Below are 55,622 nucleotides of genomic sequence, written 5' to 3' on the forward strand. Positions count from 1 at the left end.
GCAACAGGCCGATGATCGACAGGCTGGTGACGGACTTGCCGGATCCGGATTCGCCGACGAGCGCCACCGTCTCGCCGGAGCCGATCGTCAGGTCGACATCCGTTACCGCCGCGATGTCGCGCCCCGCGATGCGGAACACCGCGCGCAGGCCGGAAATCGAGAGGATCGGCGCGACACTCAGCGGAGCAGCCCCACGTCGCGAAGGATCATGTCGACCTTCGCGGTTTCCTCCTCGTTCAGGCTGCGTTGCGGCCGCGCCATGGTGTTGGAGGCAATGATGCCGAGGCTCTTCATCGCCGCCTTGAAGGCGCCGACGCCGGCCGAGCCGGCGCTTGTCCTGCCGAGCGAGATCCAGACGATCTCGAACAGCTTTAACAGCCGCTCCTGCTCCAGGCGGGCTTCGGCATGCTGGCCCGCCTGCGTCAGCTTCCACAGCCTGACATAACCATGCGGGTCGACATTGGCGAGCCCCGGCACGACGCCATGCGCACCCATCGCCAGCACGCTATCGACCAGTATCTCGGAGCCGGTCATGCCGAAGAAGCCGGGGTCGTCGGCCATGTCCTTGAGCACGTAACGCAGATTGCCGTCATCGCCGCTGGAATCCTTGATGCCCGCGATGGCGCCTTCCCTGGCGAGGCCGACCGTGGTCTTGCGCTCCAGCTTGACGTGGACGCAGACCGGGATGTCGTAGGCGATGACCGGAATGTCGATCGCATCCTTGATATAGCGGAAGTGGTCGCCGATCTCCGGCTGGCTGGTGCGGGTATAAAACGGCGCGGTGACGACGATGGCGTCGGCGCCGGCCGATCTGGCGATCCGGGCGTGGTTGATGACGCGGTCGGTCGTCGGGTCGATGACCCCGGCGAAGATCGGAACCCGGCCGTTATTGACCTTGACCGCGTGCTCGAGGACGGCCCTGCGGCCCGCCTCGTCGTGGAAGACCACCTCGCTGGTCGAGCCGAGCACGAACAGCCCGTGAACGCCGCCGTCGAGCAGGTTCTCGATGGTGCGGGTGAACGACGGAAAGTCGATGCTGAAATCGGCATTGAGCGGGGTGACGACAGGTGGCACGACGCCGGTAAACAGGGGCATTTTGATGAACCTTTGAGGTCAGTTGAGATCGGAGCGGGGGTCGAATGCGTCGCGCAAGCCGTCGCCGATGAAGTTGATGGCGAGCACGGTGAGCACCAGTGCGGCGCCCGGGAACATCCATTGCCAGGGGTAATTTTCAAGCACGACGGTGGAGCGGGCGAGATTGAGCATGTTGCCCCAGCTGGCTTCGGGCGGTGCGATGCCGAGGCCGAGGAAGGACAGGCCGGCCTCGAGCAGGATGGCGTTGGCGATCTGCAAGGTGGCGTAGACGACCAGGATATCGATGCAATTGGGCAGGCCGTGCCGGAACAAGAGATGCGGCAGCCCTGCCCCCATGCCGCGGGCGGCAACGACGAAATCGCGCTCGCGCAGTTCGAGCAGCCGGGCGCGCACCATGCGCGACAGCACCGGCCAGGAGAGCAGCGAGATCACCAGTATGGTCGGCGCGATGCCGGTGCCGGCGATCGAAGCCAGCACCAGCAGGAAGATCACCGGCGGCAGCGTCATCGCCAGATCGACCAGGCGCATCACCGTGCCGTCGACGAGGCGCCCGCCAAAGCTGGCGACGGCGCCGACCAGGAAGCCGATGACGGTGGAGATGGCGACCGAGCTGACGGCAACCAGCAATGAGATCCGCCCGCCTTGCAGCAACCGGGCCATGACGTCGCGCCCGACGCCGTCGCTGCCCAGCCAATGAATGGCCGACGGCGCCTTGTTCATTGCTCGGAGGTCGATGGTGTTAGGACCGAACGGCCACCACAAAGGATACGTCGAAACCGCCAGCAGGATCGGGATGACGATCAAAAGCCCGGCACGCGCCGCGCGGTTTTCAAAAAAGCGGTCGAGCGCGCGGCGAAGCGGGCCTTTGGTTTGCGGCACGGCTGTCGGGTCAACTGTAGGATCTGGCGCCGTGATTGCCATCATGCCACCTGAATGCGCGGGTCGACGACGGCATAGACGACGTCGGTCAAGAGGTTGACCAGGATGACGCAAACGCCGATCACCAGGGTAGCGCCCATGATCACCGGGTAATCGCGGGTGCCGACGGCGTTGACCAGAAGCAGTCCCATGCCCGGCCAGTTGAACACGCTTTCCAGGAAGATGGCGCCGCCGATGGCGATGCCGACAGTCGAGCCGATCAAGGTAATGACCGGCAAGAGCGCATTGCGGGTCGCGTGCTTGATGATAACCCAGAACTCGCGCACGCCCTTGGCACGCGCCGTCCGCACGTAATCCTGGTTGAGCACTTCCAGCAGCGAGGCGCGCATGTAACGCATGATCAGCGCGGCATGGCCGACGGACAGCAGGCAGGCGGGCAGGACGAGGTGCGCAAGCACATCCGTCGCCGAGAACGGCGCACCCGCGGTCTGCATGCCGCCGGACGGCGCCCAGCGCAGCAGCACCGAGAAGAAATAGAGACCGAGCAGCGCTGTCAGAAAAGCCGGGCTGGAGATACCGATAAACGACAGCACCGACAGCGCGATGTCGGATGGTTCGTTACGGCGCACCGCGCTGAAAATGCCGGCGGAAATGCCGAGCACGATGGCGATCGCCAGGCCCGTACCCATCAGCAGCGCCGTCGGGCCGATGCGTTCCATGACCAGTGGCAGCACGGCAACGCCGCTGCGCTGGATCGAATAGCCGAAGTCACCGCTCAGCGCCGCGCGCAGCCAGGCGAGATATTGCACGGGAAGCGGCCGATCGAGCCCGAGCCGTTCGCGCAGGCCCTCGAGGTCGGAAGCCGACATGGGGACCGATGGGTTGATATAGGCGTCGATCGGATCGCCCGGCGCCAGCCGCAACAGGATGAAGATGAGGACGCTGAGCGCGACCAGCATCAGCAATCCTGTGGCGCTGCGGCGGGCGATGAAGCTCAACATGGGCTTTCCGTGGCGGTGGCAGGCGGCGCCAAAGTGGTCCCGCCTGCTCGCTTGGTTGCGGGTTTCTTACTGGATGTCCCAGCGCTCGGGGTGAGCTGCGTAGGGGCCGCCGCCCGGCGCCGGCGTCCAGACGAAGTCATGCAGCTTGTTGGAGGCTACGCCATAGCGGTTGGCCACCCACAACGTCGCCCAGGGTAGCTCCTTGTTCATCACCTTGCAGACCCCCTGCCAGGATTGATCGAGCTTGGCCGGATCGGTTTGGCCTAGCGCGGCGTCCAATGCGGTGCTCAGATCGTCGAACTCGATGCGCATGGTGTTGAAGCCTGCCGGCGGGATCTGCGACTTGTTGAGGCCGGGATTGAGGCCGGCCGGGTTGGGGCCGTTCTGCAGGCCGGCATAGACCATCGGAAAGGCGTTCCAGTCCGGCGTGCCTTGCTTGTAGACGATGCCGTTGTAGGTCGGCGTATCGACGACCCGCGGCACCACATTGATGCCGACCTCGGCCAGCATCGACTGGACAGCGGCCATCACATTGGCCGCTTGCGGCGAGCCGTAATAGGTCAGCAAGGTGATCGGCTTGTCGCCGTTGATCTTGTCCCAGCCGGCCTCGCTCAGCAGCGCCTTGGCCTTTGCCGGATCGTAGGCATAGGGTTCGAGGCCTGCGGGAACGAGATGCGGCGCGACATAGCCGCAATTGGCTGGCTCGGCGGCACCGCCGTAGAGGCTGTCGATGATGGCGTTGCGATCGATCGCGTACATGATCGCCTGGCGGACACGGATATCCCTAAACAGGTCGACCTTCTGGTTCAGGCCGATATAGTTGACCACGTACGAGGCACCTTCGATCACCTTGAAATTGCTGTCGCTCTTGAACGATGCCGCATCGTCGGGCTCGACATAGGTGAACTGGATTTCGCCGGCACGGAGTGCGGCAACGGCCGCCGCCGGCGACTCGAAATAGCGGTTGATGAGCACGTCTACCTTCGGCTTGCCGCCGCGATAATCGTCATCGGCTGCCAGTTCGACATATTGGTCGGTCACGTAGCGCTTGAACTTGAACGGGCCGGTGCCGACCGGTGTGGTCGACCACCAGGTGCTTGTCGCCAGCGATTCCGGCGGCAGAGCGGCCAGGGCATGCTCCGGCAGGATCATCAGCTGCGAGAGGATGGATAGAAACGAGCCGTTCGGTTTCGATAGCTTCACCACTGCGGTGTGGTCATCCGGGGCATCGACCGAGGCGATGTTGGCGAGGCGGGCGGCAAACAGGCTGCCGGAGGCCTTGTTCTTGGCAAGCTCGAGGGTGAACTTGACGTCCTTCGAGGTGAACGGTTTGCCGTCATGCCAGGTCTCGTTGACCAGGTTGAACGTATAGCTCAGCTGGTCGTCGCTGATCTTGTAGTCCTTGGCGAGGTCGCCTTCGATATCGGCCAGCCCGGCATTGTAGATGACCAGCGGTTCAAAATAGGTGCTGAGCCAGGTGTAGCCGCCGGTCGCCACCAGCGGGTTGAAGTTCTTGGGAAAACCGCCGGGGCCGACGTCGAAGCCGCCCGCAATGGTCTTGGCGCTTTGTGCCTGGACACTGGTCAATGGGGCAATGCTGGCGAGCAGCAGCCCGGCGACTGAGAATGCGATGGTCCTGATACGCATGGTTTCCTCCCTTGGCATAGTCAGGTTGTTCTTCAGCTTGTTCGGTTTTTTGCGATAACCTGCTGGATCCCCCGGTAATGGTCGTCGAGTCGCCGACGCGCCTGGCCGACGTCCTTGGCGGCGACAGCCTCGACGATCTCGTGATGGTCGCGCCATGTCGCCAGCGGCGTCGGATTATCGAGATTGGTGAAATTCGAGGCCTTGTTGAACGCCGTCCAGAAGATGTCGATCAGCGCGCTCAGCATGTGATTGTTCTGGCAGCGGAACAGCAGCTGATGGAATTGCTGGTCCTCTTCGGCGAAGCTCTCATGGCGCTCGGCACGTTGCCGCATGCGCTCGGTCAACTGGCGCAGCGCCTCGATGTCCTCGGCACTGATCATCTCGATCGTCTTGGCGATGAGGCCGGTTTCCAGCACCCGACGGATTTCGCGCAGCTCTTCGACATCGCGCAGCGAATCCTGCAAACCGTAGGCCAGGTTATCCAGCAGCGGCTTGAACGAGAACTCCTTGACGAACACGCCGATGCCGCGTCGTGTCTCCAGGATGCCGATCGATTCCAGCGCCTTGATGGCTTCCCGCACGGAGTTGCGGCCGACGCCGAGCCGCTGCGCCAGGAACGTCTCCGGCGGCAGGGGATCGCCTGCCTTGAGCTGGTTGCTTTCGATATAGGCCCTGAGGCTTTCCTGCACGGTGACGTGAAGCAGCGGCGGTCTGCTCAACGGTTCGATCGACTTCAGTTCCGCCATCCCACTGCCTTCATCATCCGCTGAAGCTTGCCCGCTGCTTGTCGTATAGCCACTTGTAGGATATCCTGCAAGCCCATAACAAACCTGCTGCCTCCGAATGAAGATTACCCTCGCCGGCTCGAGCCACTGGCACGCCGAAATACACCTCGACGCCGCACGCTTTTACGGCACGGAGATCGCCGGTATCTGGGACGAGGATCCTGGCCAAGCGCAAGCGTTCGCCGCGCACCACGACCTGCCGTTTATCGAAGATTTCAAGGAGATACTCTCCAGCCCGCCGGATGTGATCCTGTTGATGGGGCACCCTTCGATGGTGCCGGCGCGGGCACGTGCGATCATCGCGGCAAGGATACCGCTGATCCTGGAGAAGCCGGCGGCCAGCCATACTAGGGAACTGATGGCGCTGCGCGACCTTGCCAGGCAGTACCAGACTTTTGTCGCTGTTCCCCTGCCCAACCGTTTCGGGCCGGCCGTTGCCGGCCTTGAACGGCTGCGCCGGCAAGGTCGCGCCGGCCCCGTGGCGCATTGCCAGTTCCGGCTGGTCAACGGCCCGCCGCAACGCTACATCGCCGACGGTGTCGCCTGGGTGCTCGACCCGGCGGTTGGTGGCGGGGGTGCATTGAGGAATCTCGGCATACACGGCGTCGACGCGGCACTCAGCCTCGCAACCGGCAAGCTCGGCCTGAAAAGCGTTTCGATCGCGAACCGCATCCATCCCGGCCCGGTCGAGGATCACGCACTTCTGGTGCTGGAAGACGAGGCCGGCGCGCTGTTCATCGTCGAGGCCGGTTACACCTTTGCTTCGATGCGCCCCGGCGGTGACTTCGAGTGGCGCATCGTCAGTGCCAATGCCACCCTCATCGATCATGGCGACCATGTTATCTGCGCAACGCTCGACGACGCGGCAATCGTCGACTTGCCGGTCGAACTGCCGGCAACGCGCTATCGTCTGTTCATGCGCGATACGCTTGACCGGCTGGCCAGAAAGGCGCCTCCGCCGGTGTCCATCGAAGATTATGTTGCGGCGATGTCGCTGATCGACGCCGCTTATCAAAAGGCAGGACCATGATTGGAATAGGAATTATCGGCGCCGGCGATTTCGGCGCAGCCCATGCGCGGGCAATCCGCGAGGTTGGAAATATTCGCCTCGTCGCGTCCTGCCGGGGAAATACCGATGCGTTGGAGCGATTCACCGCCGAATATGGCGGCCGCGGCTACACTGATTGGCGCAAGCTGCTGGACGACAAGGAGGTGGATGCGGTCCTCATTGCCAGCCCGCACCATCTCCATGCCGAAATGGCCATCGGCGCGGCAAAGGCCGGCAAGCATATCCTGCTCGAAAAACCGATGGCGCCGACGGTGGCTGCCTGCGATGCGATCAACGCCGCCGTGGCCAAGGGTGGCGTCAAGCTGATGGTCGCCCACCTCATGCATTTCGCCCTGCCCTGCATGGCGGCCAGGCAAATTCTGGAGGAAGGCGAGCTCGGCCGGCCGCTCGCCGGATCGAGCTGGATCATCAAGCTGTGGATGGAGCACAATCGCCGCGACTGGCATCTGCGTAAGGCGACCGGCGGCGGCATGCTGTTGACGGCCGGCATCCACGCGGTCGATCGTCTGGTCTGGCTGATGGATGACGATGTCGTGTCGGTGAGCGGCATGCTCGGCGCCAAGTTCCATGACCAGGAAGCAGACGACAGCGCTCTGCTCGGATTGCGCTTCGCCGGCGGCGGCATCGGCCAGGTGCAGAGCGTCGGCTATCGCACCGGCGCCACCACCTATGCCATGGACCTGGTCTGCGAGCGGGGAACGCTGCGCATCGACATGGACCGCGGCACCATGCTTGGCCGCGAGACGGTCTGGACCGAGCTGCCCGGTTCCTTTGAGCCGAACTGGATGCATAACGCGCTGGTGCGCGAATGGAGCGCAATGCGCGATGCCATTGCCGATGACACGCCGGTGCCGGTCGACGGCATCTATGCGCGCAAGATCATCGCCATTATCGAGGCTGCCTTCGCGTCGAACGAAACCCGCCGCGAACACGAGATCGCCGGTGGACGCTGACCTCGACGACCATCTGGCCCGCTTGCCCGCACACGCACCGCGCGGCATCTGGGGCGCGGTGATGCTGGCCATCGACGATCGCGGAGCGATCGACTGGCAGGCGACGGAAGAGACGATCGCCCGGCTCTACGCCTCAGGCGTCGACGGCATCTATTCCAATGGCACGGCCTGCGAATTCCATTGCCAGACCGAGCCCGAATTCGACCGGCTTTGTGAGTTGGTCGCAACCATAGCCGGCCGCGCGCGCCTTCCTTTCCAGATCGGCATCAGCCAGTCCAATCCGCGCGTCGCGCTGGAGCGACTGACGCGGGTCGCCGGACTTCGCCCGGCGGCGGTGCAGTTCACGCTGCCCGACTGGTGGCCGCCCAGCGACGACGAGGTCATGCGCTTTGCCGGCGGCCTGTGCGACGCCGCGCCTGAAACGCCGCTGGTGCTCTACAATCCGCCGCACGCCAAGCGCCACCTGACGCTCGACGGCATCGCCAGTCTGCGTGCGGCCGTGCCATCGCTGGTCGGCGCCAAGCTGCCGGGCGGCGACGCCGGCTGGTATGCCGACATGCGCCGCAAACTGGACGGATTTTCCGTCTTCGTCCCCGGCCACACGCTGGCAACAGGCTATGCTGGAGGGGCCCATGGCAGCTATTCCAACGTTGCCTGCCTCAACCCGAAGGGCGCGATGATGTGGTGGCAGATAATCCGCACCGACATGGCCGCCGCTGCCGAGGTCGAGGCCCGCATACAGGCCTTCCTCGCCGCACATGTCCTACCGTTTCGCACCCGTTACAATGTCGGTGATGCAGCACTCGATAAGGCGATGGCGGCGGCCGGCGGCTGGGCGCCGCTCGGCCCGCGACTGCTCTGGCCCTACAGCTCCGTTCCCGATCAGGAAATACCGACGCTGGCCAGGGCGGCTCACGCGGCTTTCCCGGAATGGTGGTAGACCCGTCACCAAGGCGCGGGACGACGGTGGCTCTTCAGCAGCCGGCGCGTGCTCCCTGTGTCGCGCGTGACGCAAACGCCCCCGGCTGAGGGACATCGGCCTCGCGCCGTGCCAGCGAATTGCGCAGCAGTGCGATCGCCTCGCGGCCGGCGGTCGCAATCTCGCGTGGCCTGTCGATGCCGACGATCATGAACTCCTTGATCCCCAAAGTGGCGTAGGAAAGCAGCGACAGCGCGACCTGCGCCGGCGGCCCGGCAAGTTCGAGCGCCTTCTGGCAGGAAGCGGCCGGTTTGTCTTCCGTACGGATTCGGACGGGAAGCGCGAAACGCAGCTTGCCGGCCCGGCCGTGTTCGGCGGCGGCGCCGCGTACGCGCTCCATTGACTGGCGGATTTCTGCAAGCGAGCCCGGCGCCAGCTCGAACACATCCGCATGCCTGCCCGCGACCCTGAGCGCCGTGCCCGACTGTCCGCCCATGCGGATGGTCACATCGGCACCATGCGGCCCCTTGCGCGGCACATAGCCGCCTTTGATGCTGTAAAAGGTGCCTTCATGGTCGAACGGCCTGTCGTTCGACCACAACCGCTTCAGCAGCACCAGATATTCGTCGATGCGTTGCCAGACCACCGTATGGCCGGCCGGACGTGCCTCGGCATCGTCGTCGCTCAGCGGCTCGCTGAGCATCCTGAGCGACAGCCGGCCACCGCTTCTCGCGTCGAGGGCAGCGAGCTGCCGCGCCGCCACGGTTGGTTCGATCACGCCTGCCCAATGCGTGAGCACGATCTCCAGGGACGAGGTCCGGTCCAGCGTCTGGGCGGCAAGGTCCATATTGGTCAGCAGCCCGGCCTGGTCGTCGATGACGATCTTCCGGAATCCGGCATCCTCGATCAGTGACAGCTTCGTCGCGGTCTCGACAAAGTCGTAGAAAAAGCTGGCGTTGGTGGCGTGGATCTTACCGGGAACATGCGTGAACTCGATTGGCATTGCCATCTCCTCCATCACGTTGGAATCAGGGCGCGCAAAAGCGCACCGACATTCGGTTCATCAACTCCGGAATTTCTGCAAACGGCAGGCCGCTATCCCGAGGAAGCCTCGATGATCAGAGCCTTGACAATCAGGGGATCAGCCCCAGTACCACTGCCCCGGTGAATACAAACGCAAGGGCAAAGACGAGATAGGCGAAAGCGCCGGCATAGGCCGGCCGCCACACCTGGTCGGAACCCAGCCTTTGGCCTTTGCGGGCAGTCTGAGCGTTCTGGCTATAGGACATATCGACCTCCGTCTCGGCGCTTAATCTATAAAATCAGTAGACTTTGTCGAGTGCTATTTTCGCGCGATCCTTAGAACAATTTTCTCCAAATGATAGACACATTAGTGCTTTTACTGCTTAGCGCTGCCTTTCGAGGCATGCCAGGGTGACGGCAGGAAACGTCAGGTCCATGTGTCTGTGGCTCCTTGGCCATCCAATGGATGAGGGATAGCATCGCTTCAGCGGAAAGCCGCGACGTCACGGCAAGGCAGCAGGGAGCAAACCATGGGCACAAGACTGGCCGGCAAGGTCGCCATCATTTCGGGCGGCCCGACGGGAATGGGCGGTGCGGCCTCGGAGCTTTTCGCGGCCGAGGGCGCCAAGGTGGCGATCGTCGACCGCAACGGCGAAGCAGCCGCCGCCACCGCAGCGGCGATCAGGCAACGCGGCCATGTCGCCGAGCACTGGGTCGCCGACGTATCGGATGAGGCGCAGGTCGAAGCGGCGGTGAAGGGCGCGACGGAAAAATTCGGCCCGGTCACGGTTCTGTTCAACCACGCCGGCACCCTCGTCATCAAACCCTTCCTGGAGACCACGCTGCAGGAATGGGACTGGCTGCATGCCGTCAATGTGCGTTCGATGTTCCTGATGACGCGTGCCGTGCTGCCCGGCATGATCGCCGCCGGCGGCGGTTCCATCGTCTGCACCTCGTCGATCTCGGCGGTGGCGGCGACGCCGATGGAGGTGCTTTACGACACCACCAAGGGCGCCTGCCATATGTTCGCGCGTGCCATCGCCGTCGAGTTCCGCGACCGCAACATCCGCTGCAATGCGGTCTGTCCAGGCTTCATCAGGACACCGCATGGCCTGCGCGAGGTCGCCGATCTCGACAAACTCGGCGTCGATGTCTCCGACGCGGCAATGGCGGCGCAACAAGGGCGGATCGGCGAGCCGGAAGAGGTCGCGAAGGCAGCCCTGTTCCTGGCCAGCGACGAGGCCAGCTTCGTCAACGGCGCCCATCTGTTCGTCGATAACGGCTTCACCGCGATGTGAAAGGCGAAGCGCCGCTACCGCTCTTCGCGCCGGAACGGCTTGAGCAGCGCCGACGGGGCCACCGCATTGCGCGACATCACCGCCATAGCGACGATGGTGAAGATGAACGGCAGCATCAGGAAGGCCTCGTAGGGGATATGGCCAAGCCCGCTCGCCTGCATGCGCAACTGCAGGGCATCGACGAAGGCAAACAGCAGTGCCGCGCCTGCCGATCGCCACGGATCCCAGCGGCCGAAAACGACGAGCGCGATTGCCACCCAGCCACGCCCCGAAACCACGCCGAAGGTGAAGGCGTTGAATTGCGCCATCGACAGGAAGGCACCGGCCAACCCCATCAAGGCACCGCCGAGGATCACCGCCTGGAAGCGTGTTGCAATGACGCTGACGCCGGCAGAATCGGCGGCACGCGGGTTTTCGCCGACCATGCGCACCGACAGGCCCCAAGGCGTGCGGTAGAGCACGAAGGCGGCCAGCGGTATGGCCAGCATCGCCATGTAGACCAGCGAGAACTGGTTGAACACCGCCGGCCCAAGCACCGGAATGCCGGACAGGATCGGGATCGGCAGCGTCTCGAATCCCTTGATGTTCGGCGGTACCGATTGCTGGCCGAAGATCAGCCGGTAGAGGAAATAGGCAAGGCCGGAGCTAAACAGCGTCACGCCGATGCCGCAGACATGCTGGCTGAGGCCGAGCGCTACAGTGAACAGCGCGTGCACGGCGCCCATCAGCGCCCCGGTCAGCACCGCCGCTAGCACGCCAAGCCAGAGGCTGCCGCTGAGGCTCGCCGCGGTGAAGCCGGTCATCGCCGACAAAAGCATGATGCCTTCGATGCCGAGATTGAGCACCCCGGCGCGCTCGGAGAACATTTCGCCCAGCGTCGCAAAGGCCAGGGGCGTGGCGATGCGGATGATGGCGGCCAGGAAGCCGACCTGGAAGATCTGCTCCAGCACCACGCTCATTTGGCTGTTCCCACGCGACGGAGGCGATAGGCGGTGAACAGCAACGCCACCAGCATGGCGAGCAGCGCAGTTCCCTGGATGACATCGCTGAGGAAGGCCGGAACGCCGGTCGCCCGCGACATCGCCTCGGCGCCGGTCATGACGGCGGCAAGGAAGATCGCCGCCGGCACCACGCCGAGCGGATTGAGCCTCGCCAGCATGGCGACGACGATGCCGGAATAGCCATAGCCCGGCGAGATGTCGCTCATCACCTGGAAATGCACGCCGCCGACCTCGCCGACGCCCGCAAGGCCGGCCAATGCGCCAGACAGCAGCGCCGTCGAAATCAGCACCCGCTCGACATTGATGCCGCCATAGCGCGCCGCCTCGGGGTTTTCGCCGGTGACCCTGATGCGGAAGCCGAGCGTGGTGCGCGCGACCACGAACCAGATGACCGGTGCGGCGACCAGCGCCGCGACGACCCCGAGATGCAGCCGCGTGCCTTCGAGCAGCACTGGAAAATTGGCCGTATCCTCGATCGGCGGCGAGATCGGGTAGCCGCTGAAACTGTCCTTCCATGGCCCTTCGATCAGCGCCATCAGTGCGTAGAAAATGACCGAGTTGAGCAGCAGCGAGCTGACCACGTCATCGACCCTGAATTTTACCCGCAGCGTGGCGGGGATCAGGGCGACGGCCGCGCCGGCGGCGGCACCCGCCAGCGCCATCAGCAGCATGGCGAGCGGCCCCGGCATCTGGATTGCACCGACGGCACAGCTCGCCACCGCACCAGCCAGCAATTGCCCTTCGGCGCCGATATTCCAGAATTTGGCGCGGAAGGCGACTGCCACGGCAAGTCCCGTGAAGATCATCGGGGTGGCACGCACCAGCGTTTCGGTGACGGCGTAGCTGTCGCCCAGCGACGCCGAAAACATAACGCCATAAGCCTCGACGACGCCGGCGCCAGCCAGTGCAATGAGGCCGCTGCACAGGATCAGCGTCGCGCCGATGGCGAGCAGCGGCAGCGCCAGATTGAACCAGGCGGGCGTTGAGGTGCGGGCCTCGAGACGGAACATCAGGCATGGCCCTCCGCTCCGGTCATCATCAACCCGAGTCTGGCGATGCTGGCGTCGGCGCTGTTCAGCGTGCCGACGATGCGGCCCTCATACATCACCGCGATACGATCCGAGAGCATCAGCAACTCTTCCAGATCCTCGCCGATGACGACGATGCCGCAGCCCTTGGCGCGCATGTCGAGAAATTTTTCGTGGATGAAACGCGCGGCGCCGATGTCGAGGCCGCGAGTCGGCTGCGAAACGATCACCACCTTCGGATCGAAGGCGAGTTCGCGCGCCAAAAGCGCCTTTTGCAGATTGCCGCCGGAAAGCGCCCCGGCGCGCGTCATCGGCCCGGGGCAACGTATATCGTAGGCTTTGATCTGTGCCTCGGCGAAGGCGCGGATCGCATCCGGCTTGAGCAGGCCGTTGCGGCTGAACGCCGCCGTGCCGATGCGCGGCAGCACCATCGAATCGGCGAGCGGCAGATTGGTGACCAGCCCTGTCGTCATACGGTCTTCCGGGATGCGGCCGAGGCCGAGCGCCTGCACTGTGCTCGGCGAGAACCGCGAAACCGTTTTGCCGGCTATGGTCATCTTCCCGGCATCGGGCGCACGCACGCCGGAGATGACCTCGGCAAGCGCGCGCTGGCCATTGCCGGAGACGCCGGCGATGCCAAGGATCTCGCCGCCACGAACCGACAGCGAAACATCGCGCAGCGCCATGCCGGAATGATGAGATGTCGAGATACCGTCGAGGGTCAGCACGGCCGCACCGGGCATCGACGGTCCTCTGGCCGGAGGCACGATCTCGTGGCCGCACATCAGCCGCGCCATCTCCGAGGACGTGGTGCTGGCCGGCGCATCGACGCGGCCGGCAACGCGCCCATGCCGGAGCACGACGCAGCGGTGCGTCAGCGCTCGCACCTCGTTGAGCTTATGCGAGATGAAGATGATGCCGAGCCCTTGTGCCGCCATCGAGCGCAGCGCCGAAAACAGCCCGTCGACCTCGGTTGGTGCCAACACCGCCGTCGGCTCGTCGAGGATCAGCAGCCTTGCGCCGCGAAACAGCGCCTTGACGATTTCGAGCCGCTGTTGCTCGCCGACCGACAGCGCCGAGACAGGGAGGTCCGGGTCGAGCGTCAGCCCGTGCTGGCGGCCGATCTCGGCGAGCCGCGCCAGCCCGCCGGCGCGGTCGATCCGGCCCGATCTGCCGGGAATGCCGATCAAGAGGTTCTCCAGCACCGAAAGCCGTGGTGCGAGATGAAAATGCTGGTGCACCATGCCGATGCCGGCGGCCAGCGCATCGGCCGAACTGTTGATCGCCACCAACCGGCCCTGCACCAGGATCTCGCCGGCATCGGGCGCATAGGCGCCGAACAGCACGTTCATCAGCGTCGTCTTGCCGGCGCCGTTTTCGCCGAGCAGCCCGAGGATTTCACCCGGCGCGACGCTGAGATCGACGGCCTCGTTCGCCTTGACGGCGCCAAAGCTCTTGGAGATGCCGCGCATTTCGATGAGAGGGGCAGGCGTTGACAAGGCGGGATCCTGGTGGCGTTGACGCCGATATCCCTCCCCCTTGGGGGGAGGGTGCCGAGCGAAGCGAGGCGGGAGGGGTCCCCTCAGCTGCCTCGACGTTTGACTTAAGATGGAGCGCGTCGCCGAGGACCCCACCCGGCCCTGCGGGCCACCCTCCCCTCAAGGGGGAGGGGAGGAACCTCAGTCCGAGACCGGCGTATTCTCATCGACGTCGACGCGGAAATTGCCGTCGAGGATCTCTGCCTTCTTCTTCTCGACCAGTTCCTTGACCTCGGCCGGCAGCGTCTTGTCGAACTTGTGGTAGGGCGCGAGGTAGGAGCCGCCCTTGGCCATGCGCGAGAAATCGCCGTAATCCTGCGCGGTGAAGACGCCGGCCTTGACCAGCTTGATCGCCTGCTCGACGGTCGGATACATGTCCCAGACCGGCCCGGTGATCACGGTGTCGGGGCCGAGGCTCGACTGGTCCGACATGTTGGAGATGGCGAGGATCTTCTTCTCCGCCGCCGCTTCGATGACGCCGAAGCGCTCGGCATAGATGACGTCGACGCCGGCATCGATCTGGGCGACGGCCGCTTCCTTTGCTTTTGGCGGATCGAAGAACGAGCCGATGAAGGCGACCTTCTTCTTGATGTCGGGATTGACCTCCCTGGCGCCGGCAAAGAAAGCGTTGACCAGCCGGTTCACTTCCGGAATGCCCATCGCCGCGACGGCGCCGATCGTGCCTGACTTCGACATTTTTCCGGCGATCATGCCGGACAGATAGGCCGGCTCGTGAATCCAGTTGTCGAAGACGCCGAAATTCGGCTCGGCCGGCCCGGCGCCGGAGCCGAACAGGAAGGCGGTCTTCGGGAACTGCTTGGCGGTCCTGCGCGATTCGCGCTCGGCGGCGAAGGCATCGCCCAGCACCAGCTCATAGCCGCCCTGCGCATATTCGCGCATGACACGACTGAAATCGGCCGTCTGCACCTTCTCCGACCATTTGTATTCGATGCCGAGTTCCTTCTCGGCCTTCTGCAGGGCAACGTGGATCTGGTTGTCCCACGGCTCCTCGATCGGCGTGGCGAAGATCGCCGCCACTTTCAGCTTCTTGGTCTTGGCAAAGGCGCTGCCCGGCAGCATCGCTGCCGCCAGGCCGAGCGCGCCCAGCTCCAGCACGTTGCGGCGCGAAAGCCCTTCGCGTTTCGATTGGATTCTGCTCTTTTTGTTGTCCATTGCATGCCCCTCTGTTCGACAGCCATGTCGAGCCGGCTGTTCGGAAAATATAAAGACAGGGAACTATGGAACGACGCCGGACCTTTGTCCACATGGTCAAATTTCGGGTAATGTCTCAGTTTGAAATTTGACGCGATTGAACGTGCCGCAATAGCCCAAGGACGTAAGGCTCCATTTCAAGCCTTCGCGCGGTTGAAAGAATGCTTTCCCACGTTTTTTGCGGTTCATGGCCATTTGCGATCAAGCTCGGCGCGTTGTGAAAGGCGTCCGCGAGCATCCGTGCCTTTTCCGGTTTGTCAGTCCCTCGAATTTCGACGAGAACATAATGCAGAATTATGAGGATTGTATCGTTGGTAATGGGTTGAGGATCGCTCAATTCAAACAGCTTTCTTGCAAGGGCCACACTTTCCCGGCCTAGGCGCAACGGTGTCCATCATTTCGCAAGGATCGCCCATTGACCAGAGCGTCTTTCGCATATCGGGCAAACGAGATAGGCGGCGCCAGGGCTCTGCCCCAGGGCGGCCAAAAGATCAAACGCGTTCGAGCGCCACGGCGATGCCCTGGCCGACACCGATGCACATGGTGGCGAGCGCGTATCTGGCGCCGCGTTCACGCAGCTCCAGCGCCGCCGTGCCTGATATGCGCGCGCCGGACATGCCGAGCGGATGGCCGAGCGCGATGGCGCCACCATTCGGGTTGACGTGCGCCGCATCCTCGGCAATGCCGAGCTGGCGCAGCACGGCGATGCCTTGCGAGGCGAAGGCCTCGTTGAGCTCGACGACATCGAACTGTTGCGGCTTCAGGCCGACCCGGGCACACAGCTTCTGCGTGGCCGGCACCGGGCCGATACCCATGATGCGCGGCGCCACGCCGGCGCTGGCACCGCCGAGAATACGGGCGATCGGCGTTAGCCCGTATTTTTTCACGGCTGCTTCCGAGGCGACGATCAGCGCCGCCGCGCCGTCATTGACGCCCGAGGCATTGCCGGCCGTAACCGTGCCGCCTTGTCGGAACGGCGTCGGCAACTTGGCCAACGCTTCGATCGACGTGCCCCCGCGGGGATGCTCATCTCTATCGACAACGACCGGATCGCCCTTGCGCTGCGCGATCGTCACCGGCGTGATTTCCTTTGCCAGCCGGCCATTGGCTTGTGCGGCTACAGCCTTGTCCTGGCTGCGCACGGCAAATGCGTCCTGGTCGGCGCGGGAGACAGCGAACACTTCCGCCACGTTCTCGCCGGTCTCCGGCATCGAATCGACGCCGTATAGCTTCTTCATCAGCGGATTGATGAAGCGCCAGCCGATCGTGGTGTCGTAAATCTCGGCATTGCGCGAAAAGGCGGTCTCTGCCTTCGGCAGCACGAACGGTGCGCGCGACATCGATTCGACGCCGCCGGGTATCATCAGCTCCGCCTCGCCGGCCTTGATGGCGCGGGCAGCAATCATCACCGCGTCCATGCCCGAACCGCAGAGGCGATTGACGGTCGAGCCGGGAACCTCCTTGGGCAGGCCGGCCAGCAGCAGCGCCATGCGCGCCACATTACGATTGTCCTCGCCGGCCTGGTTGGCGCAGCCATAGACGACATCGTCGATCGCGGCCCAGTCGATGCCCGAATTACGCTCGACCAGCGCCCTTAGAGGTATCGCGCCGAGATCGTCGGCACGGACCGCCGACAACGAACCGCCGAAGCGTCCGATCGGCGTGCGGATGTAGTCGCAGATATAGGCCTCGGCCATTATGCAGCCTTCCCGTTTGCGCTGATGATTTCTGCTCCCGACCCAGCCATGTTGGCCGCATTCTCCTTGAGACGAAAGCACATCTCGCCGCCGGCCGTTAGGCCAAAGAGAATTTCAGCTGCCGCCCGCCGGGAGCGGCGGATCAGCCGATGCTTTCTCCACCGTCGATCACCAGCGCCTGACCGGTCATGAAGGACGAGCGGTCGGAGACGAGGAACAGGATCGCTTCGGCGATTTCCTCCGCGCTGGCCCAGCGCTGCATGGGAATTTTGGTGCGGACATAGTTCTCGATCGCTGCCCGCCCGCCCATCTGCGCGATGAACGGCTCGTTGAAGGGCGTATCGATCCAGCCGGGGCACAGCGCGTTGATGCGGACATTGTGTTTGGCATAGTCGAGCGACATCTGCCGGGTCATCGCCACCACTGCATGTTTTGACGTTGCGTAGGCGATCATTTCGCGGTCGTAGAACACACCCGAATTCGAGGCGGTATTCAGGATCACCCCGCCGCCTTGCGCGATCATCGACGGCATGACCAGCCTGGCCGCGAGGAACTGCGCCCGCACATTGATCCGCCAGGAGGCATCCATGCCGTCGGCGCCGACTTCGGTCAGCGTGCCGCCGACCTGGATCCCGGCATGATTGTGCAGGATGTCGATCCGCCGATGCCGCCCCAGCGTTCCCGCAATGAGCTGCTCGACCGCCGCATCCTCGCCGACGTCGGTGGCGACGGCCTCGGCCCGACCGCCGGCCGCACGAACGTCGGAAGCGGTTGCTTCCCCCGCCGCCTGGTCCCTGTCGGCGATCACCACGAGCGCGCCTTCCCTGGCCATCATCATGGCGCCGGCACGCCCGATCCCCGACCCGGCACCCGTCACCACGGCGATGCGATCTCTCAGAATCATGTTTTTGTCTTTCAGTGTGATGGTTTTCGTTGCCGCAGTTGCCATTGGGCAAGCACAACGAGCAGAACGGAGGCGACGAGCACGATCGTCGCGATGGCATTGATCTCCGGCGTGACCCCGCGCCGGATCGAGGCGAAGACATAGATCGGCAATGTCGTCTGTGCGCCGGCGACGAAGAAAGCGACGATGAAATCGTCGAAGGAGAATGTGAAGGCGAGCAGGAATCCGGCGATCACCGCCGGCATGATCTGCGGCAACACGATGCTGCGGAACGTCGTCAGCGGGGTAGCGTAAAGATCGCTCGAGGCCTCGACCAGATTGCGGTCGAGGCTGCCGAGGCGCGTGCCGACAATCATCGCCACCAGCGCCATCGAAAACAGGCCGTGCGCGGCGATGATCGAGCCATAGCCGAGCGCCAGGCGCGGTGGCTGGTCGTTCGGCCACAGCGAAGCGACAAACGGGTTGACCACCCCGAATAGCTGGACCAGCGCGACCAGCGTCGAGATGCCGATGACGACGCCAGGAACGACGATCGCAGCACCCAAAAGCGCATCGAAGACGGCTCGCGTCTGCGCGCCGACACGCGCCAGGCCAAGCGCGGCCGCCGTGCCGCACAGCGCCGCCAGCAAGGCGCTGGTCGTGGCGATGAACAGGCTGTTCTTCAGCGCTTCGACCAGGAACGGGTTTGCCAGGGCCTTGCCGTACCATTGCACCGAGAAGCCAGTGAACTCGCTGGCGTGGTGGCCGGCGTTGAACGAAAACAGCACCACCAGCGCGATCGGCAGGTAGAGAAAGGCAAAGACCGCAACGACGAAGGCACGCATCAGATCAGGTCCACCCGGCGGGCACCCGAAAGCCGGGTCGAAATGCGGTTCGCGGCAAGCAGCACGACCACTGAAACCGCCACAAGTGTGATGGCGATTGCCGATCCGAATGGCCAGTTGCGCGATTGCAGGAACAGATCGACCAGCGCGTTGCCGATGAAGAAGACCTTGCCGCCGCCGAGTAGCGTCGGGATCAGATATTCGCCGAGCAGCAGGACCATGACCAGCGAGAAGCCGGTCATCACACCTGGCAGCGACAGCCGCAGCGTCACGCCGAGGAATGTCGAGATCGGCGTCGCGCCGAGATCGGCGGAGGCCTCCAGCAGCCGGCGGTCGAGCCGCTCGAGGCTGACATAGATCGGCAGGATCATCAGCGGCAGATAACCATAGACGATGCCGAGCAGAACCGCTCCCGGCGTGTTGATCAGCCGCACGTCCTCCATCCCGACATAGGCCAGCAGAGCTGGGATGCCGCGCCCGCCAAGCACATACATCCAGGCATAGGTTCGCATCAGCAGGCTGGTCCAGAACGGGATGACGACAAGCGCCAGCAGGATCAGCCGCCACCGTTCCGGCGCGCGCAAAGCGAGGTAATAGGCGACCGGATAGGCAACGAGAAGACAGGCCAGTGCGCCCGCCGGCGCCAGCACCATGGTGTTCCAGAAGGCGGTCGCCCGCGCCGGAAGATTGGCATACTGCGCCAAGGTGAAAGCGGCCTGATAGCCGCCTTCCGGCGCCCGCTCGCCGACGCTGAAAACGGCGATCGCCACGAACGGCAAAACTAAAAACACCACCAGCCACGCCGTTGCTGGACCGAGCAGCAGGGCGGTCAGGAGATTGTGACGGAGGACGTTGCTGCGCATTGAAAAAACCGCCCGGGTGCCGGCGGACATCTGTCCGCCGGGGAGTTGCCTGCATCGAGCCTGTGGCCTGCCCGGTTCAAGCCGACTTGAAGCGTGCCATCAATTCGGCCCGGCCCGGATCGGTTAGCGTCGCAGCCGCACCGAATTCGAGCGGCTTCAGCAGATCCGCCGCCGGATAGAGGATCGGATTGTCCAGCACCTCCTTGGGCAGCAGCGCATTGACCCGCGCATCGGTGGAAGGCGCACCGTTGGCCAGGTGCTCCTTGACCGCGACTTTCGGGTTCATCAAATAGTTGAGCAAGGCATAGCCGGCAGGCTTGTTCGGCGCATCCTTGGGTATTGCGTAGAAGTCGGTCCAGATCTCGCCGCCTTCCTTGCCAAGCACGTAGGCGATTTCGGGGATGTCGCGGTGGAGCTGCGCCCCGTCATTGGTCCAGCACATCGTCATCCAGGCGTCGCCGGCACGCATCGACGGCTGGTAGTCGCTAGAGACCGCGAACAGATGCGGCTTGACCTTCAGCAGCAATTCCTCCGCCTTGGCGAGTTCGTCCGGCTTCAGCGAGTTGAACGAGAAGCCGAAATATTTCAGCGCGTTGCCGATCGTGGTCAGCTGGTAATCATGAACCATGGTCCGGCCGTCGCCCTCCGCCATGGCCGTGTCCCAGAATTCCTTCCAGCTCGTCATCGGCTTGGTCAGTTTCTTGGTGTTGACGGCAAAGCCGGTGGTGCCCCAATTCTTCGGCACAGCGTAGGTCACGCCGTCGATGGTGCCTTCCCCAGTGAAGCGCGGGTCTTCTTGCGAGCCGTCATAATTGGCAAGCTTGGCCATATCCAGCGCTTCGATGATGCCAAGCTTCTTGTAAGTCGAGATCGTGTAGTTGGTCGGAACGAAAAGGCTCCAGCCCGAGGCGCCGGCCTGCAGCTTGGCCAGCATCTCCTCGTTTGACCCGAACACGTTCACCTCGACGGCAACGCCGGTTTCGGCCTTGAAATTCTCGAACGTCGCCGGGTCGTGATAATTGGGCCAGGTGGCAATCGACATGCGGTCGCCAAGCCCCTCCTGGGCGAAGGCTGGCGACGGCACGATGCCGAGTTCGCGGGCCATTACTGCCGTTGCGATGCCTAGGCCGGTGAGGCCAAGGAACTCGCGGCGGCCGATGGAACCGCGCTTGAGGCGCATCAACTGGTCGACGAATTTTTCAGGGCTTATCGGCAGTCCGTCACGATACGATTTCGACATTTTTGTTTTCCCTCTGGTTGGTCACGTTATTCTCCGGAAACGCCAGCGGCGTTCCGGCTGTAAAGCCGACGGCGACGGGTTCACCCGGCTTGAAGAGATTTCCACCGCCAACCAGATGATCGGCCTTGGCGAGCAGTGTCCCGATGCCTTGGACCTCGATTGCATATTCCGCGGTGGAACCGAGAAAGATCCGGTTGCGGACAAGCCCGTTCAGCCGGCCGCTTCCGGGCGCGCCGAGACTTAGGGATTCAGGACGCAGGCTGACCGAGACGGCTTCGCCCTGGGCTAGCGAAGTGCGCTTGCGCGCGGCGATGACGGTGCCGTCGGCAAGCGCTACCTCGACGAGCTTGCCCGAGAGCCCGACGACCTTGCCGCTCAAGAGATTGGTCTTGCCGACGAAATCGGCGACGAAGAGGTCGGCGGGTTCGTCGTAGATTTCGCTCGGCTGCCCCAGCTGGACGATGCGCCCGCCATTCATGACGCAGACGAAATCGCTCATCGACAGTGCCTCTTCCTGATCGTGGGTGACCAGGACGAAGGTGATGCCGATCTCGCGCTGCAGGTTCTGCAGCTCTATCTGCATTTCGGTGCGCAGCTTCTTGTCGAGCGCCGCCAGGGGCTCGTCGAGCAGCAGCACCGCCGGCTTGTTGACCAGCGCCCGCGCCAGGGCGACACGCTGCTGCTGGCCGCCGGAAAGCTCATGGATCTTGCGGCGTCCATAGCCGGCAAGCCGAACCATGGCGAGCGCCTCGCCTGCCTTCAGGCTGATCTCCCGCGACGACAGGCGCGGCCGCGCCTGGCGTAGGCCATAGGCGACGTTGTCCGCCACATCCAGATGCGGAAACAACGCATATTGCTGGAACACCATGTTGACCGGCCGCCGATAGGGCGGCGTGCCGGCCATGTCGCGGCCACGGATGAATACCACACCTTCGCTTGGCTGTTCGAAACCGCCGATCATGCGCAAACAGGTTGTCTTGCCGCAGCCGGACGGCCCGAGCAACGCGACAAAGGCAGACGGCGGGATGGCAAGATCGATGCCGCTGACCGCGATCACGCTGCCGTAGCGTTTGGTGACCCCGCGAAACTCGATGTCGGGCACTGCGGTCAAAGCTGCGGACTCCGGCGGCTAGTTGGTCTCGAAACGCTATCAGAGCCAATGGCGGCTAGTATATACCTCCCAGGTGGTATATTTCGTCTATTTTCTCGTCTGGAGGGGTATGAATTGGGCGTTTCACGCAGCGATGAATACAGCCGGCTCGCTGCGCTCATCGCAGCGACGCGGGAGACGAGCGGCGAGCTTTTCGGCAAGGCGATGGTCGCCTGGCTCCGCCAGCATGTCAGCTTCGATCATTGCGTGATCTTCGGCTATCGCGGCGCCTCACGCCCGCCGCTGCTGTTCGAGACATTCTCGCCGGCCGAAAGCCATGTCTTCGTCGCGCTCTATCAGGAAGGGCCTTATCTGCTCGATCCGTTCCACCATGCGGCAGTCGAGCGCAAGGAAGGCTTTTGGCGCATGCGCGAATTGGCGCCGGATCGCTTCTATGCCAGCGAATATTACCGCTCCTATTACAGCCAGACCAGGCTTGCGGAGGAGGTCGGTTTTTTCGTGCCGCTGCCGGGAAAGGACGCGCTGGTGGTCTCGCTAATGCGATTGCGCGCTTCGGGGCCGTTCGGAACCGCCGATGCCAGGTTGCTGCGCGACATGGCGCCTGCGGTGATCAGCCTCGTCAGGCTGCGCTGGCCTACCCTTCCGGCTGACGGACCGGTTGGGACGAAGCAAGACGAGGCGATTGCTCCGGCCAGTGAGTTCGAACGTGCTCACATCTGGAAGAGCCTTTCGCTCACGCCGCGCGAACAGCATGTCGTCGATCTGGTGCTTCAGGGCCATTCCACGGAATCGATTGCCAGGGCGATGCGCATCGTGCCGGGAACCGTAAAAGTTCATCGCCGCAACATTTACCGCAAGCTCAAGATAAAGTCGCAGGCGGGTCTGTTCGCGCGTTTTGTCGAGATCATGGACGCACGGATTCGGTAGTCCCAAGTTCAACCGGCAGCGCCGTCCCAGGAACCGGTTTCGGCCATCTGCCTGAGCCGGGGTGCCACTCGAAAGACATCCTTGCCGGTCTGCTGGTGCCAGTGATCCAGCCGCCGGATGATCTTGTCCACGCCTTCGAGGCTCGCCCAGAACATCGGCCCGCCCTTGCCGACCGGGAAGCCGTAGCCGTTGACCCAGACGACGTCGATATCGGAGGCGCGGGCGGCAATCTTGTCCTTGAGGATTTTGGCGCCCTCGTTGATCATCGGATAGAGCGTCCGCTCGATGATCTCCTCGGCGCCGATCGCGCGCGGTGCAATACCGCGCTCGGCAGCCTTGTTGCGGATCAGCGCCTCGACATCGGGATCGGGCAGCGGCGTGCGCGAACCGCCTTCGTAGCGATAGAAGCCGCTGCCGGTCTTCTGGCCGAAATGTCCCTGTTCGCACAACGCATCGGCGATCACGGCCGTCTGGCCACGCGCCTTGCGGTTGCGCCAGCCTATGTCGAGGCCGGCGAGATCGCTCATCTCGAACGGCCCCATCGGCCAGCCGAAATCGGTGAACACCTGGTCGACCTGGCGCGGCATTGCGCCTTCCAGCAGAAGCGTCTCCAGTTCCGCACCGCGCGCCGCCAGCATGCGGTTGCCGACGAAGCCGTGGCAGACGCCGACAACGACCGGCACCTTGCCGATCCGCCGTGCCAGATCGACGATGGTCGCCAGCACGTCGGGCGAAGTCTTGTCGGCGCGGACGATTTCCAAAAGCTTCATGACGTTAGCCGGCGAAAAGAAATGCATGCCGAGGAGATCTTGCGGCCGCGACGTCGAAGCGGCGATTTCGTTGACGTCGAGATAGGAGGTGTTGGTGGCGAGGATCGCGCCCGGTTTGGCCACGGCATCGAGCCTGCCGAAGACATCCTTCTTGACCGCCATCTCCTCGAACACGGCCTCGACGATCAGGTCGCAATCGGCAAGATCGGCATAGTCGGTGGAACCCTTGAACAACCCAAGCCGTTGGCGCTTGGCGTCTTCGCTCAGCGAGCCGCGGATGACGGAAACGGCATAATTCTTGTTGATCGTCGCCAGCCCGCGCTGCAAGGCCTCGTGTGTCGCTTCCAGCAAGGTCACGGGGACGCCGCCGTTGGCGAACGCCATGGCGATGCCGCCGCCCATCGTGCCGGCGCCGATGACGCCGACCCGGGCGATCTTGCGCCTGACGACGTCCTTGCCGGCAATCTTTGCCGCCTCACGTTCAGCGAAGAACAAATGCCGCTGCGCGCGTGATTGGTCCCCGGCGACAAGCTTGACGAACAGGTCGCGCTCCGCCGCCAGCGCTTCGTCGAAGGGCAGCGTCAGGGCGTTGCGGATCGACTGCGCACAGGCGATCGGCGCCTCGAGGCCGCGTGCTTTGCCGGCAAGCACTGCCGCTTCCTTGTCGAACGCCGGCAAGTCGGCCTGGTCGAGGCGATCATTGCGGTCGCGCACCGGCGTGAACGGACCGCCTTTCGCGGCCGTTTCGTTGGCGAAATTCACCGCTTGCGCGGTCAGGTCGCCATCGAAGACGGCATCCACCAGGCCGGCGGCGAGCGCCTCGGCCGCACCGATCGGCGTTCCCGAAACGATCATGCTGAGTGCCTTCAGCGGACCAACCAAGCGCGGCAGGCGAACCGTGCCGCCGCCGCCCGGCAGCAGGCCGAGCTTGACTTCCGGCAGGCCAAGCCTTGCCGTTCGGTCGGCAACACGGAAATGGCAGCCGAGCGCCAGTTCCAGGCCGCCGCCGAGCGCAGTGCCGTGAATGGCCGCGACCGTCGGCTTGGCGATGGTTTCCAGCATGGCGACTAGGGCGCCCAGGTCCGGTTGCCGCGCCGGCTTGCCGAATTCGGTGATGTCGGCGCCGGCGACGAAGGTCCGCCCGGCACATGCTATCACGATTGCTCGGACCGACGGCTCGTCGCGCAGGGAAACGAGCGCCTGCATCAGCGGCTCGCGCACATGGAAGGTCAGCGCGTTGACCGGCGGATTGTCGATGCTCACCACCGCGACGTTGCCGTGCCTTGTAGTGCTGACGAAATCGGACACGCAAACCTCACGCAATGATGTTGGCCAATAGCGCGACGGGATTTACAGCGCTGGCATGCGGATGGGAACCACGTGTTTTGCGGGCCGGATCGATATCCCCTCGCCGCCGGGTGGCCTTGCCTTAGCGCAGCGCCTTCTGCCCACCGGCGGCGGTGATGACGCCGACGATGATCAGCCCTGTCAGCACCAGGCGGACGCCGACGCTGACGCCGAATGTGTTGAGCATGGTCAACAGCAGCACCAGGAACAGCGCCGCGCCCCAGACCCCCGGCACATTGGCCTTGCCGCCCGCCACCGACGTGCCGCCGATGACGACGACCGCGATTGAGGCCAGCAGATACTCATTGCCGATATCGACATTGGCGCCGCGGAAATAGCCGGCGAGCAGTGCGCCGTCGAGGCCGCCGAGCGCGCCCGACAGCGTGTAGGTGAGGAAGCGGGTGCGGCCGACATTGACGCCGGCCAGCCAGGCAGCGCGGATGTTCTGGCCGATCGCCAGCACCGAGCGGCCGTAGATCATGCGCTGCAAAACGATGCCGGCGCCGATGGTGAACAGCACGGTGAGGATCGCCAGCACCGGGATGCCGAAGACCTGCCAGTTGGTGAAATCGGCAAAGCCCGGCGGCGGCTTGATCTGCAGGCCCCGCCCATAGCTGATATCGACCGACTGGATGACGAAGCTGGCCGACAGCGTCGCGATGATCGGCGGAATGCGCAGCGCCCAGATCAGCAGATAGTTGACGGCGCCGATCGCCATGCCGCAGGCAAGCGCTGCCAGCAGGCCGACCGCGATCATCGCATCATTGCCGTCCATGACCTTCATGGCGACGGCGCTGGCAAGGCCGATATTGGCCGGCAGCGACAGGTCGACATTGCCCGGCCCGAGCGTGATGACGAACATCTGCCCGACGCCGACGATGACCGTGAAGACGGCGAGCGACAGCGCCGCCGTGATCATGCCGCCGCCGCCATAGCCGCCGGTGAAGGCGATGGTCGCCAGCCACACCAGCAGCGCCCCGAAGAACGACCAGATCCAGGGTCTGGCGAGCAGTGTCCGCAGCGAAGCCATGCTCACCTCTCCCTGCGGCTGATCAGCACCCGCGCCGCCAGCACGATGATCAGGATGGCGCCATTGGCGGCGACCTGCCAGTCGGGCGGAATGTGCATGAACGTCAAGAGGGGCGATGCCGCCAGCGCCAGCGTCAGCGCGCCGATGACGGCGCCGATCGGCGACACCCGGCCGCCGACGAACTCGCCGCCGCCGAGGATGACGCCGGCGATCGAAAGCAGCGTGTAGCCATTGCCGATATTGGCATCGGCCGAGGTGGTGATGCCGATCAGCGCCATGCCGGACAAAACGCCGAACAGGCCGGTCAGCGCAAACAGGGCGATCTTGGTGCGCAGCAGCGACCAGCCGGCGCGTTTGAGTGCGGCTGAATTGCCGCCCGATCCACGCAGGATGACGCCGTAGGAGGTGCGCATCAGGCCAAAGTGGACGACGGCTGCGATCAGCAATGCCGCGATGATCGGGAACGGAATGAAGGGTGGCTTGAAGGCCATCAGCGCCAGCAGCCAGTCCGGCGCCTTGCCGCCGGGCTTGGGCAGGATGAGGATGGCCATGCCCTGCCAGACAAAACTCATGCCGAGCGTCACCACGATAGAGGGCAGGTTGCGCAGATGGATCAGCGCGCCGAGCAGCGCGTAGACGCCGATCGACCCGAGCAGGATCACGACGCCGAGCAGCGGCGCGTCCTTCAGCCATGTCGCCGTCACGCAGCCGACGAAGCCGACAAAGGTGCCAATCGACAGATCGAGCTCGTTGCCGGCGATGACGAACATCTGCGCGATCGTCGCCAGAGCGATCGGGATCGCCAGATTGAGCATCAGGCTGAAACCGAAATAGCTGATGGCGCGCGGGTTGAGCCAGGCGATGGCGATGAGCACCAGCGCCAGCGACAGTGCCGGCAGCAGGCTGCGCAGCATGCGCGCCCGCCTCGTGGCGCGAGCCGAAGATTTTAGCCCATTCTCGACGGATACCGCTGTCATCTCAGGCCGCATCGCCGAACGAGGACTGGATGATCTTTTCCTCCGTCAGTTCGTCGCGACGAAGATTGGCGACGATCCGGCCGTTCTTGAACACATAGATGTGGTCGCAATTGTCGAGCTCTTCGGTTTCGGTGGTGTACCAGAGGAAGGTGCGGCCATGGCGAGCCTCTTCGCGCACCAGGTCGTAGACTTCGAGCTTGGTGCCGATGTCGACGCCGCGCATCGGATCGTCCATCAGCACGATCTTGGCGTCGGAGCCGAGCGCCCGCGCGAACAGCGCCTTCTGCTGGTTGCCGCCGGACAGCGAGAAGATGTTGTTGTTCATGTCGGGCGTACGGATGCCGATTTTCCGCTGCCACAGCTCGGCGAGCTCGGCTTCGCGCTGCGGCGAGATCAAGAGGCCGTTGCGCAATCGCGCCAGCGAACGGATGCCAATGTTCTCGGCAATCGACCATTGCGGAAAAATCCCGTCCGACTGGCGGTCGCCGGCAACCAGCGCCACCGGCGCGGTGACCTCGATGCCGGTCTTGGCACGGGAAGCCGCAGCAAAGATAGCCAGCAAAAGATCGGTCTGCCCATGCCCGGCAAGTCCGGCAAGGCCGATGATCTCACCGGCACGGGCGACGAGCTCGTTGCCGTCCTGCTGTCGCGCCGGGCGCGCCCGGACCCGCAGCGGGCCGGGCTCCGGCTTGCCGCTCGCAATCTCTGCGGCGGTCTTCTCGCGCGCCTCCGCTCCGCCCATCGCCGTCACCAGCCTGTCGCGGTCGAAGGCGTCGGCCTGCCCGGCGGCGACCACCTTGCCGTCGCGCATCACCACGATGCGGTCGGCATTTCCGAGCACTTCGCCCAACACATGCGAGATCAGGATGCAGCTCTTGCCGGCGGCGATGAAGCGGCGCACGAACGCCAGCAGCTGGCCGGCGGTATGCGCGTCGAGCGAGGATGTCGGCTCGTCGAGGATAACCAGCTCGAGCGGCTCCTGCGTGACCGTGAAGGCGCGCGCCACCTCCACCATCTGCCGGCTGGTGATGGAAAGATCACCGACGATGTCGGATGCCGAGATGCTGTGGCCGGGGAAGATCTCGTCGAGCTTGGCGGCGATCAGATCGGCCGCCTTGCGCCGCCAGCCGAAGCCATGCAGCGACGCGTGGTTGATCCGCGTGTTCTCGGCGACGCTGAGGTTCGGGCAGAGCGACAGCTCCTGGAACACACAGCGTATGCCGAGCTGCTGCGCGCGCGGCACCGAATAACTTGCCTCGACACCGCCGCGGACCGCGATCTGCCCGCTGTCGGGGGCAAGCGTGCCCGCCACCATATGCATGAGCGTCGATTTTCCGGCGCCGTTATGGCCGACGAGACCGACGCATTCTCCGGCACAAACGCTGAAATCGACACCGGCGAGCGCCCTGACGGCGCCGAAATGTTTTTCGGCTCCGTCCAGTCTTATGATGTCCAAACTGACGGCGCCGAAAAGCTTTTCGGCGCCGTCCGGCATGATGATGTCTGCATTGGCCTCGGGCATCCCTCAACGATACCCGTTTATCCGTGGCGGCAACAATAGTGCCATGCTCACTTGATGTTGGCCTTGATCGCCGCGATGGCGTCTTCCTGCGTGTATTCGTGGCTGGCGACGCCGCCCTTCGGAATCTTCGGCAGCGCGGCCTCGAAATCGTCCTGGGTGAAGGCAAGATAGGGCACCAGCAGGTCGTGCGGCACGTCGGTGCGGCCGTCGAGCACCTGCTGCGCCACCCAGAAGGCAAGCGTCGATACGCCCGGTGCGATCGATGCCGACCAGGTCTGGTAACCGTCCTTTTCCTTCTGCTCCTTCCACCACTGCAACTCGTCCTGGCGATTGCCCATGATGATGGTCGGGCGTGGCTTGCCGGCGGCGGCGAAAGCCTGCGCCGCGCCGTAGCCGTCACCGCCCTGGTCGACGACCCCGACAACATCCGGCAGCGAAGGCAGGATCGTCGCTACGGCTTTCTGTGCCGTGGTCTGGTCCCAGTCGCCGGTCACCGAGCCGACGATCTTGAACTCGGGATGGGCAGCGACGCCTTCGAGGATGCCGGCATGGATGGCATCGTCGATCGAGGTGCCGGCGAGGCCGCGGATTTCCAGCAGGTTGCCGCCCTTGGGCTGGAACTTGGCCATCTGCTCGACTTCCTGCTTGCCCATGTCCTTGAAGTCGACAACGACGCGGTAGGCGCAGGGTTCGGTGACGATGCCGTCGAAGGAGACGACGACGATGCCGGCGTCGCAGGCCTGCTTGATGGCGCCGTTGAGCGCATCCGGAGACGCCGCGTTGATGACGATCGCGTCATAGCCCTGCAGGATCAGGTTCTGCACCTGGGCTGCCTGCGTCGGCACTTCCTTGTCGGCCGTCGTGAAGACGTCCGCGGCGCCGACCACCTTGTCGGCAACCGCCTTCTTGGTAACGATGGCGTAGCTGTCCAGCATCGCCTGCCGCCAGGAATTGCCGGCGTAATTGTTGGAGAAGGCGATTTTCTTGCCGCTGGTGTCGGCAAGCGCTGTACCTGCGGCGAGCATCGCCGCAAGAGCCCCCAAAACGAATATTTTCCTCATGTCATACTCCTCCCGTGAGTTGCTGTCTTACTGGTGGTTAATGGCTGGCTGGTGGGTATTGGCTGATACGCTCACAATCTTGTTTTTTATCTATTATCAGACAAATGCAGATAGGCGGCAAGCTGTCAACAGCAATCCATGGCCGGCGATCAACTTGCGGTGCAATCATTGAAACCGGTTCGGCTCCTGGTCTAGGGATGGCACTGGAGACCGATCGAATGGCGACGAACCTTGCCCCGGGTGCACCCGGCATTCCGGCGCGCTGGACCTCGAGCGCCAAGAGCGGCGTCGGCACCGCGCTGTCGCCGGCCTGCCCGATCTGGTTCACCATCAGCCACGGTATCCTCAACGAGATCTACTACCCGCGCCTCGATAGCGCCTGCACCCGCGATCTGGGGCTGATCGTCACCGGACCCGACGGCTATTTCTCGGAAGAAAAACGCGACGCCGAACACAGTATCGAACCCCTGGCGGACGGGGTGCCTGCCTACCGGCTGGTCAACACCGCAAGCGATGGAACCTACAGGATCGACAAGCGCATCCTGACGGATCCGGAACGTCCCGTCTTGCTGCAGGAGATCATGTTCACGCCGCTCAAAGGCGCGGCCGCCGACTACCGCGTCTACGCGCTGCTGGCACCGCACCTCGTCAACGCCGGCATGGGCAACACCGCCTGGATCGACGACCATGAAGGACAGCCTGTCCTGTTTGCATCGGGACGCGGCACCTGCCTGGCGCTCGCCTCGTCGCTGCCGTGGAAGGTGTGCTCGGCCGGCTATGTCGGCGTCTCCGACGGCTGGCAGCAGCTTCGTCAAGGCGGCCGGCTCGATCCGGCCTGCCGCAGGGCCGAGGACGGCAATGTCGCGCTGACCGGCGAGATCGCCTTTTCGGCTGCGAACCCCAAAATATTGCTGGCACTGGGCTTCGGCACGGCGCCGCAACAGGCGGCGGAAACTGCTTTCGCCAGCCTGAAGCAAGGTTTTGGGCCCGCAGCCAGATCCTACGTCGACAAATGGCGCAAATGGCAGGCCGGATTGCTGCCGCTGGACCGGCATGCGGCGTCCGGCCTCAACAGCTACCGCCTCAGCACGGCGGTGCTGGCGGCACACCGCTCGTCTGCCGGAGCAGCCGTTGCCAGCCTGTCGATCCCGTGGGGCTTCAACAAGGGCGACGACGACCTCGGCGGCTATCACCTGGTCTGGCCGCGCGATCTGGTCGAAACCGCCGGCGGCTTCCTCGCCGCCGGCGACCCGGCGGAAGCCCTGCGCATCCTTGGCTATCTGCGCGCGATCCAGGAGCCGGACGGCCGTTGGCCGCAGAACGCCTGGCTCGACGGATCGGCCTATTGGCCGGGCATCCAGATGGACGAATGCGCCTTCCCGCTGCTGCTTGCCGACGCACTGCGCCGCGCCGGCCATTTGCCGCCTGCCGCACTCTCCTCCTTCATGCCGATGATCGAGCGCGCTGCCGCCTATGTCGTGCGCAACGGCCCCGTCACCGGCGAGGACCGCTGGGAGGAAGACGCCGGCTACAGCCCGTTCACGCTTGCCGTCGAGATCGCCGCATTGCTAGCGGCTGCGGACATCTTCGATGCCGCCGGCAAAACAGAGCCGGCAAACTATCTGCGCGAAACCGCCGATGTCTGGAACGATCAGATCGAACGCTGGACCTACGTCGCCGGTAGCTCCTCGGGCGATGAAGCCGGCGTCGAGGGCTACTATGTCCGCATCGCCCCGCCCGACAAAGCCGGCGCGGCATCGCCGAAAGACGGCTACGTCCCGATCAAGAACCGCCCGCCGGCGGATACGGACCGGCCGGCCAAGGCGATCGTCAGCCCGGATGCGCTGGCGCTGGTCCGCTTCGGCCTCAGGGCAGCCGACGATCCGCGCATCCTCGACACGGTCAAGGTCATCGACGCGCAATTGCGCTGCGAACTGCCGCAGGGCCCGCTCTGGTACCGCTACAATGGCGATGGCTATGGCGAGCATGCCGACGGCGCGCCCTTCGATGGAACCGGCCGGGGCCGGCCCTGGCCGCTGCTGGTCGGCGAGCGCGCTCATTACGAGCTGGCGGCAGGCCGTAGGGATAGTGCGGCAAGCCTGCTCAGGACGTTCGAGAACTCTGCCGGACCGGGCGGCCTGCTACCGGAGCAGGTCTGGGACGGTCCCGACATGCCGGAGCGCGAATTGCGGCATGGCGGGCCCTCCGGCAGCGCCAAGCCGCTGGTCTGGGCGCATTCCGAGCACATCAAGCTGCTGCGGTCGCTGCGCGACGGCACGGTGTTCGACATGCCGCCGCAAGGCGTCAAGCGCTATATCGAGGGCAGGACGGTGTCGCGCTTCAGGGCATGGCGCTTCAACCACAAGATCCGTACCATCCCGGCAGGCAAGGCGCTGCGCATCGAACTTCTGGCCCGGGCGCTGGTTCATTGGAGCAGCGACAATTGGGCAACCGTCCATGACACCGAGACCACCGCGAATGCTTTCGGCATCCATCTTGCGGAATTGCCGGTTGCCGAGATTGCTCCGGGCAATAGCCCGGGCAATAGCATTGTCTTCACTTTCTTCTGGCCCGATAGCGGCCATTGGGAGAATGCTGACTTTTCTGTCGGCATCGGCGATACCGGATAGAGCATGATCCCGCAAAGTGGAGACCGGTTTTCGGAAAAGATCATGCTTCAATCACAGCGCCACTAGATCATCGATCCCTCAAGTAAGGCAGGACGAGACCATGCAGATAGGAATGATGGGACTGGGCCGGATGGGCGCCAACATGGTTCGGCGCCTGCTGCGTGATGGCCACGAATGCGTCGTCTACGATATTAACCCGGCGAGCGTCGCCGCGCTTGTGAGCGCCGGCGCGGTCGGAGCCGCCTCGATGGAGGAGTTCGTCGGCAAGCTGGCGAAGCCGCGCAGCGCCTGGCTGATGCTGCCTGCGGCGATCACCGGCAAGATCGTCGACCAGGTGGCTGCCCTGATGGAGCCGGGCGACATCATCATAGACGGCGGCAATTCCTATTATCACGAGGCCGTCGACCACGCCGCGCGCCTCGCCTTGAAAGGCTTGAGCTATGTCGATGTCGGCACCAGCGGCGGCGTCTGGGGCCTCGAGCGCGGCTACTGCCTGATGATCGGCGGCCCCGACAGCGCGGTCCAGCATCTCGATCCGGTCTTCGCAACGCTGGCGCCGGGCGCCGACGCCGCTTCGCCCGCCCCTGGCAAGGATGCCGGAACCGCTCCCTTCGGCTATCTCCACTGCGGACCAAGCGGCGCCGGCCATTTCGTCAAGATGGTCCATAACGGCATCGAATATGGCGTCATGGCCGCCTATGCCGAAGGCATGAACATCCTGAAGTCGGCGAATGCCGGCAAACGGCAGCGCACCGTCGACGCCGAAACCAGCCCGCTGGAAAACCCGCAATATTACCAGTTCGACATCGACATCGCTGAAGTGGCCGAGGTCTGGCGGCACGGCAGCGTCATCGGCTCGTGGCTGCTCGACCTGACGGCCGGCGTACTGAAGGCCGATTCGTCGTTGACGCAGTTCGGCGGGCGGGTCTCGGATTCCGGCGAAGGCCGCTGGACGCTGAAGGCGGCGATCGACACCGGCGTGCCGGCGCCGGTGCTGTCCTCGGCGCTGTTCGACAGGTTCTCCTCGCAAGGCGAATCCGAATTCGCCGACAAGCTTCTGTCCGCCATGCGCTATGCCTTTGGCGGCCATGTCGAAAAACCCAAAGCCGGCTCGTGACGGGCGACAGGGAGGCACGCCCATGAGCCCGGAACGATCGGACATGCTGGTGCTTTTCGGCGCCACCGGCGATCTCGCCCACAAGAAGATCTTCCCCGCCCTTTACGCCATGGTGGCCAAAGGGACGCTGAACGAGCCGGTGATCGGCGTCGCCTTCGATCCCTGGGACCTCGCCAAGCTGCAGGCGCGCGCCCGCGACGGCATCGTCAACGCCTTGGGCAGCATCGACGACAAGATCTTTGCCAGGCTTGCATCGCTGCTGCGCTATGTCAGCGGCGACTATCGGGCGCCTGCGACCTTCGAGAAGCTGAAGACCGCGCTCGGCAGCGCTGAGCGGCCGCTGCACTATCTGGCGGTGCCGCCGGCGATGTTCGAGGTGGTCGTCCAGGGGCTGGAGCAGTCGGGCGCCGCCCAGGGCGCGCGCCTGATGGTGGAAAAGCCGTTCGGCCACGATCTGCAATCGGCGCGCTGGCTGAACCGGGTGCTGCATCTGGTCTTCGACGAGAAGTCGATCTTCCGCATCGACCATTATCTCGGCAAGGAGGCGATCCAGAACCTGCTCTATTTCCGCTTCGCCAATTCCTTCCTCGAGCCGATCTGGAACCGCAATTACGTCGAGAGCGTGCAGATCACCATGGCCGAGGATTTCGGCGTCGAGGGCCGCGGCCGCTTCTATGACGAGGTCGGCTGCATTCGCGACGTCATCGCAAACCATCTGCTCAACATCCTCTTGCTGCTCGCCATGGAACCGCCGGTCGGCCGCTCGGCCGACGATCTCATCGACGAGAAGGTGCAGGTCCTGCGGGCGATCCGGACGCTGACCAGGGACGATGTGGTGCGCGGCCAGTTCGACGGCTATCTCAAGGAGCCGGGCGTGGCGCCGAACTCGCCGGTCGAGACCTTCGCGGCGGTGCGCTTTTTCGTCGATACCTGGCGCTGGCAGGATGTGCCGTTCTTCATTCGCGCCGGCAAATCCCTGCCGGTGCACGCCACCGAGGTCATCGTGCGGCTGAAGCGGCCGCCGCTCGACGTCTTCGATCCGATCACGCCCGGCGACTGCAATCACGTGCGCTTCCGCATCGATCCTCAGGTGGCGATCTCGATCGGCGCCCGGCGCAAGGCGCCCGGCGATGACATGGTCGGCGAACAGGTCGAGCTCACCGCGCTGGACGATTCGAAGGGCGACATGCCGCCTTACGAGCGGTTGATCGGCGACGCCATGAACGGCAACGGCCAGCTGTTCACCCGCCAGGACGCCAGCGAGCTCGCCTGGCGAATCGTCGGCCCGGTGCTCGGCGACACCACGCCGCCCCCTGTCTACGCGCCAAAGACATGGGGGCCGGCCGAAGCCATGGCTGGATTCGGGCCGCCGAACGGCTGGATCAATCCGGCGAAATGATTTCTGGGAGGCGAAAGCGATGGCCAAGGCAGTGAGGCAACCGGCATCGGAGGAAGAAAAGATCGTGCTTGCGATCGATATCGGCGGCTCGCACGTCAAGATCCGCACCAGCGCCGGCGGCGACGAGCGCAAGACCGCTTCCGGACCGGAGCTTACGCCGCAGCAGATGGTCGCGGCGGTGAAGGCGCTCGCCGAAGGGCTGCACTACGATGTCGTCTCGATGGGCTATCCGGGCCCCGTGCACCACAACCGGCCGCTGACCGAACCCGCTAATCTCGGCAAGGGCTGGGTCGGCTGCGATTTCGCCGCCGAGTTCGGCAAACCGGTCAAGGTCGTTAACGATGCGCTCATGCAGGCCATCGGCAGTTATGAGGGCGGCCGCATGCTGTTCCTTGGCCTCGGCACCGGCCTGGGGGCCGCGATGATCGTTGATAACGTTGCCCAGCCGATGGAGCTTGCCCATCTTCCCTACAAGAAGCGCGGCAGTTTCGAAGACTATGTCGGCGAACGCGGCCTGCAAAAGCGCGGCAAGAAGAAATGGCGCAAACACGTCTTCGACGTGGTCGACCGGCTTCGCGCCGCCATGCAGCCGGATTACGTGGTCATCGGCGGCGGCAATGTCGACGAACTCACCGACTTGCCCGCCGATTGCAGACGCGGCGACAACACACGCGCCTTCGAGGGCGGATTTCGACTATGGCGCGACAAATCCCTGATTATTTGATATTGCTGATTGTCTGATATTATCGAGCACCGGCTCAGGGTTGTTAATCCCGCGCTGCCGTTAGTATTATTATTCAAAATAATGTGTGACGTGGTGCGGCGTCATTGCATTGCGCAGATTTGCCGACTAGGAATTTCTGCGACCCCCACGGACGGAGAAATAGATTGACCGACGACAGCAACAACGCTCGCAAAAATATCGACCTGCTCGAGCTGACCGCCCATATCGTGTCCGCCTATGTCGAGAAGAACCGCTTGCCGGCTTCCGGCCTCGGCGATCTCATCGCCAGCGTCAGCGCTGCCATAGGCGGCCTCGGGCAACCGGCTGTGCCGGTCGCCGCGCCGCTGACGCCTGCCGTCAATCCCAAGAAATCGGTGACGCCGGACTACATCATCTGTCTCGAGGACGGCAAGAAGTTCAAATCCTTGAAGCGCCATATCGGCGTTCATTTCGGGCTGACGCCCGACGCCTATCGTGCCAAATGGGGCCTGCCGTCGGACTACCCGATGGTCGCCCCCAACTACGCGGCCTCGCGTTCGCAGCTGGCCAAGGCGATCGGCCTCGGCCGCAAAGCCCCGCCCGCGCCCGTCAAGGGCCGGGGCAAGAAGGCCAAGGCGACGGCTTGATATCATTGGATCGAGCGGGATGCACATTGAACGCGTTCTGCTGGTCGGGTCTGTTGGTGTTCAGCGGAAGCTGCGACGCTCGAAGCTAACGGCATGACATCCTAGGGTCTGCGCCGCGTCGCTTCGCTCCTTGCTCCGCCCTAGGACGAAGGTAGGATGGCTGAAGGCTAATCGCTGATATCGGAGAGTGGCAGCGCGTCCGGTGTATCGGACGACGATTGATGGCGAATTACAAGCTTTCGAGATTGGCCGAACACCCCTCCACTTCGTCATCCCAGGGCGGAGCAAGGAGCGAAGCGACGCGGCGCAGACCCTGGGATCCATGCCGTTACCTCGCGGCAGTGCGCCTGCGGACCAGAACCGTACGCTACCACCCCATTCCGCGAAAAAGCTCGAACCACTCAGGGTTGGTCTTCTCGATCAGCTCGATCTTCCACTGGCGTGGCCAGCGCTTCAGCGACTTCTCGCGCTGGATGGCGTCGCGAATGTCGAAATGTTCCTCGTACCAGACCAGACGCTGCACGCCGTAACGGCTGGTGAAGCGCGAGCCTTGGCCGGTCTTGTGCTCCGGCATGCGGCGGCCGAGATCGTTGGTGACGCCGATATAGATCGTGCCGCGCTTCTGGCTTGCGGTCATATAGGCATAGCCGATCATGGTTGAAGGGTAGCTGGCACAGTTGCGGATACAAGTGCCGTTCTGAACCGTTGCATTCTTCGACTGAGGTAACGGCATGGATCCCAGGGTCTGCGCCGCGTCGCTTCGCTCCTTGCTCCGCCCTGGGATGACGAAGCGAGAGGTGTTTCGGCTAGTCTCGAAGGTTTGCAATTTGCCATGCGCTTGTTATCTGCCAGGACGAAATTGTTGATCCACGCCGGATTTTTGCGCGCGCCTCCGGCCGAACTGCGCTAAAGGCTCTTTTGGCCGGACCAGCGCCCATCGTGGAAGTGCCCCGCCGGCCGACATCGCCGCCACGGGGCCTTATTCCATGACCACAGAATCCCAAGTACCATTCGACCAGCGCTATGCCGCCTTTCGCCACCGGCCGTTCCTGAGCTACTGGGCGGCGCGCTTCCTCTCGACATTCTCCACCCAGATCGTGTCGGTCGCCGTCGGCTGGCAGATCTACGATCTCACCCGCGACCCGTTCGACCTCGGCCTTGTCGGCATCGTCCAATTCCTGCCTTCGCTGCTGCTGGTGCTGGTCACCGGCGACGTTGCCGATCGTTTCGGGCGCCGGCTGATCATGGCGCTGGCGGTGCTGGTCGAGGCGGGCTGCGCCTTGGCCCTCCTGCTGCTGACGCTGCGCGGCCTCTCCGGGCCGATGCCGGTCTTCATCGTGCTCGCCATGTTCGGCATCGCGCGCGCCTTCTTCGGGCCGGCCTCCTCATCGCTGTTCGCCAATCTGGTGCCGCCCGAGGATTTCGCCAACGCCATCGCCTGGAACTCGTCCGCCTGGCAGACGGCAACCATCGTCGGGCCGGTCGCCGGCGGCCTGCTCTACGGGCTTTCAGCCGAAGCCGCCTACACCACCGCCGCCGTGCTGATGCTGGTTGCCGCCGTGCTGATCTTCACCATCCCGAAGCCTGCCCAGCGCAGCCGGACCGACAGGCCGACGGTACAGACCCTGTTCGCCGGCTTCGGCTATATCTGGAGCGAAAAGATCGTGCTCGGCGCGATTTCGCTCGATCTGTTTGCGGTGCTCCTGTCCGGCGCCTCGGCGCTGCTGCCGGTCTACGCGCGCGATATCCTCGAACTCGGCCCATGGGGGCTCGGCCTGTTGCGCTCGGCGCCCGGCGTCGGCGCCATCTGCGTCGCCATCTGGCTGGCCGGGCACCCGATCCGCAACCATGCCGGCCTTGTCATGCTCGGCTTCGTCGCGCTGTTCGGCGCGTTCACGGTCCTGTTCGGCCTCTCGACCATCACCTGGCTGTCGATTGCGTCCCTTGCGCTGCTCGGCGCCACCGACATGTTCAGCGTCTATATCCGCGAGACGCTGATCCAGCTGTGGACGCCGGACGACGTTCGCGGCCGCGTCAACGCTGTCAACCAGGTGTTTGTCGGCGCTTCCAATGAGCTCGGCGAATTCCGCGCCGGTACCATGGCGGCGTTGATCGGCACGGTTCCGGCCGTGGTGGTCGGGGGTGTCGGGGCGATCGCTGTTGCCGGCCTATGGGCGGTGCTGTTCCCGCAGCTGCGCAAGGTGCGTCATCTCAGGGGGCGAAACTGATTACCGCAGCGCCGGCTTGCTGAAAATCATCGGCAGGAACTCGCCGAGCCAGCGCTTGAGGTGCATGTCCCAGATCAGCCGGCCGCCGAGATGGTCTCGGCCGGGCTGCGCGCCGGGCAGTTCGAAGCGGTGCGCGCCGCGCACCACCCAGCGCTGCATCATCGCCCGGGTCAATTCGCCATGGAACTGGATGCCCCAGGCATTGTCGCCATAGCGGAAGGCCTGGTTGGGATAGGTTTCGGCCGTCGCCAAAAGCGTCGCGTCCTTCGGCAGCGAAAACCCTTCGCGATGGAACTGATAGACCATCTCCGGCCAATGCATCAGCCTGCTGCCCGCTTCGGTCGCCTTCAGCGGATACCAGCCGATTTCGACGAGGCCCTCGCCATGGCCCTCGACCCTGCCGCCAAGATGCTTGACCAGCATTTGCGCGCCGAGGCAGATGCCAAGCAGCGGCCGGTTCTCGTTGAGCGGAATTTTGAGCCAGTCGGTCTCGCGGCGGACGAACTCGTCGCCGTCATTGGCGCTCATCGGCCCGCCGAACACCACGGCGCCGGCATGGCCATCCAGCGTCTGCGGCAAGGCCTCGCCGAGCGGCGGTCGGCGGATGTCGAGGTCGAAGCCTTCCTCGATAAGCATATGGCCGACCCGTCCGGGGCTCGAATGCTCCTGATGCAGCACGATCAGGATCTTTGGTCTCGGACTTGGCTTGGGCGGCATTGGAAGGCGGGATCCTGTCTATTCGTCGCTTGAGGTTCCGGCGGCACCAGGAGCCGCGGCGGCCGCTTTGAGACGCGCCTCGACACGGTCGCGACGTTCGACGCCGATCAGCTCGGCGACCCGCCACACGGTATTGTCCTCGAGTTCGTGCAGCTCGCCATCGGCATAGACGATCTCCCACATCAGGCCGATGAAGGCCTTTCGCGCCTCGGCGTCGAGATGGCGCTTGAGCACGCTGGTGAAAGCGTAGAGGTCGATCGCCTCATTGTCGGCCCGCTCGCCGGCAGCCGCCAACGCGTCGAGTTCGTCGCCGCTGATCGAGTAGCTTTCCGCCAGCACCTTCTTGAACCGTTCCCATTCGGTATCCTGGCGCACCCCGTCGGCGTTCATCACGTGGAAAAGCAGGGCGGACGCGGCAATGCGCGGATCGTCGGCGCTGGGGCTGGCGCCACCACCGGACGGCAGATCCCTTAGAAACGACAAAACGCGTTCGAACATCAAATCATTCCCAATAAGCCCGGGTCCACTCGACCCTGATCAGAACAAACGAAACCGGCGCGTCGATTTATCCGCCGCGTCGTCTGGATCGACGCCGGGGTCGTCGGGCAGCCGCGTCAGCTCCTGCGCCGGCTCGACGGCCTCGGCATCTTCCGGCACCTGGGCAAACGCCGCCGCGGTGATTGGTGTCACATGATCCTCGCCGGCACGGTCGTCCGTCTTCTCCTCGGTCGCTGTGCCCGGTGTCTCCGCCGTGTGCTCGATCGTCCCGGCTCTTTCCTGTACCGGCCTGGCTGGAGCCGCGATGGCCGGCACCGGCGCCTCCGGCGTATCCTCATGACCGTCGATCAACTGTCCGAGCCGCTCCATCGGCGCCCGCCATTCGAATGCGTCGAGCCTGCCGGTGATCGGCGATATCGGAGCCCAGCGCTCGGAGACGACGCCGTCGGCGACCCAGGCCGGGTCGCGCGGCGCTCTCACCGCTTTCGACAGCAACTGCCGCACCTTGCCCTGGTCGGCGGTTTCGGCCTCCTCGATATCGGCCAGCAGCAGATAAGCGCCTTCGCGGCGATCGATGCGGATGGCGGCTTCAGCCTCCCGGCGGGCGGTTGAAAACTCCTGCGCATCTAGCGCGGCCCGCGCCACGGCAAGCGAGGACTCGGCATGGTTCTTCTTCAGCTCCTGCAGCTTCTTTGCCCGGTTCAGCCGGTCGAGCACGGCATCGCCCGGCCTGGCATGGGTGTAGAGCTCGGCGATCTCCGGATGGGGCTCGGCCTTCCACGCCGCCTCGAGGATTTTCGAGCCTTTGCGCACGTCGTTCTGCCTAAACAGCAATTTCGCCGCGACGACCGCCGCCGGTGCAAAATCCGGCCGCAGCCGGTTGGCTTCGAGCGCCGCCGCCCTTGCGGCATTGGCATCGCTGTCGATCAGCGCCTGCGCCTTGGCGGTCAGCAGCACGGCGCGGCGCCGGTTGGCGGCGTCACGCTCGATCTGCCGGGTCGACTTCTGGGCGTCGACCAGTTTCAGCGCGCCATCCCAGTCGCCGCGTCCGGTCAGGTCTTCCAGCGTCGATTCGGCCGCCCAGGCCAGTTGCGGCGCCACCGCCGCGGCACGGCCGGCATAGTGGCGGGCTGCGTTGCGGTCGCCGAGCCGCTCGGCCTCGAGATAAAGCCCGCGCAGGCCGAGCAGCCGCATTTCGGGATCATCGAGCATGGTCTCGAACTTTTCGCGGGCGCCTTCATGGTCGCCTTCGAGCAGCGAGGCCTGCGCGTCGAGCAGCTGGATCAGTGGCTCCTGATCGGAGCGGATCAGCTTTGCCGCTTCCTTGGTCTTCTTGCGGGCGAGCGCGCCGTCACCGGCGCCGGCGGCGATCATCCCGGTCGACAGCGCCTGGTAGCCGCGGTCGCGGCGACGCACGCGGAAATAGCGCGAGATCGTATAGGGGCTGTTCCACAGCGCCTTGACCAGCCACCAGACGATCATCACCGCGGCAACCACGGCAACGACCGCCACCGCCGCGACCATCAGGCTGACCTGGTATTGATAGCCGTTGAAGGTGACGAGCATTTCGCCCGGCCGGTCGGCCAGCCAGGCGAAGCCGAGCCCGAGCGCAAAGACGGCGGCAAGGAAGGCGAGGATGCGGATCATTGGGTTCCTCACGCCTTCATTGCGCCGGCGATGAGCGAATCGATCTGCGTCTCGACCTCCATCCGCGCTTTCAGCTTGCCGGCAAAGTCGGCGCCGGCGGCCTTGGCCGCCTCAGGCAGGGTTTCGTATTCGCTGAGCGCCTTGGCGTAGTCGCCCTGGTTGACCGCGACCTCCATGCGCGCGACGGTTTCCGGAACGCCGGTGCCTTCGACGGCGCCGATCGGCCTGACCTTGACCAGCGATTCGGCGCTGGACAGCAGCTTCTGCAGGATGCCGGCATTCTGGTCGATGGGCGTCGCGGCAGCGACCATCGCGTTGGCGGCGCCGTCCGCTTCGGCGGCGATCTCGGAGCGCATCGGGACGCCCTTTTCGGCATAGGTGCGCAACGTCGCGATCTCGGGTGCATCGGGTGAGATCGCGGCAAAGGTTTCGAGCTCGGCGGCGAACGGTGCACCACGGTCGAGCGCTGCCTTGAGCGCCGAAGCGGCAATGGCCAGTGCGATCTTCGGCTGCGAAGCCTGTGCATCGACCTTGCCGGAGATCTGTGAAACCGACTGTTCCAGGGCCGCAAGCCGGCTGTCCTGCGCCTTTGTCGTCTCGCCGGCCGATTTAACCAGCGCATCGAGCGCGGCCAGCCTTTCGTTGAGCGGGCCGAGATCGACCGGCGCCCTACCGCCGGCCTTGCCGAGGGCCGCAACCGCCGTCTCGATCTGCCTTACCTTGTCGCCAAGTGCTGCCAGGCCGGCATTGCCGCCGGCACCGCCTTGCTCGACGGCCGACTTCAACGTCGCAACGTCCGCCCTTACCTGATCCAGCGCCGACGACAGCCCGTCCACCTTGGCCGATGCGTCATTGTTGGCGCCGGCCTGTCTGAGGTCCGCGACCTCGCGTTTCAGCGAAACGATCTCACCCTTGACCGCGTCGAGCGACACGCCGCCCGACCCCGGCGCACCGAGCAGGCCGGCAAATTGCAGCCCGCCGGCCGCGGCGAGGGCGATGACGCCGCCGATAATACCGGCGGCGATGCCGTTGATGCCGCTTCGCTTCGGCTGCGCTGCCATATGGTCGTCCCTCGTCTCAGCTGTCTTCTCGCCGGAACCTGGGATCCCCGGTTCGTTGGCCCCGGTTCCGCTGGATGCATCTTCGAAACTGTAGTCGGAAACCGTGGAGCGCCCGGCCGGCGCATCCGAACCGGCGGGATAAGGGGTTTCCGCTTCCCTGGCAAAATCGACGCCGGCGTCCGCCGGCTCTTGCGTGCCGGCCGGCGCGGCTGCATCGGCATGTTCCCATGGCTCGAGATCGGTCTGGTCCGCATGCACCGGCTCTTCAGGTGGTTCCGGCTGCGAGGCGTTCGCCGCTTCCTCGGCCCGCGCCTCGTCGGTCTGCGAGGTCACGGCATCCTGTTCGTCGGCGACTCGCGAGACGGCGCCAGGCTCAAGCTCGATGGTCACCGGCTCACGGCGGCTCTTGGAATGCCGCATCTTCGGCGTCTTGACCATGCTCGGGCTCCGCAAAATTCGCTTCGGGATGGTTTGAAGGGTCTAGCACATCACCAAGCGGTGAAAAGGGGCGGCGTGATGACGCCACGGCTTGGAGTTCAGTTTTGGCAAAACGCCGCAGGGCCGAATCCACGTTTCAAGCCAAGGCCCATGCTCGGCACACAAAAAACCCGCCTCGGCGGGCGGGTCGTTGGAGCCAATTAACACCGTAGCGAAATTAGTAGCATAGCTGCCGGCACAAAGCAAGAACAAAATGTGCCCGAGAGCAGTCATCCACGTTGGCACTGCCCCTCATCGCCCTGCCGGGCACTTCTCCCCGTATAGTGACGGGGAGAAGGGCTGTCACGAGTCTCGACGCTTCTTCTGCAACGCTGGAGGTTGGCGAAATCCTCGGCGAAGGCACCCTCTCCCCGTCACTATACGGGAGAGGATGCCGGCAGGCAGGTGAGGGGCGGCGCCAACGTTTGGAACAAGCTGGCACAGAGCAGCGGCGGATGCCGGTCAGCGCGACGCCTGCAAAAGTCCCAGCAGCGCGTCCTCGCTGGGCTCAGGCGCAATCCGGATCTCGGCGACATCGCCCAAGGCCGCGGCGATGCGCCCCGATAATCCGAAAAAGCGCGTTTTTTCAAAAACACCGCGCAGCACCGGCCGGCTAGCCAGGGCCTGCATAGCGGTGGCCGCCTTGGCCGAATAGAGCAGCACCGCCTCGACCGGCCGGGCGGACAGGCGCGCAAGAACGGCCTCGTCGGAGTAATCCAGGACAACGGTGTCGTAGCTCTCGACGGCGCGGACCTGAACGCCCGACGCCAACAGCCCTTCCTCGAAGTCGGGAAATCGCACCCGCCCGCAGAGATAGACGATCGTCTGCCCCGCGTAACCGCCAGCAAGCGCATCGGCCAGCGCCTCGGCATTGCCGGGGCCTTCGCTGACCGACAGAAACCCGGCAGCGCGGGCGGCTTCCGCCGTCTTCCTGCCGACGGCGTGGCACGGCAAGCCGGCGAGCGCCGCGATGACCTCTTTCGGCGCATGGCGAACGGCATTGGCGCTGGTGACCGCGACCGCCGCGGCGTCAGCGGGCGCGCCGGCATCGACCGGCAGCGCCACGGTTCCGGTCAATGGCAGCAGGATCGGCTGAAAGCCGGCATCCGCAAGCCGGCGCCCCGTGCGCGACGCGCCCGGTTCGGGCCTCGTCACAAGGACGCGGAGCATGTCAGGTCCAGCCATCGAAGAATGTTTCGCCGGCCTTGGCCCGAACGGTCGCCGCGGCTTCCGCGCCAATGCGCGCCGCCTCCTGCGCCGGCCCTTGCAGCCTGACTTCATGCGACTGCGTGCCATCGGGCGAGATGATCAGCCCGGCAAAGGAAACCGTTCCGCCCGATATCGTCGCATGTCCGGCGATCGGCGTGCGGCAGGACCCGTCGAGCGCCGCCAGGAAGGCGCGCTCGCAGGCCAGCGCCTCGCCGGTCGGCCCGTCGTGGATCGCTGCCAGCATCTGTTCCACGTCGCGGTCTCCGATGCGGCTTTCGATGCAGATCGCGCCTTGCCCCGGCGCCGGCGGAAAGACCTCGAGCGGCATCAGGTCGGTGACGACGTCTTCGAGCCCGAGCCGCTTCAGCCCGGCATAGGCGAGGATGGTGCCATCGGCGATGCCGTCGTCGAGCTTGCGCAGCCGCGTCTGCACATTGCCGCGAAACATCACCACTTCGACGTCCGGCCGCATCCGCCGGATCAGCGCCTGGCGCCGCAGCGACGACGAACCGACCCTGGCGCCTTGCGGCAGGCCGGCAATCGTTCGCGCCGCCTTGCCGATGAAGGCATCGCGCGCGTCCTCGCGCGGCAGGAACGCGGACAGGTCCAGCCCCTCGGGCAACAGCGTCGGCATGTCCTTCGACGAATGCACGGCGATGTCGATGCGGCGCGCCAGCAGCGCCTCCTCGATCTCCTTGGTGAACAGGCCCTTGCCGCCGGCTTCCGACAGCGGCCGGTCCTGGATGCGGTCGCCGCTGGTCGAGATGACGACCACCTCGAAAGCTTCCGCCGGCATGCCATGCGCCGCCATCAGTCGCGCCTGCGTTTCATGCGCCTGCGCCAGCGCCAGCGGGCTGCCGCGTGTTCCGATTTTCAAGGTTGTTTGCATGACGCGCCGTCCGTGATAACCCCCGGCAGGTTTTCGGGTTTTCTCCTATCGGGGAAAGGCCGACAGTACAATCTGTACGATTTTTGGACAGCGACGAATTGATCCGCGTTCTGGGCATCGAGACGAGTTGCGACGAGACCGCCGCCAGTGTGGTGGCGCTGGACGGTCGCAGCACGCCGCAAATCCTGTCGAACATCGTGCTCAGCCAGATCGAGGAGCATGCTGCTTTCGGCGGCGTCGTGCCGGAGATCGCCGCGCGCGCCCATGTCGAGGCGCTCGACGGCATCATCGAGGCAGCGCTCGCCGATTCCGGCGTCGACCTCGCCGATATCGATGCGATTGCCGCCACCGCCGGTCCCGGTCTTGTCGGCGGGCTGATCGTCGGCCTGATGACGGCCAAAGCAATCGCCGCGGCAGCAAAAAAACCGCTGATCGCCATCAACCATCTCGAAGGCCACGCGCTGACGGCCAGGTTGACCGACGGGCTCGACTTTCCCTACCTCTTGCTGCTGGTCTCCGGCGGCCATACCCAGATCGTCGCCGTGCGCGGCGTCGGCGACTACCAGCGCTGGGCGACGACGATCGATGACGCGCTTGGCGAGGCCTTCGACAAGACGGCCAAGATGCTCGGCCTGCCCTATCCGGGCGGACCGAATGTCGAGAAGGCGGCGGCATCCGGTGACGCGACGGGTTTCGCCTTTCCGCGCCCGATGAAGGGCTCTGTGCAGCCCGATTTTTCCTTCTCCGGCCTCAAGACCGCGGTCCGCCAGGCAGCCACCGCGATCGCCCCGCTGAGCGACCAGGATGTTGCCGATATCTGCGCCTCGTTCCAGGCGGCGGTGGCGGATGCGCTGGGCGACCGTGTTGCGCGGGCGCTGACCCGGTTCCGTCAGCAATTCCCGGACAAGGCCGAGCCTGCATTGGTTGTCGCCGGCGGCGTGGCCGCCAATCGGACCATCAAGGCGACATTGCAGGGCCTGTGCGAGCAGGCCGGGTTCAGCTTCGTCGCGCCGCCGCTTAACCTCTGCACCGACAATGCGGCGATGATCGCCTGGGCCGGCATCGAGCGCTTGCGCGCCGGCATATCAGGTGAAAACGCCGCCGATTTCGTGCCGCGCTCGCGCTGGCCGCTGGACAGCGTCTCGGCCCCGATGGTCGGCTCGGGCCGGCGTGGGGCCAAGGCATGACCGGCAGCGAGCACAAGGCGCCAAGCGGCTGGCGCGTCGCCGTGCTCGGCGGCGGCGCCTGGGGCACGGCGCTGGCGCTGGCCACGCTGCGCGCCGGTCATTTCGTCCGCCTCTATGCGCGCGACCCGGAGACCGTCGCGGCGGTCGACCGTGGCGAAAATCCGCGCTATCTGCCGGGCATCGCGCTCGATCCCGGCATCGTGGCGACGAGCGACATCGAGGCGGCGCTCGACGGTGCCGACTGCGTTCTGGCGGTAGCGCCGGCGCAATCGTTGCGGATTATGCTGACGGCCGCGTCCAGCCATATGCCGAAAGGCGTCCCGCTGGTCCTCTGCGCCAAGGGCATCGAGCGCGACACCGGCGCGCTGCTATCGTCCATCACCGAGGAAATACTGCCGGCAAATCCGGTCGCCGCTTTGTCCGGCCCAAGCTTTGCCACCGACGTCGCCAGGGGCTTGCCGACGGCCGTCGTGGTCGCCGCCCGCGACGAGGCTCTGGCCACCGACCTTGCCGCCCGCTTTTCGGCGGAAAATCTGCGCTGTTATTCGAGCGACGATCTAATCGGCGTCGAGATCGGCGGCGCGCTGAAGAACGTCTTTGCCATTGCCGCGGGTGCCGTCACCGGCGCCGGGCTCGGTGCCAGCGCCCAGGCGGCGATGGTGACGCGCGGCTTCGTCGAATTGCGCCGCATCGGCGCCGCCTTTGGCGCCAGGCCGGAGACGCTGATGGGGCTTTCCGGCCTCGGCGACCTGCTGCTCACCTGCTCGTCCGCGCAGTCGCGCAATTTCGCCTATGGGCTGGCGCTGGGGCAAGGCAAGCCGCTTGCCGGCCTGCCTTTGGCCGAAGGCGTGCCGACGGCGGCAATCGCCGCCCGCATCGCCGGCGAGCGCCGGATCGACGCGCCGATCATCGCCGCCGTCGCCGCCATACTGGACGGCACCATAACCATAGACCAGGCTGTGTCGGCGTTGATGACAAGGCCACTCAAGACCGAAACCGACATGTAATCGCGAACGATTGCGGAGATGGAAAGATGCTGTTTGCGTTGATTTGCAAGGACAAGCCAGGAAGGCTGCAGGTGCGGCTCGATACGCGGCCCAAGCACCTTGCCTTCCTGGAAGGGCTGAACGGCGACAAGAAATTGGCCTTCGCCGGCCCGTTCCTCGACGCCGACGGCAAGCCGAACGGCACTCTCGCCGTTGTCGAGGCGCCCGATCTGGCTGCGGCAAAAGCCCTGTCGGCGGCCGATCCCTATACCAAGGCAGGGCTGTTCGAAAGCGTCGAAATCCGCCAGTGGAACTGGAGCTTCAACAAGCCGACGGATATCTGATGCATGTCGCGCAAAAGTGTGCAGCGGTTTTGTGATAACGACATGCATACAACAAGAACCTAAAGCGCGTCGCATGAGGCCGGTCGAACGCGACGCGCTTTTAGTCGCGGCGGCACCTGAGGAGGAGCAACACAATGAACTACTGGCTGTTCAAATCCGAACCTTCGGTCTTCTCCTTCGAGGACCTCAAGGCCAAGGGCAAGGCCGGCACGCAATGGGACGGCGTGCGCAATTATGCGGCGCGCAACAACATGAAGGCGATGCAGATCGGCGATCTCGGCTTCTTCTACCATTCCAATGACGGGCTCGACATCGTCGGCATCGCCGAAGTCTGCGCTCTGGCCCATCAGGACAGCACCACCGACGATCCCCGCTGGGAGTGCGTCGACATCCGCGCCTTCAAGGCCATGCCGAAGCCGGTGACGCTGGAGCAAGCCAAGGCCAATCAAAAGCTGGCCGACATGGCGCTGGTGCGGCTCGGGCGGCTGTCTGTGCAGCCGGTGACGCCGGCCGAATGGCAAGAGGTTTGCCGCATGGGCGGCCTGACGCCGGCGCCATGACGGCGCTGACGCCGGACAGCGCCAGGAAATTCATCCTCGACAACACGGCGCTGATGGCGCCGCCACATGTGCCGGAGATCCGCCTGCACCTGGCCGACGAGGCGCACGAACTGTGGCGGCGGACCGAGGACGAGCTGACCGAAATCGGCCTGCCGCCGCCCTTCTGGGCTTTTGCCTGGGCCGGCGGCCAAGGCCTTGCCCGCTACATCCTCGACAATCCGGCGGCGGTGCGCGGCAAGCGCGTGCTGGACTTCGCCTCCGGCTCCGGCCTTGTCGCCATTGCCGCGGTGAAGGCCGGAGCTGCCGAGGTGATCGCCGCCGATATAGACCCATTCTGCGCGACCGCGATCCGCCTCAATGCCGAGGCAAATGGGACCGAGATAAAATTCCTCGTCGGCGACTGCATCGGCACCGATGCGGGCTGGGACGTGGTGCTGGCCGGCGACGTCTTCTATGACAAGACTTTCGCCGACAGGCTGATGCCGTGGTTCGCGGCGTTGAAGGCGCGCGGCGGCGACATCCTCGTCGGCGATCCCGGCCGTTCCTATCTGCCGAGGGCGGGACTGGAACCGCTTGCCGTCTACGAAGTGGCGGTGACCCGCGCGCTGGAAGACGCCGAGGTCAAGCGCACCACCGTCTGGCGCCTTGCTTGACGGCATCGCCGAACAGGCGTTCCATCGCGCAATCGACCGGAGGGAACCATGGATTTTTCAGCAATCAATTGGCTGGCGGTAATCGTCGCCGCCGTCGTGGCGTGGCTGTTCGGCGCGGCCTGGTACATGGGCTTGAGCAAGCCGTGGCTGAAGGCCGCCAAGCTTGATCCGGCGACGATGAGCAAATCGATGCTACCCTTCGTCGTCTCCTTCGTCGCGGAGCTCGTCATGGCGCTGGTCATGTCGCTGATCATCGGCGCCGTGACCGGCGGCGAACCGAGCCTGCTTGCCGGGGTGATCTTCGGCTTCGTTCTCTGGCTGGGGTTCGTCGCCACCACGCTTTCGGTCAACCATCGCTACGAAGGTTTCGGCTGGGATCTGACGCTCATCGATGTTGGTCACTGGCTTGGCGTGCTGCTTCTCATCGGCGCGGTGATCGGCTGGTTCGGCGCGGCGGCGGGCTGACCGTCAGGTCGGGGTCCTGGCGATTTCCTCGAGGAGCCAATCGCGAAAGGCGACGATGCGCGCATCGTTCGCCGCGGTCTCCGGATAGACCAGGAAATAGGCGAATTCGGGCGCGACCTTGATGCCGAGTTCGAACGGCCGGATCAGCCTACCTTCCGAAAGGTCGTTTGCCACCATGGCGAAATCGGCGAGCGCGACCGCGTTGCCGTCGAGCGCGGCCTGGACGGCATCGGTCGAATTGCCGAACACGATGGTCCGGCTGTCGTCGAAATCGTCGACGCCCGCCGCCGCCATCCACATGCTCCAGTTCGGCCAGGTGACGCCCTGGCGCGACCACTCGATATGGGCCAGCGTGTGATGAAACAGGTCGCGCGGCTCTTTCAGCCGCGGCCCCCCCCGCAGCAAGGCTGGGCTGCAGACGGGGATGATGACGTTTTCGAACAGCCGGTGCGAGCGAAGCCCCGGATATTTGCCGGTGCCGAAACGGATGCCGAGATCGACGTCGTCGCGATCGAAGTCGCGCACCTCGTAACTGATGTCGAAACGCAGCTCGATTGCCGGATGCTGCTTGCGAAAATCGTCGACGCGCCGCATCAGCCACTTCGTCGCGAATTGCGCATCGAGGGTGACCTTCAGCAGCGCCGATCCGCGCGCCGTCTTCTGCGCCCGTGAGACGGCCCGGCCAAGCAGGTCGAGCGCATCGGTCGAAGCTTCGAACAGCACCGCGCCCGCCTCGGTCAGCCGGATCGTGCGGCTGGTGCGTGTGAACAGCACGATGCCGAGCTGATCCTCGATTTCCTTGATCTGATGGCTGACCGCTGCCGGCGTCAGGCCGAGCTCGTCGGCGGCGCGGGTGAAATTGAGGTGCCGCGCCGCTGCCTCCAGCGTCCGCAGCGCACGGTTCCAGGCAGCAGGCGCGCCATCAATGCCAGACGAGGAGGGTTCGGTCGAGCATTCCAATCCTCAAACAAAACTTGAAGATGCAGAAAAAACTACTCGTTTCCCGTTTGAATTTCAATCCGCCATGCTCTGAGCATCGAAGAAACATCAAACCGGATTTGATGTCCGGAGAAGCGGATTGCACCATGTCTGACATCGCCTTGCGCTCTGGAATCCTCCGCCCGGCCTGGCTGCGCGCCATGCTTGACTGGCTTCGGCATGCAAAAATCGCGGTCAATCTTCCCTACGAGAATGTCGAGGATCTCTCCGATCGCCAGCTGCGCGACATCGGCGGCGAACGCAAGGACATCGCACGCGCCATGGACCGCGAACTCGGCCGGCTCGGCCTTCTCGACATCGGTTGGCAGAGGCCGAGGAAGCGGATAGGGCAGTAGTGAATGGTGAATGGTGAATGGGAAGCTAGGCGGTGCGCCTGCACATGTCCCTATCGATCGCTTCTCACCACTCACTATTCACTATTCACTACCTCACCACCCTTACCACCGTCCGCTCCGACAGCAGCGGCAGCAGCCGTGCCATGGTGCGGGCCGTTACCGCGACGCAGCCTTGCGTCGGCGTGAAGCCGGGGCGCGCCAGGTGGAAGAAGATGGCGCTGCCGCGCCCGCGCCGGCGCGGCACAATGTTCCAGTCCAGCACCAGGCAGGCGTCATAGAGATCGTCGGTGCGCAGCATCCGCTCATGGCTGGCGCCATAGGGGATTTTGACCGGGCGGTTGTAGTTGCGGTCCCCAGGCACTTCGCACCAGCCGAGGTCGCGGCCGATCGGCGTCATCGCCAGCGGCGTCCGGCGGCCGCCGGCAAAACGGTCGCCGCGAAAATATCCCGACAATATCCGCATCGAGGCAAGCGGCGTGGCGCCGTCGCCCTCGCGCTTGCCGGCCGAGATGCCGCCATGCCCCAGCGCACATGGAAACACCAGTTTGCCGGCCTGCAGAAAGCCCTGGCTGGGTTGGCCGGGGCGCGCGCGCACGGTGAGCACGGTGAGCCCTTTCGGCAAAATTGCGCCGACTGCATTGCGATCGTGTTTTTTCTTGTATGATCGTGCCACGGAACAAATCACTGTGAACGGCTGTTGTGCCGGTCAGCTTCCGCATAAACAGGCAGCGGTCAACTGAAATCTCTTTTCAAAACAACGGATTGATCCATGACTTCACGCACCATTCTGATCGTCGACGACGATGACGACCTGCGCGGCACCCTTGTCGAGCAATTGTCGCTTTATGAGGAATTCGATGTCCTGCAGGAAGCGACCGCCGCCAAAGGCGTCGCCACGGCGCGTGGCGGGCTCATCGACCTGCTCATCATGGATGTCGGCCTGCCCGACATGGATGGCCGCGAGGCGGTAAAGATATTGCGCAAGGGCGGCTACAAGGCGCCGATCATCATGCTGACCGGCCATGATACCGATTCCGACACCATCCTTGGCCTCGAGGCCGGCGCCAACGACTATGTGACGAAGCCGTTCCGTTTTGCCGTGCTGCTGGCCCGCATCCGCGCGCAGTTGCGCCAGCACGAACAGAGCGAGGACGCCACTTTCTCGGTCGGCCCCTACACGTTCAAGCCCAGCCAGAAGCTTCTGATCGACCCGCGCGGCGCCAAGGTGCGGCTGACCGAAAAGGAAGCCTCGATCATCAAATATCTCTACCGTGCCGACCAGAAGGTGGTGACCCGCGACGTGCTGCTGGAGGAAGTCTGGGGCTACAATTCCGGCGTCACCACGCATACGCTCGAAACTCACGTCTACCGGCTGCGCCAGAAGATCGAGCGCGATCCTTCCAACGCGGAAATTCTCGTGACAGAAAGCGGCGGCTACAAGCTGGTTCCTTAAACATTTCATTATTCAAATAAGCGATCCGGGCGGGGCGCTTTTCGGGTACGGTCCTGAGGCTGGAGGTGGTTTTGGATCGGCCTCGTAGGGGAGGAGTCGGACTGACGGTTCGGGGACATAGCTAGATGGCGCTGGATGACGACATCCGCATCCTGTCCACCGTGAGGCTCTTCGAGGGCTTTACGCAGGAACAGCTGCGTCTGCTCGCCTTCGGCGCCGAAACCACCATGTTGAAAGCCGACCACAAGCTTTACCGCGAGGACGACGAGGCTGATTCGGCCTACATCGTGGTCAGCGGCCGCATCGTGCTCTACCGCGAGCACGACGGCGAGCGCATCCCGATCGGCACCGCCGGCCCCGGCACCATACTCAGCGAACTGGCGCTGATCGCCGACACCAACCGGCTGACCAGCGCCTCCGCCGAAATCGATTCGGAAGTGCTGCGGCTCAGCCGCAAGATGTTCCGCCGCATCCTCGAGGAATACCCGGAACTGGCGGTTCACTTGCACCAGCGCATCTTGGAGGATTTCCAGGCGATGATCCGCCGCATCGAGGAACTTGGGCCGCGTTTTGCCGGCTAATATAGCGCCTCTGGCCTAACCAGATCGATTTCGGAACTGCGGGTGCGTTGCGGAAACAAGCTCGGCCTTGCGCCGTGCCGTCTCCAGTCCGAGCGCAATGAAGCGGCGCGCATGTTTGGCCAGCTCCATATTGTCGGTCCACAGATTGCGCCAGATCGCGGTTTTCCGCGACAGGTTCTCGTCGACGATTTCCGAGGAGAAGGATTCGAAGCTGAGGTCGTCGCTGTAGCCGATGGCGGTCAGCGCATCGAATATCGCGGCAAAATCGATATTGCCGGTGCCGAGGAAACCGCGATGGCTCTCGCCGATATGGACATAGCCGATCTTCCCGACCGCATTGCGAATGGCCAAGCCGACATCGGCCTCCTCGATGTTCATGTGGAAGCTGTCGAGATGCAGGAAGATATTGTCGGAGCCGCTGTCCGCGATGAAGGCCATGCCTTGCGCGGCGGTGTTGAGCAGATTGCTTTCGAAGCGGTTGACGATTTCGAGGTTGAGGGTGACGCCGGCTGATTTTGCCGTGTCCGCCACCTCGGCCAGCGTGCCGGCGCTGCGGTTCCACTGGTCACGCGTCGGCGCCTCGCTCTGCAAGCCGTGGCTGGTGCTGAGGATGCCGGCAACCTTCTGGCCGCCGAGATCGCGGGTCAGCGCGATCGTACGTTCCAGGATTTCGACGCCGTGCGCGGCAATCGTTTTGTCGGCGCTCGAAATATCGCCGTCGGCCGGCAGTCCAATGCTGATCGCAACGCCGAGGCCGAGATCGGCGATCCGCTTGGCCAAGCCGTCAATGTCGACATTGGCGGGGTCGAGATAGGAGAATTCGATCAGGTCGAAGCCGGCTTCCCTGGTGTTGGCCAGCGTCCGCTCGAGGTCGCCCTGCGCCGAGCTCGCCGACCAGACGAATGAGTGGATTCCGATGCGCGACATGATTGTCTCCGGTCATTCCAGGAGTAGCGGACCCAAGGCCAAAGCGGTTTTGGCAATCCGCTGCTCGGACAAAAAAGGTGCGGCCGGTCATCCCGACCGCACCAGGCTTGGGAGGCTTAGCGAGCCGCGGTCCAGCCCTTGTAATCCTGCAAATTGTCGGCCGTGATCAGCTTCGGGTCGAGCAGCACCGTCGGCTCGGCCGGCTTCTTGCCGGCAAGCAGGTCAGCCGCCATCGTCAGCGACTGGCCGGCCATCACATAGGGATCCTGCGAGGCCGAGGCCTTGATCATCGACGTGCCGGAGGCGAGTTCCTTCTCGATATCGGGTGCACCGTCGACCGCGGTGAAGATGAACTCCGAGCGGTTGAGCTGCTTGGCCGCAAGCTGGGCGCCGATCGCCGTCGGATCGTTGATGGCGAAGACCGCGTCGATCTTGTCGAAACGCGTCAGCAGCGACTGGAACACTTTCAGGCCGCCGTCACGCGAGCCTTCGGCGTTCTGGTCGTCGGAAAGGATCTTGATGTCGGGGTGCTTTGCCAGCACGTCCTTGCAGCCCTTGACCCGCTCCAGGATCGACGACGAGGCCGGGCCATTGAGGATGACATAGTCGCCCTTGCCGCCGGTATTATCGACCAGATACTGGCACGCCTCTTCGCCGGCCTTGACGTTGTTGGTCATCACGGTGACGTCGGCGCCCGGCGCCGAAACGTCGAAAGCGGCAACGACGATGCCGGCCGCCTGCGCCTTCTTCACCGCCGGCGCGATCGCCTTGGCATCGACTGCGTTGAGCATGATGACGTCGACACCGGCAGCGATGAAGGAATCGACCTGCGATACCTGCTTGTTGAGATCGTAGTCGGCCGATACCGATGTCACCTGCACATTCGGGTTGATCTTCTTGGCCGCGTCCTCGATGCCCTTGATGGTGGCGACGAAGAACGGGTTGCCGAGCAGTCCGACCGAGATGCCGACCTTGTTCAGATCCTTTGCCGATGCCGGCGCGATGACGGCGGCCGCAAGGGCGACGCCGCAGAGCAGTTTAGCGATGGTCTTCATTGTTTTATTTTCCTCCTGATGCCCCGCGCCTCTCACGGTGCGTTACACATGAAACCGGCTCGTTGGATGCCGGCGACTAAGGGCCATCACGTTCTTGCTCCTGCCTGGAGCCGGTAACGGTCGAGGGCGACCGCCACGATGATGACCAATCCCTTGATGATGTACTGCCAGATGTCCGAAACACCGGCGAGGATGAGCCCGTTGGACAGCACGGCGATGATCAGGCCGCCGATCAGCGTGCCCCAGATCGAGCCGACACCGCCGACGAAACTGGTGCCGCCGAGGATGACTGCGGCAATGGCGTCGAGTTCGTAGGACTGGCCGAGCTGAAGCCCGTTGGCGGCATAGAGCCGGGCCGCCGACATGGCGCCGCCAAGGCCGGCCAGAAGGCCGGAAACGCCGTAGACGAAGAGCAGCACCAGCGGCACCTTGATGCCGGTCAGCCTGGCGGCCTCGGCGTTGCCGCCGACGGCGTAGATCCAGGTGCCGAGCACGGTGCGCTTGAGCACCAGCCAGGACAGGACGACGACCGCCAGCGCGATGATTACCAGCCACGGAATGCCGAACAGCGAACCGTTGCCGATGAAGTCGAACGGCAGGTCCGCGTTGAACACCGTCGTGTCCTGGCCGAGCAGGCGGGCGACGCCGCGCACGGCGGTCAGCGATCCCAGCGTGACGATGAAGGGCGGCAGCTTGATATAGGCGATCAGCAGCCCGTTGATGACGCCGAAACCGAGCCCGACGAGAATGGCCGCGGGCACGCCCAGCAGTCCCCAATCGGGCACCAGCGACACCATCACCGCCACCATCGCCGAGGCGGCAAGGATCGAGCCGACGGACAGGTCGATGCCGCCGGTCAGGATGACGAAGGTCATGCCGGCGGCCAGCACGATGTTGATCGACGATTGCTGCATGACGATCAGCAGATTGGTCTGGGTGAAAAAGCGCGGATTGATGAACTGGAAGCCGACCGCCAGCAGGATCAGGATCGGCAGCATGCCGAGTGCGGCGATGGCGGTACGCCACCTCCTGCTCCTGCCGACCGCCCGGTCGTCCGCTTTCATCGTGTCGGCCACCTTGTCGGTCATCGCTGAGCCGCTCCCGTTGCAAGTTCCATGATCGCTTCCTGCCGCA

General features: G+C 64.4%; 55 protein-coding genes and 1 pseudogene (2 of these 56 cut by a window edge). 20 read left to right on the forward strand and 36 right to left on the reverse strand.

Annotation, left to right across the window (positions count from 1 at the left end; translation table 11 throughout):
• From NKI58_RS13160 to NKI58_RS13185, 6 genes are all read right to left on the reverse strand, one after another.
• On the reverse strand, positions 1–181 hold the beginning of the coding sequence (locus NKI58_RS13160; protein WP_352783633.1) for an ABC transporter ATP-binding protein. Its footprint begins 830 nt before the window's first position; only the first 181 of its 1,011 coding nucleotides appear in the window; its start codon is at positions 179–181; its stop codon lies beyond the left edge, outside the window.
• Positions 178–1,095 carry a dihydrodipicolinate synthase family protein gene (locus NKI58_RS13165; protein WP_352569475.1) on the reverse strand — a complete coding sequence of 306 codons (918 nt, stop codon included), beginning with the start codon at positions 1,093–1,095 and terminating at the stop codon, positions 178–180. Before NKI58_RS13165 ends, NKI58_RS13160 begins: the two co-directional genes overlap by 4 nt.
• Positions 1,096–1,113: 18 nt before the next feature.
• Positions 1,114–2,019, reverse strand: coding sequence for an ABC transporter permease (locus NKI58_RS13170; protein WP_023678168.1), 906 nt, complete (start codon positions 2,017–2,019; stop codon positions 1,114–1,116).
• The gene (locus NKI58_RS13175) at positions 2,016–2,975 is read right to left on the reverse strand and encodes an ABC transporter permease (RefSeq protein WP_023678169.1); all 960 of its coding nucleotides are present in this window, start codon (positions 2,973–2,975) and stop codon (positions 2,016–2,018) included. The genes NKI58_RS13170 and NKI58_RS13175 overlap by 4 nt, the downstream gene beginning before the upstream one ends.
• A 66-nt stretch (positions 2,976–3,041) precedes the next feature.
• Positions 3,042–4,622: an ABC transporter substrate-binding protein gene (locus NKI58_RS13180; RefSeq protein ID WP_023678170.1), complete on the reverse strand. Its 1,581-nt coding sequence runs from the start codon at positions 4,620–4,622 to the stop codon at positions 3,042–3,044.
• A gap of 32 nt (positions 4,623–4,654) precedes the next feature.
• A complete protein-coding gene (locus NKI58_RS13185; RefSeq protein ID WP_352696935.1) occupies positions 4,655–5,368 on the reverse strand; it encodes a FadR/GntR family transcriptional regulator in 714 nt (237 codons plus the stop codon).
• A gap of 97 nt (positions 5,369–5,465) precedes the next feature.
• Here NKI58_RS13185 and NKI58_RS13190 point away from each other — a divergent pair, with 97 nt between their 5' ends.
• The 3 genes from NKI58_RS13190 to NKI58_RS13200 are packed head-to-tail and all read left to right on the forward strand — an operon-like array spanning position 5,466 to position 8,369.
• A complete protein-coding gene (locus NKI58_RS13190) occupies positions 5,466–6,437 on the forward strand; it encodes a Gfo/Idh/MocA family protein (RefSeq protein WP_352696937.1) in 972 nt (323 codons plus the stop codon).
• Positions 6,434–7,429, forward strand: a complete 996-nt coding sequence (locus NKI58_RS13195; RefSeq protein WP_352782936.1) for a Gfo/Idh/MocA family protein — start codon at positions 6,434–6,436, stop codon at positions 7,427–7,429. The genes NKI58_RS13190 and NKI58_RS13195 overlap by 4 nt, the downstream gene beginning before the upstream one ends.
• Positions 7,419–8,369 (forward strand): dihydrodipicolinate synthase family protein, encoded by a 951-nt coding sequence (locus tag NKI58_RS13200; protein WP_352782933.1) that lies wholly within the window; start codon positions 7,419–7,421, stop codon positions 8,367–8,369. The genes NKI58_RS13195 and NKI58_RS13200 overlap by 11 nt, the downstream gene beginning before the upstream one ends.
• A gap of 34 nt (positions 8,370–8,403) precedes the next feature.
• On the opposite strand, the gene NKI58_RS13205 is transcribed toward NKI58_RS13200, so the two are convergent.
• Together NKI58_RS13205 and NKI58_RS13210 are read right to left on the reverse strand one after the other, a co-directional pair.
• Complete coding sequence (locus NKI58_RS13205) at positions 8,404–9,351, reverse strand: LLM class flavin-dependent oxidoreductase (protein ID WP_352853327.1); 948 nt, start codon at positions 9,349–9,351, stop codon at positions 8,404–8,406.
• Positions 9,352–9,481: 130 nt separating this feature from the next.
• On the reverse strand, positions 9,482–9,637 hold the full coding sequence (locus tag NKI58_RS13210; RefSeq protein ID WP_023678176.1) for a hypothetical protein: 156 nt from the start codon (positions 9,635–9,637) through the stop codon (positions 9,482–9,484).
• Positions 9,638–9,901: 264 nt separating this feature from the next.
• On the opposite strand from NKI58_RS13210, the gene NKI58_RS13215 reads away from it, so the two are divergent.
• Positions 9,902–10,669: an SDR family NAD(P)-dependent oxidoreductase gene (locus NKI58_RS13215; protein ID WP_352826480.1), complete on the forward strand. Its 768-nt coding sequence runs from the start codon at positions 9,902–9,904 to the stop codon at positions 10,667–10,669.
• A gap of 14 nt (positions 10,670–10,683) precedes the next feature.
• Here the strand turns inward: NKI58_RS13215 and NKI58_RS13220 are convergent, their stop codons facing one another.
• From NKI58_RS13220 to NKI58_RS13265, 10 genes are all read right to left on the reverse strand, one after another.
• Positions 10,684–11,628, reverse strand: coding sequence for an ABC transporter permease (locus tag NKI58_RS13220; protein ID WP_352574549.1), 945 nt, complete (start codon positions 11,626–11,628; stop codon positions 10,684–10,686).
• The gene (locus tag NKI58_RS13225; RefSeq protein WP_352782928.1) at positions 11,625–12,680 is read right to left on the reverse strand and encodes an ABC transporter permease; all 1,056 of its coding nucleotides are present in this window, start codon (positions 12,678–12,680) and stop codon (positions 11,625–11,627) included. Before NKI58_RS13225 ends, NKI58_RS13220 begins: the two co-directional genes overlap by 4 nt.
• The gene (locus NKI58_RS13230) at positions 12,680–14,170 is read right to left on the reverse strand and encodes an ABC transporter ATP-binding protein (protein ID WP_352853331.1); all 1,491 of its coding nucleotides are present in this window, start codon (positions 14,168–14,170) and stop codon (positions 12,680–12,682) included. The genes NKI58_RS13225 and NKI58_RS13230 overlap by 1 nt, the downstream gene beginning before the upstream one ends.
• A 207-nt stretch (positions 14,171–14,377) precedes the next feature.
• Positions 14,378–15,409 (reverse strand): BMP family protein, encoded by a 1,032-nt coding sequence (locus NKI58_RS13235; RefSeq protein WP_352782926.1) that lies wholly within the window; start codon positions 15,407–15,409, stop codon positions 14,378–14,380.
• Between the two features lie 530 nt (positions 15,410–15,939).
• Positions 15,940–17,145, reverse strand: coding sequence for a 3-oxoadipyl-CoA thiolase (gene pcaF / locus NKI58_RS13240; RefSeq protein WP_352782924.1), 1,206 nt, complete (start codon positions 17,143–17,145; stop codon positions 15,940–15,942).
• Between the two features lie 142 nt (positions 17,146–17,287).
• Positions 17,288–18,049 carry an SDR family NAD(P)-dependent oxidoreductase gene (locus NKI58_RS13245; protein WP_352782922.1) on the reverse strand — a complete coding sequence of 254 codons (762 nt, stop codon included), beginning with the start codon at positions 18,047–18,049 and terminating at the stop codon, positions 17,288–17,290.
• Positions 18,050–18,060: 11 nt separating this feature from the next.
• Positions 18,061–18,873 (reverse strand): ABC transporter permease, encoded by an 813-nt coding sequence (locus NKI58_RS13250; protein WP_352594120.1) that lies wholly within the window; start codon positions 18,871–18,873, stop codon positions 18,061–18,063.
• Positions 18,873–19,736 carry an ABC transporter permease gene (locus NKI58_RS13255; RefSeq protein ID WP_352594121.1) on the reverse strand — a complete coding sequence of 288 codons (864 nt, stop codon included), beginning with the start codon at positions 19,734–19,736 and terminating at the stop codon, positions 18,873–18,875. Before NKI58_RS13255 ends, NKI58_RS13250 begins: the two co-directional genes overlap by 1 nt.
• Before the next feature lie 76 nt (positions 19,737–19,812).
• Positions 19,813–20,976 carry an ABC transporter substrate-binding protein gene (locus NKI58_RS13260; RefSeq protein ID WP_352594122.1) on the reverse strand — a complete coding sequence of 388 codons (1,164 nt, stop codon included), beginning with the start codon at positions 20,974–20,976 and terminating at the stop codon, positions 19,813–19,815.
• Positions 20,957–22,087 carry an ABC transporter ATP-binding protein gene (locus NKI58_RS13265; protein WP_352782916.1) on the reverse strand — a complete coding sequence of 377 codons (1,131 nt, stop codon included), beginning with the start codon at positions 22,085–22,087 and terminating at the stop codon, positions 20,957–20,959. Before NKI58_RS13265 ends, NKI58_RS13260 begins: the two co-directional genes overlap by 20 nt.
• A 114-nt stretch (positions 22,088–22,201) precedes the next feature.
• On the opposite strand from NKI58_RS13265, the gene NKI58_RS13270 reads away from it, so the two are divergent.
• Complete coding sequence (locus NKI58_RS13270) at positions 22,202–23,014, forward strand: helix-turn-helix domain-containing protein (RefSeq protein WP_352594124.1); 813 nt, start codon at positions 22,202–22,204, stop codon at positions 23,012–23,014.
• Positions 23,015–23,022: 8 nt separating this feature from the next.
• Here the strand turns inward: NKI58_RS13270 and NKI58_RS13275 are convergent, their stop codons facing one another.
• The 5 genes from NKI58_RS13275 to NKI58_RS13295 form a co-directional block, all read right to left on the reverse strand.
• Complete coding sequence (locus tag NKI58_RS13275; RefSeq protein ID WP_352782914.1) at positions 23,023–25,092, reverse strand: 3-hydroxyacyl-CoA dehydrogenase NAD-binding domain-containing protein; 2,070 nt, start codon at positions 25,090–25,092, stop codon at positions 23,023–23,025.
• A 121-nt stretch (positions 25,093–25,213) separates the two neighbouring features.
• On the reverse strand, positions 25,214–26,161 hold the full coding sequence (locus tag NKI58_RS13280; RefSeq protein ID WP_023678189.1) for an ABC transporter permease: 948 nt from the start codon (positions 26,159–26,161) through the stop codon (positions 25,214–25,216).
• A gap of 2 nt (positions 26,162–26,163) precedes the next feature.
• Positions 26,164–27,138 carry an ABC transporter permease gene (locus tag NKI58_RS13285; protein ID WP_023678190.1) on the reverse strand — a complete coding sequence of 325 codons (975 nt, stop codon included), beginning with the start codon at positions 27,136–27,138 and terminating at the stop codon, positions 26,164–26,166.
• A gap of 1 nt (position 27,139) precedes the next feature.
• Positions 27,140–28,633, reverse strand: a complete 1,494-nt coding sequence (locus tag NKI58_RS13290; RefSeq protein ID WP_352574915.1) for a sugar ABC transporter ATP-binding protein — start codon at positions 28,631–28,633, stop codon at positions 27,140–27,142.
• A 74-nt stretch (positions 28,634–28,707) separates the two neighbouring features.
• The gene (locus tag NKI58_RS13295; RefSeq protein ID WP_352574532.1) at positions 28,708–29,721 is read right to left on the reverse strand and encodes an ABC transporter substrate-binding protein; all 1,014 of its coding nucleotides are present in this window, start codon (positions 29,719–29,721) and stop codon (positions 28,708–28,710) included.
• A gap of 218 nt (positions 29,722–29,939) precedes the next feature.
• Between NKI58_RS13295 and NKI58_RS13300 the strand changes: the two genes are divergently transcribed.
• The 5 genes from NKI58_RS13300 (at position 29,940) to NKI58_RS13320 (ending at position 36,217) form a co-directional block, all read left to right on the forward strand.
• Positions 29,940–32,351 (forward strand): glucan 1,4-alpha-glucosidase, encoded by a 2,412-nt coding sequence (locus NKI58_RS13300; protein WP_352827561.1) that lies wholly within the window; start codon positions 29,940–29,942, stop codon positions 32,349–32,351.
• A 100-nt stretch (positions 32,352–32,451) separates the two neighbouring features.
• Positions 32,452–33,468: a phosphogluconate dehydrogenase (NAD(+)-dependent, decarboxylating) gene (gene gnd, locus NKI58_RS13305; RefSeq protein WP_352569460.1), complete on the forward strand. Its 1,017-nt coding sequence runs from the start codon at positions 32,452–32,454 to the stop codon at positions 33,466–33,468.
• Positions 33,469–33,490: 22 nt separating this feature from the next.
• The gene (gene zwf / locus NKI58_RS13310) at positions 33,491–34,867 is read left to right on the forward strand and encodes a glucose-6-phosphate dehydrogenase (RefSeq protein WP_352827564.1); all 1,377 of its coding nucleotides are present in this window, start codon (positions 33,491–33,493) and stop codon (positions 34,865–34,867) included.
• A 19-nt stretch (positions 34,868–34,886) separates the two neighbouring features.
• The gene (locus NKI58_RS13315; RefSeq protein WP_352827566.1) at positions 34,887–35,591 is read left to right on the forward strand and encodes an ROK family protein; all 705 of its coding nucleotides are present in this window, start codon (positions 34,887–34,889) and stop codon (positions 35,589–35,591) included.
• A 164-nt stretch (positions 35,592–35,755) separates the two neighbouring features.
• Entirely contained in the window at positions 35,756–36,217 is a 462-nt protein-coding gene (locus NKI58_RS13320; protein ID WP_352782907.1) for a Ros/MucR family transcriptional regulator, read from the forward strand.
• Between the two features lie 367 nt (positions 36,218–36,584).
• Here the strand turns inward: NKI58_RS13320 and NKI58_RS13325 are convergent, their stop codons facing one another.
• Positions 36,585–36,872, reverse strand: a complete 288-nt coding sequence (locus tag NKI58_RS13325; RefSeq protein ID WP_352783630.1) for a GIY-YIG nuclease family protein — start codon at positions 36,870–36,872, stop codon at positions 36,585–36,587.
• 331 nt (positions 36,873–37,203) lie between these two features.
• On the opposite strand from NKI58_RS13325, the gene NKI58_RS13330 reads away from it, so the two are divergent.
• Entirely contained in the window at positions 37,204–38,445 is a 1,242-nt protein-coding gene (locus NKI58_RS13330) for an MFS transporter (protein WP_352782905.1), read from the forward strand.
• Here the strand turns inward: NKI58_RS13330 and NKI58_RS13335 are convergent, their stop codons facing one another.
• The 6 genes from NKI58_RS13335 to hemC all read right to left on the reverse strand — a co-directional run bounded on the left by NKI58_RS13335 (position 38,446) and on the right by hemC (position 44,943).
• Positions 38,446–39,162 (reverse strand): glutamine amidotransferase, encoded by a 717-nt coding sequence (locus tag NKI58_RS13335; RefSeq protein ID WP_352782902.1) that lies wholly within the window; start codon positions 39,160–39,162, stop codon positions 38,446–38,448.
• A gap of 18 nt (positions 39,163–39,180) precedes the next feature.
• Entirely contained in the window at positions 39,181–39,660 is a 480-nt protein-coding gene (locus NKI58_RS13340) for a tellurite resistance TerB family protein (protein WP_023678200.1), read from the reverse strand.
• Positions 39,661–39,699: 39 nt separating this feature from the next.
• Positions 39,700–41,307, reverse strand: coding sequence for a heme biosynthesis protein HemY (locus tag NKI58_RS13345; protein ID WP_352782899.1), 1,608 nt, complete (start codon positions 41,305–41,307; stop codon positions 39,700–39,702).
• A gap of 8 nt (positions 41,308–41,315) precedes the next feature.
• The gene (locus NKI58_RS13350) at positions 41,316–42,806 is read right to left on the reverse strand and encodes a COG4223 family protein (protein ID WP_352782897.1); all 1,491 of its coding nucleotides are present in this window, start codon (positions 42,804–42,806) and stop codon (positions 41,316–41,318) included.
• A gap of 501 nt (positions 42,807–43,307) precedes the next feature.
• Positions 43,308–44,015 (reverse strand): uroporphyrinogen-III synthase, encoded by a 708-nt coding sequence (locus NKI58_RS13355; RefSeq protein ID WP_352578130.1) that lies wholly within the window; start codon positions 44,013–44,015, stop codon positions 43,308–43,310.
• 1 nt (position 44,016) lies between these two features.
• On the reverse strand, positions 44,017–44,943 hold the full coding sequence (hemC, locus tag NKI58_RS13360; RefSeq protein ID WP_352696955.1) for a hydroxymethylbilane synthase: 927 nt from the start codon (positions 44,941–44,943) through the stop codon (positions 44,017–44,019).
• Positions 44,944–45,044: 101 nt separating this feature from the next.
• Between hemC and tsaD the strand changes: the two genes are divergently transcribed.
• The 6 genes from tsaD to NKI58_RS13390 all read left to right on the forward strand — a co-directional run bounded on the left by tsaD (position 45,045) and on the right by NKI58_RS13390 (position 49,138).
• Positions 45,045–46,130 (forward strand): tRNA (adenosine(37)-N6)-threonylcarbamoyltransferase complex transferase subunit TsaD, encoded by a 1,086-nt coding sequence (gene tsaD / locus NKI58_RS13365; protein ID WP_352827580.1) that lies wholly within the window; start codon positions 45,045–45,047, stop codon positions 46,128–46,130.
• On the forward strand, positions 46,127–47,137 hold the full coding sequence (locus NKI58_RS13370; RefSeq protein ID WP_352578128.1) for an NAD(P)H-dependent glycerol-3-phosphate dehydrogenase: 1,011 nt from the start codon (positions 46,127–46,129) through the stop codon (positions 47,135–47,137). Before tsaD ends, NKI58_RS13370 begins: the two co-directional genes overlap by 4 nt.
• Before the next feature lie 26 nt (positions 47,138–47,163).
• Positions 47,164–47,460 carry a YciI-like protein gene (locus NKI58_RS13375; protein ID WP_352782892.1) on the forward strand — a complete coding sequence of 99 codons (297 nt, stop codon included), beginning with the start codon at positions 47,164–47,166 and terminating at the stop codon, positions 47,458–47,460.
• 134 nt (positions 47,461–47,594) lie between these two features.
• The gene (locus NKI58_RS13380) at positions 47,595–48,020 is read left to right on the forward strand and encodes an EVE domain-containing protein (RefSeq protein WP_352456302.1); all 426 of its coding nucleotides are present in this window, start codon (positions 47,595–47,597) and stop codon (positions 48,018–48,020) included.
• Positions 48,017–48,673 (forward strand): class I SAM-dependent methyltransferase, encoded by a 657-nt coding sequence (locus NKI58_RS13385; protein ID WP_352782889.1) that lies wholly within the window; start codon positions 48,017–48,019, stop codon positions 48,671–48,673. The genes NKI58_RS13380 and NKI58_RS13385 overlap by 4 nt, the downstream gene beginning before the upstream one ends.
• Positions 48,674–48,721: 48 nt before the next feature.
• Complete coding sequence (locus tag NKI58_RS13390; RefSeq protein ID WP_352718475.1) at positions 48,722–49,138, forward strand: DUF1761 domain-containing protein; 417 nt, start codon at positions 48,722–48,724, stop codon at positions 49,136–49,138.
• Positions 49,139–49,141: 3 nt separating this feature from the next.
• Here the strand turns inward: NKI58_RS13390 and gcvA are convergent.
• A pseudogene (gene gcvA, locus NKI58_RS13395) lies at positions 49,142–50,061 on the reverse strand (transcriptional regulator GcvA).
• A gap of 162 nt (positions 50,062–50,223) precedes the next feature.
• Between gcvA and NKI58_RS13400 the strand changes: the two are divergent.
• A complete protein-coding gene (locus tag NKI58_RS13400; RefSeq protein WP_352578134.1) occupies positions 50,224–50,472 on the forward strand; it encodes a hypothetical protein in 249 nt (82 codons plus the stop codon).
• A gap of 88 nt (positions 50,473–50,560) precedes the next feature.
• Here the strand turns inward: NKI58_RS13400 and NKI58_RS13405 are convergent, their stop codons facing one another.
• A complete protein-coding gene (locus tag NKI58_RS13405) occupies positions 50,561–51,097 on the reverse strand; it encodes a L,D-transpeptidase family protein (RefSeq protein WP_352578133.1) in 537 nt (178 codons plus the stop codon).
• Between the two features lie 144 nt (positions 51,098–51,241).
• Between NKI58_RS13405 and NKI58_RS13410 the strand changes: the two genes are divergently transcribed.
• Together NKI58_RS13410 and NKI58_RS13415 are read left to right on the forward strand one after the other, a co-directional pair.
• Positions 51,242–51,925, forward strand: a complete 684-nt coding sequence (locus NKI58_RS13410) for a response regulator transcription factor (RefSeq protein ID WP_023680479.1) — start codon at positions 51,242–51,244, stop codon at positions 51,923–51,925.
• Between the two features lie 125 nt (positions 51,926–52,050).
• A complete protein-coding gene (locus NKI58_RS13415) occupies positions 52,051–52,506 on the forward strand; it encodes a Crp/Fnr family transcriptional regulator (protein ID WP_023680480.1) in 456 nt (151 codons plus the stop codon).
• A 15-nt stretch (positions 52,507–52,521) separates the two neighbouring features.
• Here the strand turns inward: NKI58_RS13415 and NKI58_RS13420 are convergent, their stop codons facing one another.
• The 4 genes from NKI58_RS13420 to NKI58_RS13435 form a co-directional block, all read right to left on the reverse strand.
• Positions 52,522–53,433, reverse strand: a complete 912-nt coding sequence (locus NKI58_RS13420) for a sugar phosphate isomerase/epimerase family protein (protein ID WP_023680481.1) — start codon at positions 53,431–53,433, stop codon at positions 52,522–52,524.
• 116 nt (positions 53,434–53,549) lie between these two features.
• Positions 53,550–54,488, reverse strand: coding sequence for an ABC transporter substrate-binding protein (locus NKI58_RS13425; RefSeq protein ID WP_023680482.1), 939 nt, complete (start codon positions 54,486–54,488; stop codon positions 53,550–53,552).
• An 86-nt stretch (positions 54,489–54,574) separates the two neighbouring features.
• Positions 54,575–55,552: an ABC transporter permease subunit gene (locus NKI58_RS13430; protein ID WP_502896897.1), complete on the reverse strand. Its 978-nt coding sequence runs from the start codon at positions 55,550–55,552 to the stop codon at positions 54,575–54,577.
• A gap of 20 nt (positions 55,553–55,572) precedes the next feature.
• A protein-coding gene (locus NKI58_RS13435; RefSeq protein WP_352638292.1) for a sugar ABC transporter ATP-binding protein crosses the window boundary here: on the reverse strand, positions 55,573–55,622 show its 3' end. 1,495 nt of this gene lie beyond the right edge of the window; the window shows 50 of its 1,545 coding nt (coding positions 1,496–1,545); its start codon lies beyond the right edge, outside the window; it ends in the stop codon at positions 55,573–55,575.

Source organism: Mesorhizobium sp. M0522, from assembly GCF_040321085.1.
GTDB lineage: Bacteria > Pseudomonadota > Alphaproteobacteria > Rhizobiales > Rhizobiaceae > Mesorhizobium.

What these genes read in the sequence shown, in the direction of transcription:
- NKI58_RS13340 (WP_023678200.1), bottom strand. Translation starts at nt 39,660, where the DNA reads ATGTTCGAACGCGTTTTGTCGTTTCTAAGGGATCTGCCGTCCGGTGGT.
- NKI58_RS13170 (WP_023678168.1), bottom strand. Translation starts at nt 2,019, where the DNA reads ATGATGGCAATCACGGCGCCAGATCCTACAGTTGACCCGACAGCCGTG.
- NKI58_RS13370 (WP_352578128.1), top strand. Translation starts at nt 46,127, where the DNA reads ATGACCGGCAGCGAGCACAAGGCGCCAAGCGGCTGGCGCGTCGCCGTG.
- NKI58_RS13290 (WP_352574915.1), bottom strand. Translation starts at nt 28,633, where the DNA reads ATGCCGGACGGCGCCGAAAAGCTTTTCGGCGCCGTCAGTTTGGACATC.
- pcaF (WP_352782924.1), bottom strand. Translation starts at nt 17,145, where the DNA reads ATGGCCGAGGCCTATATCTGCGACTACATCCGCACGCCGATCGGACGC.
- NKI58_RS13190 (WP_352696937.1), top strand. Translation starts at nt 5,466, where the DNA reads ATGAAGATTACCCTCGCCGGCTCGAGCCACTGGCACGCCGAAATACAC.
- NKI58_RS13280 (WP_023678189.1), bottom strand. Translation starts at nt 26,161, where the DNA reads ATGGCTTCGCTGCGGACACTGCTCGCCAGACCCTGGATCTGGTCGTTC.
- NKI58_RS13225 (WP_352782928.1), bottom strand. Translation starts at nt 12,680, where the DNA reads ATGTTCCGTCTCGAGGCCCGCACCTCAACGCCCGCCTGGTTCAATCTG.
- gnd (WP_352569460.1), top strand. Translation starts at nt 32,452, where the DNA reads ATGCAGATAGGAATGATGGGACTGGGCCGGATGGGCGCCAACATGGTT.
- NKI58_RS13210 (WP_023678176.1), bottom strand. Translation starts at nt 9,637, where the DNA reads ATGTCCTATAGCCAGAACGCTCAGACTGCCCGCAAAGGCCAAAGGCTG.
- NKI58_RS13355 (WP_352578130.1), bottom strand. Translation starts at nt 44,015, where the DNA reads ATGCTCCGCGTCCTTGTGACGAGGCCCGAACCGGGCGCGTCGCGCACG.
- NKI58_RS13375 (WP_352782892.1), top strand. Translation starts at nt 47,164, where the DNA reads ATGCTGTTTGCGTTGATTTGCAAGGACAAGCCAGGAAGGCTGCAGGTG.
- NKI58_RS13230 (WP_352853331.1), bottom strand. Translation starts at nt 14,170, where the DNA reads ATGCGCGGCATCTCCAAGAGCTTTGGCGCCGTCAAGGCGAACGAGGCC.
- NKI58_RS13430 (WP_502896897.1), bottom strand. Translation starts at nt 55,552, where the DNA reads ATGAAAGCGGACGACCGGGCGGTCGGCAGGAGCAGGAGGTGGCGTACC.
- NKI58_RS13235 (WP_352782926.1), bottom strand. Translation starts at nt 15,409, where the DNA reads ATGGACAACAAAAAGAGCAGAATCCAATCGAAACGCGAAGGGCTTTCG.
- NKI58_RS13415 (WP_023680480.1), top strand. Translation starts at nt 52,051, where the DNA reads ATGGCGCTGGATGACGACATCCGCATCCTGTCCACCGTGAGGCTCTTC.
- NKI58_RS13345 (WP_352782899.1), bottom strand. Translation starts at nt 41,307, where the DNA reads ATGATCCGCATCCTCGCCTTCCTTGCCGCCGTCTTTGCGCTCGGGCTC.
- NKI58_RS13420 (WP_023680481.1), bottom strand. Translation starts at nt 53,433, where the DNA reads ATGTCGCGCATCGGAATCCACTCATTCGTCTGGTCGGCGAGCTCGGCG.
- NKI58_RS13335 (WP_352782902.1), bottom strand. Translation starts at nt 39,162, where the DNA reads ATGCCGCCCAAGCCAAGTCCGAGACCAAAGATCCTGATCGTGCTGCAT.
- NKI58_RS13325 (WP_352783630.1), bottom strand. Translation starts at nt 36,872, where the DNA reads ATGATCGGCTATGCCTATATGACCGCAAGCCAGAAGCGCGGCACGATC.
- NKI58_RS13285 (WP_023678190.1), bottom strand. Translation starts at nt 27,138, where the DNA reads ATGACAGCGGTATCCGTCGAGAATGGGCTAAAATCTTCGGCTCGCGCC.
- NKI58_RS13315 (WP_352827566.1), top strand. Translation starts at nt 34,887, where the DNA reads ATGGCCAAGGCAGTGAGGCAACCGGCATCGGAGGAAGAAAAGATCGTG.
- NKI58_RS13220 (WP_352574549.1), bottom strand. Translation starts at nt 11,628, where the DNA reads ATGAGCGTGGTGCTGGAGCAGATCTTCCAGGTCGGCTTCCTGGCCGCC.
- NKI58_RS13390 (WP_352718475.1), top strand. Translation starts at nt 48,722, where the DNA reads ATGGATTTTTCAGCAATCAATTGGCTGGCGGTAATCGTCGCCGCCGTC.
- NKI58_RS13205 (WP_352853327.1), bottom strand. Translation starts at nt 9,351, where the DNA reads ATGCCAATCGAGTTCACGCATGTTCCCGGTAAGATCCACGCCACCAAC.
- NKI58_RS13350 (WP_352782897.1), bottom strand. Translation starts at nt 42,806, where the DNA reads ATGGTCAAGACGCCGAAGATGCGGCATTCCAAGAGCCGCCGTGAGCCG.
- NKI58_RS13175 (WP_023678169.1), bottom strand. Translation starts at nt 2,975, where the DNA reads ATGTTGAGCTTCATCGCCCGCCGCAGCGCCACAGGATTGCTGATGCTG.
- zwf (WP_352827564.1), top strand. Translation starts at nt 33,491, where the DNA reads ATGAGCCCGGAACGATCGGACATGCTGGTGCTTTTCGGCGCCACCGGC.
- NKI58_RS13295 (WP_352574532.1), bottom strand. Translation starts at nt 29,721, where the DNA reads ATGAGGAAAATATTCGTTTTGGGGGCTCTTGCGGCGATGCTCGCCGCA.
- NKI58_RS13410 (WP_023680479.1), top strand. Translation starts at nt 51,242, where the DNA reads ATGACTTCACGCACCATTCTGATCGTCGACGACGATGACGACCTGCGC.
- NKI58_RS13380 (WP_352456302.1), top strand. Translation starts at nt 47,595, where the DNA reads ATGAACTACTGGCTGTTCAAATCCGAACCTTCGGTCTTCTCCTTCGAG.
- NKI58_RS13400 (WP_352578134.1), top strand. Translation starts at nt 50,224, where the DNA reads ATGTCTGACATCGCCTTGCGCTCTGGAATCCTCCGCCCGGCCTGGCTG.
- NKI58_RS13300 (WP_352827561.1), top strand. Translation starts at nt 29,940, where the DNA reads ATGGCGACGAACCTTGCCCCGGGTGCACCCGGCATTCCGGCGCGCTGG.
- NKI58_RS13195 (WP_352782936.1), top strand. Translation starts at nt 6,434, where the DNA reads ATGATTGGAATAGGAATTATCGGCGCCGGCGATTTCGGCGCAGCCCAT.
- NKI58_RS13185 (WP_352696935.1), bottom strand. Translation starts at nt 5,368, where the DNA reads ATGGCGGAACTGAAGTCGATCGAACCGTTGAGCAGACCGCCGCTGCTT.
- hemC (WP_352696955.1), bottom strand. Translation starts at nt 44,943, where the DNA reads ATGCAAACAACCTTGAAAATCGGAACACGCGGCAGCCCGCTGGCGCTG.
- NKI58_RS13255 (WP_352594121.1), bottom strand. Translation starts at nt 19,736, where the DNA reads ATGCGCAGCAACGTCCTCCGTCACAATCTCCTGACCGCCCTGCTGCTC.
- NKI58_RS13330 (WP_352782905.1), top strand. Translation starts at nt 37,204, where the DNA reads ATGACCACAGAATCCCAAGTACCATTCGACCAGCGCTATGCCGCCTTT.
- NKI58_RS13245 (WP_352782922.1), bottom strand. Translation starts at nt 18,049, where the DNA reads ATGATTCTGAGAGATCGCATCGCCGTGGTGACGGGTGCCGGGTCGGGG.
- NKI58_RS13165 (WP_352569475.1), bottom strand. Translation starts at nt 1,095, where the DNA reads ATGCCCCTGTTTACCGGCGTCGTGCCACCTGTCGTCACCCCGCTCAAT.
- NKI58_RS13260 (WP_352594122.1), bottom strand. Translation starts at nt 20,976, where the DNA reads ATGTCGAAATCGTATCGTGACGGACTGCCGATAAGCCCTGAAAAATTC.
- NKI58_RS13385 (WP_352782889.1), top strand. Translation starts at nt 48,017, where the DNA reads ATGACGGCGCTGACGCCGGACAGCGCCAGGAAATTCATCCTCGACAAC.
- NKI58_RS13215 (WP_352826480.1), top strand. Translation starts at nt 9,902, where the DNA reads ATGGGCACAAGACTGGCCGGCAAGGTCGCCATCATTTCGGGCGGCCCG.
- NKI58_RS13180 (WP_023678170.1), bottom strand. Translation starts at nt 4,622, where the DNA reads ATGCGTATCAGGACCATCGCATTCTCAGTCGCCGGGCTGCTGCTCGCC.
- NKI58_RS13425 (WP_023680482.1), bottom strand. Translation starts at nt 54,488, where the DNA reads ATGAAGACCATCGCTAAACTGCTCTGCGGCGTCGCCCTTGCGGCCGCC.
- NKI58_RS13250 (WP_352594120.1), bottom strand. Translation starts at nt 18,873, where the DNA reads ATGCGTGCCTTCGTCGTTGCGGTCTTTGCCTTTCTCTACCTGCCGATC.